Here is a 57,671-nt window from a genome sequence, read left to right on the forward strand (position 1 = left end):
CTCGACACCGCGGAAATGCTTGGGCTACCGAACCCCGGCGGAGGTCTTTCGCAAGAAACTACTCGCGCAAATCCGACGTGTCGGCTAGCGTCCAACGCGCAAGTCGCAGTTCGGCGTGAACCTACACGGGGGTACATTCAATTTCCAAATGCGAAAGCCTCAACTACCAGCGCCGGCCGTTGCCGTGGCCGTCAGCGGAACCGGCTGACTTCCGTGGCCGACTTGCGGCGTCTGATGAATTCGCGCAGCAACGGCAGGAAGAAGGCTTTGCTGAAGCGGCCTGTCGGCGGTTCGGGCTCGAGATAGAATGAATTGCCGACGCTGTCGGTGTTGAACTCATCGAAGATGATCCAAAGCCTGCGATCGGCATCAAGGCCGGCGCGGCGCTTTTCGATCGCAGGCACCTCTACGGCAAAGCGCGATGCCTCCGGCTGTTTGGTGGTGATGGGAAAGAACAGGACCAGATCACTGTCCGGCCGCGGCATTCTCACGCCCACGGTGACCGGTCGCTCCTTGCGTCCTTCCGTCTCTCCACGCTCAGCCTCGCGCGCCCACAGGTAGGGATAGCGTATGACGCTTGCGGTCTGGATCAGGTCGTAGCTCACTACCGACCTGCCTCATCCTCGCCGGCATAGGTCTCGACGGCGTTCTCGAATTCAGCGAAGAGTTCATCCGACATGGTCCCGATGGTGCCGGCGGATCGGCGGTCGGATTGCTTCATCAGCCGCTCGTAGTCTTCGATGTTGAGGAGGACGAGGCGCGGCTTGTTGCGCTGGGTGATGGTGACCGGATGACGAAGCGCCTCGGCGATGATGTCGCCGGATTTCCGGGAGAGATCACTGGTAGAATAGGAACCGCTTGACCTGGGCATAGGCGTCCTTCTTTGCTGTATTTGCTGTTATATACAGCATATACAATAATGTTGTATATATGTGAGGCTGCCCTTATTTCGACGATTGAACGGCGGGCTTCTCTTTGGGCCAATATGGTCGGAAACGAAGCTTGCCCGGTCTGCGGTGGTTACGACCTCAGGATCGACTAGGTTTTTAGCCCGACGCGCCATCATTACCGGACGAGATCGAAGGTTTTTCGAATAAATCTCCGTTCCGACCCGGCGCCTGGATAGCTATCAGTTCGACGCTGTCGGCTTCATCAAGATCGACGTTGAAGGCCACGAGCTAAAAGTACTCAAAGGTGCGGAGGCGATATTGCGCCGGGACCGTCCCAACCTGCTCATCGAGACGGAAGACCGACATCGACCCAATGCTGTCGCGAGTGTGATCGACTATCTCACACCGTTTGGTTATTCGGTATACTGCCTGAAAGATCGAAAATTGCGTTCCCTCTCGTCCGAGGAGGTTCGGAAGAGCTCTTCCGGCAGGCCTTATAATTACGTTTTTTCTATCCGTAAGGACCTGTAAAGCGTCGTTCGTGGCGCCCTCCTCTGCAAGGTCGTGGCAACTCCCGCAGGTCACCCCTCCGGCTACGCAGTCAATTTGCACAATTGGCTGACATGGACGTACTCGAGCGGTCCGTGAGCCCCGAAACGTTGCGGCGATCGGTTCCGGTTAGCCAGCGCTCCGGCGAAAAATACGTCTTGGTCCTCACCTGCGAAGCTGAAGTCGCCTTAAGACCAAGAACAAAATCAAAATTGTTTCCACCGTCGGCTTCACGCATGAAACTGAGATAGGCGCCGAATCGTTCTTCTTCGACATTTCGAAGGTTTTGGATCGGCGTAAGACTATCCTCGAAATCGCGCCAGCACGCCTGCTTCACAATGATCTCGAACATGCGCAGAATAGCCGGGGCGAGACGCCCCTCATCGTCTGTCGTCGGCCCAATGATCCTGGCGCGGATCTCAACAATATCGCCCATTTCATTTCCACGAACCTTGAGAAAGGTGGAACTGAGGGGACGCGCCTCGTCGCGTTCATAGATGCGCTGAAAATAACATTCATAATTGCGATTGCGCATCGATGCCGCTTTCCATTCGCTCATCTCGATGCCGGCCTCTCGAAGAGCCGCGCAAATGTTCGACCCCGAGACGCGCCATATTCGTAGAAACTGACCTGCCAGCTCCGGCTTCGGGACCTCGATCAGCTGCGGCGATATCGACATCGGCCGGAGAGAAGACGCAACCTCATCATCACGGCGGGCGGCGACTTCCGATGATGGGGCAGCCCTGTTGAGAGCTCGATCTTCAATGGGCCCAGCCGGACCTTCGAGGCGGTCGCTTCCACCGAAAAAAATGACGACCCCGGCTACAAGCAACATGCAGATCAAAAGCACTGGCCACAGCAGCCAGCGGGGGACGTTCCGCAATGGGAAACTCCAGTGTGAACGTGGGCCGCCGCCAGGAGGATCGACGTCTGATAACACCTTGTCCACGGCGCGGCCTCACAAACAAAATAGGAGCGGGTGCGAGTTCGAAGTCGAGTGACCTCGATTCTCTTTGCGACCAACCGGGCTTGGTGATCAGCCCCGGCTCGCGGCTCCTGAGGTGAGCAACGCATCTGAAAAACCGTACTGTTCGACTCACCTACACAGCGAGTGTGAGGTTAGGCGCGTATAGCGTCAAGCGGCGACCGATTTCACGAACATGCAGGCGGCCAAACCGCAGACGATGAGACGCGATATCTGGCCTCAAAGCTCACTCGGAACTGTGTTTTCAGCCACCAATCCGTCAGCCTATGGTTCACGTATTGCGTTATCGAGTCCGCGCAGCAACGGATACAGGAAGTAGGAAATCACCGTGCGGTTGCCGACCTTGATTTCCGTCGACACGGTCATGCCGGGAAGCAGCCGCACCGGCACATCTGCGGCATTCAGCCGGGTATCGGCAAGCAGGATCCGCGCCTTGAAGAAGGGGGCGGCCGGCTGGCCGGGGGTGGCTGTTTGCTCTTGCTGGCCGGTTAGAAAAGTGTCCTGGCTGATGGTTCTCACTTCGCCGGAGGCGGTGCCATACTTCTGGAAGGGATAGGCGTCGAGTTTGATGCGTGCCTCCTTGCCGACGGCCACGCGGCCGATGTCGCGCGTGTTGATCGACACTTCGGCTTCGAGCGGTACGTTGATCGGCACCAGCGTGACGACCGGTTCGGCCTCCCGCACCACCGAACCGACCGAACGTTGCGCCAGATCGAGCACGACGGCATCGGCCGGTGCCGTCAGCGCCACCATGTTGCGGCGCAACTCCAGTTTCTTCAGCTCTTCGCCCGCCATGTCGCGCTGGCTGCGCAGCTCCACCAGCTGCTCCATCGCAGCGCGGCGGAAATCCTCGATGAAAGCCTGGCGGTCGGCGAGCAGCTTGGCATAGGTGTGAGCCGCCTCGTCGGCCTTGCCGCGCACGGCGGTGATATCAGCCTCGACATCGAGACGCGCGTCGCGCGAGCCGAGCATGGTAAGCAGCGAGCCGCTTTCAGTGTCATAAAGCTTCTTTCGCGTCGCCTCGATCTGCGAAAGGTTGTCGCGCCGGTCGTTCAGCACGGCCTCCTGATTGCGGTTTGCCTTTAGAACGGAAGACTGGCCGGCGATCTGCTGCTCGAAATTCTGCAGCTGGGCCATGTAGAAGGCGCGCCGCTGGCCGAACAGCTGCAGCTGCAACTGCTCGTCCGGCGTGTTGCCGGCGATCTCCGAATAGTCCTTGCCGGTAAGCTCGGCCTCGAGCCGCTTCACCTGGGCGTCAAGAGCGGCAAGCTTCGCCCTGAGCTGCCCGACATCGGCCTGGCTGAAGGTGGCGTCGAGCGTCGCCAGCGTCTGGCCGGCATGCACCACCTCCCCGGCCTTGACCTCGATCGTGCGGATGATCGAGGTTTCAAGCGGCTGAACGACGATGGTCGGCTGGGTGGTGACGAGCTTGCCGGGGGCGATCACCACCTCGTCGACCGACGAGACCGAAGCCCAGATGATCGCCGAAGCAATCAACGCCGTCACGCAGTAGAGCGTCATACGGGCGACCCGCGGCGGCGCCCTTTCCTCGAGCTCGACGGCATCGGACTGGAATTCTGCAATTGCGGGCGGCAGCGGCGGGCGAGCGATGAGCTCCCTCCCCTTGCCTGAGGGTTTCTCGTCCGAGCGGCCTTGGTCCAGTGGGGCGGGCAGATTCTCGTTGGGTTTTCTCGCGTGCGCGCTCATGCGACCTGCCTCATCTGCTGGGACCAAAGGTGGCGATAGGTCATGCAGCGCGACACAAGCTGATCGTGCCGGCCGATATCGGCGACCTTGCCACGCTCGACGACGAGAATGGCATCGGCATTGACGAGCGTCGAAAGCCGGTGCGAGACGATGATGACGGTGCGGCCGGCGGCGATGCGGCTGAGATTGTCGCGGATGATCGCCTCGCTGTCAGGGTCGAGCGCGCTCGTCGCCTCATCGAAAATCAACAGCTTCGGATCGGTGATCAGCGCACGGGCAATCGCCAGCCGCTGTTTCTGGCCGCCCGACAGGTTGGCGGCGTTTTCCTCCAGCAGCGTGTCGAAGCCGCGCGGCAGGCGCTCGATGAACTCCTCGGCGCCGGCGATGCGGGCGACTTCCATGATCTCCTCGATGCTGGCATCGGGCTTGGCGGCGGCGATATTATCGCGGACCGAGCCGCGGAACAGGAAATTGTCCTGCAGCACGACGCCGATGCTGGTTCGAAGGTGCACCAGGTCGATCTCGCGGCTGTCATAACCATCCATGCGCACCAGCCCTTCTTGGCTCTGATAGAGCCCCTGGATGAGCCGGGTGATTGTTGTCTTGCCCGAGCCGCTCTTGCCGACCACGCCGAAGACCGAGCCCGCCGGAATGGCGAAGGAGACATTATCGAGCGCCGGCGCGCTGTCGGCAGCGTAGCGGAAGGTGACCCGGTCGAACTCGATGCGGCCCTGCAAGCGCGGGCGAACACCCCGCCCCCGGCCCGCCTGCTCCGGCCGCTGGTTCATGATCTCGCCGAGCATGCGCACGGAAAGCGCTACTTCCTGATATTCATGCACCATGGTGACGATCTGCACCAGCGGGCCGGAGACGCGGCCGGCGAGCATGTTGAAGGCGACAAGCGCGCCGATGGTCATCGCGCCGTTGAAGACATCGAGCGCGCCGAGGCCGATGATCGCCACGCTCATCAGCTTTTCCAAAAGGCCGGTCATCGATTGGGCGATGGTCGAAATCTTCTCGACCCGGAAGCGCACCGATATCGACTGGGCCGAATAATCGTCCCACACCTTGCGCTGGCGCGGTTCCAGCGCCAGCGATTTGACGGTGCGCATGCCGTGCACGGTTTCCACCAACAGGGCCTGACGGTCGCCTTCCGCCTGATAGAGCGCCTGCAGGCGGCGCTGGAACGGCCCGACCAACAGCATCACCACCAGGCCGACCAGCGCTGCGAAGCCGAGGACCACGAGCGTCAGCTTGACGCTGTAGAGAAGCAGGATCGGCACAAAGACGAAGAGGGACACGCCGTCGAGAAGCGTCAGAAACAGCCGGCCCGTCAGGAATTCGCGGATACGCCCCGTCTGCTGCATATGCTTGACGAGAACGCCGGCCGAAGCCTGTTCGAAGAGCGCGATCGGCAGATTGAGCAGATGGCCGAAGGTGCGGGTCGCCACCCGGATGTCGATCCTGTTGGTGGCGTAGAGCAGCAGATAGCGGCGCAGGAAGCTGAAGGTCGCATCGAAGATGAGCGCCACGCCGATACCGACCGTCAGAACCGTCAGTGTTGCATAGCTCTGATGGACGAGCACTTTGTCGATGACGAGCTGAAAGAACATCGGAGTCGTCAATCCGAGGCCGTAAAGGACGAAGGCTGCCAGCGCGACATCACGGAAGAAGCTGCGCTGCCTGATGATCTCGGGCACGAACCAGCGGAAGCCGAAAGGCCGGTCCTCATCGGACATACGATAATTGCGTTTCAGCAGAACCACCGATCCGAGCCAGGCCTTGGCGAATTGCTCTTCACTCAGCATCATCGCTTCGGCGCGTGAGGCGAGCGGATCGAGAACGCGAATTCTCTCCTCCTCACCGCTCCCGACAGCGTCGGCGATCACTACCCAATTGCCGTTCGTCAGCTCCGCGAGCACTGGAAAGGCCTCGCCGAGCTGAAACAGCGATCGCCAGTCGAGTGTCAGATGCCGGGCCCTGAGGCCGGCATCCTTGGCCATGCGCAGCAACTGCCGCACGGCAACGGGATCGTTGCCGACGGCATAATCGTGCTGCAGGCGCTCAGGAGCAAGATCGACGCCGTGATGACGCGCGACGAGCGCCAGACAATGCAGGTTGGTATGCAGAAAACCACTCATGGCCCACCCGAAACCCAATACGAAACCGAGGCGATATCTGTTTTGTCAGTTGAAGTTCGGCGAAGCGTTCGAAGCGCCGGCCGGCCCCGATTGAATATCGGCAGCCGCCGCAGCTGACATATCGCCAACGCGACGCACCGCACCCGCTTCGACCAACCCACCGAGCGCCTTCTGCATTAGATCGACCGCATTGGCGAAGGCATCGACAGGCATGATGATGCGCTGGCGGAAGACCGGTTTCGGATTGTTGTTGGCATCACGATCGGTAGCCGAAAGCGACATCAGATCGATGCGCACGATCGTTCCGGTAATGGTGATTTCGCCGATGCCGTCCGCGTAGAGTTCGTTGCTCATTGTTCTCTCCTCTGGTTGATAATCAAAACGTCTTCACCTTAGGGCGCCCATGGGGACGCTCTAACCGTTTGAATGTGCATGTACATGCCCGTGCGGCCAGGCCGGAAACGGGTCCCGGAGCCCGATAGCAGTCTGCGGGTCGAAGCCCGTCTCCTCACCGGTCAGGCAGTCGTCGAGCGCCGCCCTGATTGCTCCTTCGTCGAAGCCGGCGCCGATGAAGACGAGTTCCTGGCGGCGGTCGCCCCAGACCTCGTCCCAATGCCGGTCGATGAGCTGGCGGAACTGCGGAAAGCGTGGCCACTGCACCCTCGGCACCGAGGCCCACCAGAAACCCCTGGTGTCGATGCGGCACTGGGTGCCGGCTATCGACAGCAGACCGATCTCGTCCGGCCTTGTCGCGAGCCAGAAATGCCCCTTCGCACGGATGAGGCCCGACCATTTCCTGCCGAGGAAACCCTGCAGCTTTGAGGGATCAAACGGCCGGCGGCTGCGATAGACGAAGCTTCTGATGCCGTATTCCTCGGTCTCCGGCACATGGTCGCCCCAACCGAAGAGTTCCTTGTGCCAGAGCGGATGGCGGGCGGCCTTCGCCTCGCTGAAGAGACCGGTATTCAGGATCGTGCCGAGCGGCACCTGGCCGAAGACTGCTTCGATCACCTCTGCGTCCGGATTAAGGGCCGCGACGACCCGGCGCACCTCGGCAAGGTCGGCGCATGGTACGTCGCCTGCCTTGTTGATGATGACGACGTCGGAAAATTCGATCTGCTCGACGAGCAGTTCCACGAGCTTGCGCTCATCGTCCCCGTCACGCCGTTCGCCGCGATCGGCAAGGAACTCGGCACTCTGGTAATCGGCAAGCAGATTGATCGCATCGACAACGCAGACCATCGTGTCAAGGCGGGCGACGTCGCAAAGGGCTGACCCGCTTTCGTCGCGGAAGGAGAACGTGGCGGCGACCGGCAACGGCTCGGCAATGCCGGTGCCTTCGATCAGCAGATAGTCGAAACGGCCGGCGGCTGCCAATCGCCGCACCTCGCTCAGGAGATCGTCGCGCAGGGTGCAGCAGATGCATCCGTTGGTAAGCTCTACCAGCGTCTCGTCCGTGCGCGACAGATCCGCGCCGCCTTCGCGCACGAGATCCGCATCGATGTTGACCTCGCTCATATCGTTGACGATGACAGCAACCCGACGACCCTCCCGATTGCTCAGGACATGATTGAGGACAGTCGTCTTTCCGGCGCCGAGAAACCCGGCGAGAACCGTAACCGGCAATCTGATATCTGTACGCATCATCGATACTCTCACTCTTTACGGCATGCTTGGTCTTGCTCCCGCGTGGGCGTTACGCCGCGAGCTGCGGTTTGAATGCCACGTCCACGTAGTAGTTGGTGCTGTTGTAGCTGGCGGTCGGGAACAGCCCGCCTGATCCATAGGCATAGACGCCGTTATTGCCGCCGGGCGCCTTCAGGTCCCCATTCGTCACATCGCTGGCAAAATAATTGCCGGTCGCCGAGTAATTGCCGTTGCTCGAGTAGGAAACGACGTAGGTCGTATCCGCCTGGATCGCGATCTGCTGGCTCAGTTGCGCGGTCTGCCAGCCGCTTGCCGTCTCGTTGCTGAAGGTGACGCTGCCGAGCAGCGTGCCGGAGGCCGTCCACAGATAGCCGTTATGCGGGCCGGTATTATCGGCCCCCTTGTAGAAGCGGATGCCGGTGATCCAGCCCGCGGTATCGGCCTGGAATTTCATACCGAGATTGATCTGCTGGTTGTCGTTGGCGTTGACGATCGCAGGCGTTGCATCGGCGGCAAAGAGGTTCTGCTCCGGACCGGCGGCCCCGTTGCTGATGGTGAGCGCAACCTGCGCCGAGGCCGTGCCGCCATTGCCGTCCGAAATCGCATAGCTGAAGCTTGCCGGCCCTGAGTAGCCTGCCGTCGGCGTAAATGTCACCGTCTGGGCCTGGGCATCGTAGGAAACAGTGCCGTTGACCGCGCCGCTGACACCGGTAACGACAAGCGGATCGCCATTGCCGTCGCTATCGTTTGCCAGGAGTACCGAGGCCTGAATGGTGATCGGCGTGCCGGTAGTGGTTGAGAAGCCGCTGTCATTGGCAGCGACCGGAACCGTATTCTGCCCGCTGCCCTGCCGATAGAGCACGTCGATCCAGTAATTGCTCGCATTGTAGGAAGCGGTGGGAAACAGACTGCCCGTGCCATAGGCATAAAGCCCGTTGCCGCCACTCGTCGCACTCGACGGCGCCGTCAGCGCACCGTTCGAATAATCCGTCGTGAAGTAATTCGCTGTTGCCGAATAGAAGCCGTTCGAATGGTAGCTCGCCACATAGGTGGTGCCGGCCGAAACATTGATCGGCTGGGTGAAGGAAACCGTCTGCCAGCCGCTCGCCGTCTCGTTGATGAAGGTCGCCTGGGCCAGAAGCTGGCCGTTCGCCGTCCACAGCGAGCCGACATGCGTGCCGGCATCCTGGGCGCTTCTGTAATAGGTCAGCCCGGTGATCTGGCCGTTGGCAGAAGCAATGAACTTGACCCCGAGTTCGACCGAGTTGGCGTCATTGGCGGCGGTAATCCCCGACGTGTCGGCGCCGGTGAACAGGCTCGACGTCGCGCCCCCCGCCGGCGGCGTGTCGACGGTGAGGCTGACCGTGGCCGACGCCGTGCCGCCAAACCCGTCCGAAACCGTATAGGAGAAGCTTGCCGCACCGGTATAACCCGCCGTCGGCGTGAAAATGACGGTTTTCGTCTGGCTGTTGAAGCTCACCGTTCCGTGGACCGCACCATTGACACCGGTGATGCTGAGCGCGTCGCCATCGCCATCGGTGTCGTTTGCAAGCAGGCTGGCGGCAGCAATCGACAACGCCGTGCTGGAATAGGTCGTGTAGCCATTGTCATTGGCGGCGGTCGGCAGCACGTTGCTCGTCTGGTTATAGACGACATCCACCCAGTAGTTCGACGACTGGTAGCTGGAGGTCGGGAAACCGGAGCCGTCGGCAAAGACGCCGTTACTGCCGGCAAGCGCCGTCAGCGAGCCGTTGCTATGGGTGGTCGTGAAATAATTTGCCGTCGCCACATAAGAGCCGGTCGTGTGGTAGGAGGCGACATAGGTCGTGCCGGCCAGGATATGCACCGGGTTCGAGAACGTCGCGGTCTGCCAGCCGCTCACCGCTCCGCTGTCGGCGAAGGTGACGGTCGCCACCAGCGTGCCGTCGGCCGTCCACAGCGAGCCGGTATGCGGGCCGGTATCGCCGGACGCCTTGTAGAAGCGGATGCCGGTTACCATGCCGCTGGACGAAGCGACGAATCGCATGCCGAGCTCCAGCGACTGGCCCTCGTTGAAGCTTGCGCCCGTCGGTCCTTCGCTCGACTTGAACAGCGTCTCCCCGGCGGGGCCCGGATCAACGGTCAGGCTGACATTGCCCTGATCCGTGCCGCCGCGCCCGTCCGATAGCGTATAGGTAAAGCTTGCCGGGCCTGTATAATTGCTGGTCGGCGTGAAGGTGATGGTGCCGTTCTGCTTGTTGAGCGTGACGGTCCCGTTGACGCCATTGCCGACGGCCGAAATCGTCATCGCATCGCCGTTGGGATCCGTATCGTTTCCGAGGAGCGAGGCGATCGAGATGACCACGCTGTCGTTACGGGTCAGCGTCAGCCCTGTATCGTCGGTGGCGACCGGAGCACTGTTGGGGCCGGCATCGAAGACCACATCGACCCAGTAGTTGGTGCCGGTGCCGGGATTCTGGCCGGGGAATATGCCGGCGTTGTCGCCATAGGTGTAGACGCCGCCGCCATCGACGACCTTCAGCGCGCCGCTGGCATAGGTGCTGCCGAAATAATTCTCGGTGGCGGAATAGAAGCCGTTGGTGTGATAGGAGGCCACATAGGTCGTGCCGGCCGCAATCAGGATCGGACTGGAGAACATCACCGTTTGCCAGCCCGAGAGCGACTCGCCGACCGAGACACCTGTTGCCAGCAGCGTTCCGTCGGCTCTCCAGAGGCTGACGGCATGGTCGCCGATATTGTAGAAGCCTTTGTAGAAGCGGATGCCTTCCACATAGCCTGCCGCCGTCGCCTGGAAGCGCAGTCCGAGCTCGACCGATTCGCGATCGATCGCCATTTCGACAGCGGGCTTGTCCGCCAGCGTCCAAAGGCCCTGGGTGTCCGGCAGGGTGACGGTGACCTGCTTGCCGGCCGAGGGCGCCTCCATGTTGACGCTGTCGTCGACGGCGCGCGACATGATCGTATAGGTGCCGCTCGCCTGCACGACCCAGTTATAACTCCAGGTCTCGCGGCCTGTGGCCTTGAACCAGTGCTGGCCGCCATCGGTGGAGACCTCGACGCCGGCAATGATGCCGCCGCCGAAATCTTGCGCCGTGCCGGTGATCGTTACATACTGCCCTTCGAGGAAGCTTGCGCCGACGATCGGCGACGTGACCGACGATGTCGGCTTCAGCGTGTCGATCGATTGGGTCGCCAGGATCAGGCTCGCATCCAGCGTCGTCGGCTGAATGCCCATGTCCGCGAACATGTTGACCATCGCCTGCTGCACGTTGCGATCGGTTGACGTGGCCGGGCCCTGGTGGTTATCACTCAGCCCCCAGGACCAGAAAACGGTGCCGGCGCCGAAGACCAGCGCGCCGCTTGCGGCCCGGTACATGGTCAGGCTGTGGGTCGCCACCGCATCACCGACCGTCGTGCCGTAATCGCGCAGATAGGTGCTCACCGAGACCGAGGAGAGCGACAGGTTGATCAGTCCAGCCGGACGGAAGCCGTTCTCGACATCCGAATCCCATTCATAGCCGAGCAGGTTCTGCACGAGATTATAGGTCTCACCTTCCTGCAACTCGGAAACGTCGGTGTTGCGCCAGAAGCGCAGGTTGGAATAGTCGTAGGGGATGGAGATCGTGTCCTGGCGGTAGCTGTCCACCTGGAACATCGTGCCGGTCAGCGAATTTTCCGGCTCCTGACCCGGATCGGCATAGCGCGGATCGCGCCAGGTGCCGGTGCCGACATTGCTCGGATCGGTGCTCGTGCCCCAGGTCTCCTTGTAGCAGACCATGGTGCGATAGGCCTGGCCGCTGCCGTCGATGCTGCTTTCCCAGCGGATTTTCCAATAGCACTCGTTGCCGCTCCAGAAGGCGAGGTTGACGCCGGCATCGCGCGCCGCCTCGACATTGACGCGCTGTTCAGCCGACCAGTATTCATCGTGCCCGACGGAGAGGTAGGCATCGTGGTTGAGCAGCAGCGCGCCGCTGCGCGTCGCATCGACGCCGGATATATAAGAAACATCATAGCCGTTCTGCTCCAGCCATGAGATGGCGGAGGATTCGACGCCGAAGATGTAATCGTGCGAGCCGCCGATCGGGCTCGTATTGGTGATGATCGGCCGGTTATAGCTGACGGCCGATGCGCGGCCGATGGCGGTCACGCCGCAGCTGCAGTTCGGCGGCAGGTAGCCGATCATATCGGCCGGATCGACAGGCACTTCGCCATAATAGAGGCTGGCCCCGCCCCAGGCATTATAGGCCTGCCATGTCGTATCGGACGTCTGGAAGACGATGTCGCTGGTGGAGGCGTCGTCGCGCACGACGAAAGGAATGATACTGGCGTCTTCGACGCCGTCCTCGCGCACTAGTTTGGCGAAATAAACGCCGGAGACCGCGTCGGTCGGAATCTGCCAGCTGGCGGAAACCGACCAGTTGCCGCAGTCGATGAGGCCGAGCGACATGTCGACGATCGGATGCGGCTGGATCTGCGCCGTGGTCAGCGATTTCTCGATCGAGTCGACCTTTCGCGCGCCCGCCCCGCCGTAATAGCCCATGCGATAGATATCGATGCGATAATGGGTGGAATCGGTGGCGATCTTGAAATCGACCGTCTGACCGATATTGGAGCTGATTTCGGTGGCAAAGCCCTGGATGGTGCCGTTGCCGTCGCCCTCCAGACCCCATTCGCTGATGGGGTTGCCCTGCTTCAGGTTTTCGAGCGCGATCTTGTTGGGCGTCGCCGCGGCCGCAGCGACAGCCGCCGGTGCCGCCAGTGCTGCAGGAGCCGCGGTCTCGGCAGAAGCATCCTGGCTCGGCTCGACCGAGATGGATGCAATCGAGGCCTGAAGGCGCAGCGAAGCCGTGCCGACAGTGCTGGAAGAATTGACCGGCGCCGCCGTCTCGACGCTGCCGGTATCGGGATCGTCGGTAACACCCGTCAGTGCGGGAGCGGCGGGCAGTGTCGCGGCCTCCTCGAACGGATCCGGGCCAAGCACGGTTCGCTCAGACGTCGAGGAAGGTGTCTCGAAGACGGTCGCAGCCGACGCCGTCTTGGTGAACGTATCCTGCGCGCCGCCATCGGCCGCAGACGCCGGCGTCAACGATGCAGGGGACGATTGCATGGTGCCTGACGGTATCAGGGAAGATGTGACCGTGCCGGTGAAGGAGGATTGGACGGTTGCGCTGCCCTGATTGGCAAAGTTCGGGGAACCATCAGTACTTGTCGAAGACACGACTGTCGCGGATCCAAGGGTTGCGCCCCAGGCAGAGGGCGCACGACAGATACTCAACGCTCCACCAAATGTACTCAGGTACTCACGATTACTGACATGAATTCTCCGCATCAGCGGCGTCCCCATTCCGTCGACCGACATTGGAAGACTTCATCCTGACAGCTTTCGCGAGAGAACGTACGACAGCAATCTGGGGTATGCGGGTGGTACCCCCCATACGCCGATATGATGACCCTCACCGCATACCGGCCGACAGGACCTCGAAGCCAGTGCCTGGCACTGGTTGAAAAGGCATTCCGAGTCCGTATTGTCTCGCCCACGCGGCTGGTCGAGCCGGTCAACTCGAGAGTTGTCCTGCCCAGCCCCGTGCTACCAGGCCGGAAACGGATCTTCGAGGACGGCCCAGTCCCGCGGATCGGCGCTGGCGAGGCATCCGTCCAGCGCGGTCCGCACACCTGCCTCGTCCATGCCCACGCCGATAAAAACCAATTCCTGCCGACGGTCGCCCCAAGCACTGTCCCACCGGCTCTCAAGATGCTGACGAAACTGCTGATGGCTCGGCCAGTCCTGCCGGGGTACGGCTGCCCACCAGAGCCCCATGGGTTCGCAGCGCCGTTGGATCCCGGCAGCCGACATCAGGCCCACATGCCGCGGGCGCGTGGCAAGCCAGAAATGGCCCTTGGCGCGCAGCACCCCCGGCCAGGGCTCGTCCAGAAATGCCCGAAACCGCATGGGATCGAAGGGACGCCTGGTGCGATAGACAAAGCTGGAGACCCCGTATTCCTCCGTTTCCGGAACATGCTCATTCGGGGTGTACAATTCCTTGTGCCACAGGGGATGCGCAGCCGCCTTCGCTTCATCGAAGAGGCCCGTATTGAGGACGGTCGAAAGAGAAATTCTGCCGAAATCCGTCTCTACCTGGAGGGCATCCGGGTTGAGAGATGTAATGATCTTGCTGACTTCGGCGCGGACTTCTTCATTTGCGTCCGAGATCTTGTTGATCACGACGACATCGGCAAACTCGATCTGATCCACCAGCAGGTCGATGAGTGTGCGTCGATCCTCACCGTCGCGCTGCAGGCCGCGGTCGGCAAGCAGATCGGCACTGCTGTAGTCGGCTGTCAAGTTTGCAGCATCGACCACAGTGACCATTGTATCGAGCCTGGCAAAATCGGCGAGCGAGACGCCGTTCTCGTCACGGAACGAAAAGGTTGCCGCAATGGGGCGTGGCTCGGCAATGCCGGTGCCTTCGATCAATAGATAGTCGTATCGCCGCTCTTCGGCCAGTCGCCGTACTTCCGTCAGGAGGTCATTGCGCAGGGTACAGCATATGCAGCCGTTGCTGAGCTCGATCAATGTCTCCGTCGTATGCGACAGGTTGCAGCCGCCGTCTCGAATGAGACTGGCGTCTATGTTCACTTCGCTCATATCGTTGACGATGACGGCGACCCGCAGGCCCTGACGGTTATTCAGGACGTGGCTGAGGAGCGTCGTCTTACCGGCCCCGAGGAAGCCAGCCAGCACGGTCACAGGCAGCCGCTCGAACCTGCTCATCGGCATCCCTTGAATGTGGGCGTTCCGGGGGACCGTTGCCGCGGCCAGTATTTGCGTTGTGTCAGCCTCATTCGAAACCCGTTGGTAACCTCCTCAGATGCTTCACGCGGCGAGCTGCGGCCGGAACACCACGTCGGCATAGTAATTCGCTGAATTGAAGGTGTTGGTCGGGAAGAGACCGGTGGTGGCGGATCCGCCATATGCATAGACACCGTTGCCGCCGGCGACGGCGCTTGACGGCGCCGTCAACGGACCATTGGTGACGGCGCTCGTAAAGAAATTGTTGGTCGCCACATAGGCGCCGGTGGTGTGATAGGAGGCAACGTAGGTCGTATTGGCGGCGATGGTGACCGGGGTTGCGAAGTTCACCGTCTGCCAGCCGCTCGCCGTGGTGTTGGTGAAGGTAGCGGTGGCAAGCCTGGTGCCCGTCGTGGTCCACAGGTCGACGACGTTCTGGCCGTTGTCGTTGGCGCTGCGATAGAACTTGATGCCGGTAACGTCGCCGGCAACGTTCGACGTGAATTTGACGCCGAGTTCGAGCTGCTGACCATCATTGAGATTGGTCTGGGCTGGGGTGCTGGAGGCAGAGAACAGGCTGTAGGTCGTCGGCGTCGTGGACACGGCGATGTTGAAGGTCTCGTTGGCGGCAAGGCCGCCAAGGTCGGTCGCCGTGACCCTGACGCCGTAGGTGCCGGTCGCCGTCGGCGTGCCGGAGAAGGTCCGCGTCGAGGCGTTGAAGCTCAGCCACGAAGGCAGCGCCGTGCCATCGGCGGCGGTCGCCGCATAGGCCAGCGTGTCGCCGCTGTCGACATCGGTGAAGGTCGCTGTCGGCAGCGTGAAGGAGAAGGCCGAGCCGACGGTGGCATTCTGGGTCGTCGTCTGGACCGCCAGCACCGGCGCATCGTTGGCGCCGTGAATGGTGATTGTCAGGTTCGCCGTGGCCGTGGCGCCGCCGCTGTCGCGCATCGTGTAGCTGAAGACATCGCTTAGCGTATTGGTCGACTGGCGCAGCGCCTGGACGGCGGTATTGCTCTCGTTGATCGTATAGCTGTAAGCGCCCGATGCATTGAGCACGAGACTGCCATAAGTGCCGTTCAGCGCCGAGCCGAGCGTGCCCGACGTCGTGCCGAAGCGGATTGCCGTTACCGTCTTGGTGTCGCCGGCATCCGGATCGGTGTCGTTGGTCAATACATTGCCGCTCGCAACCACGCCGCCCGAGCCGTTGGTCACACCGCCCTTCTCGGTCGCATCCCCCGCATCGGCAACCGCCGTCGGCGTCGTATTGCCGGGCGTCGTCGATCCCGGACGGAAGACCACATCCGCCCAATAATTGGCGGCGTTGTAAGTAGCATTCGGGAAAATGCCGGTGGTGGCGGAGCCGCCATAAGCATAGACGCCATTGCCGCTGGCTGTCGCCGTCAGCGGGCCGCTGGTGACGGCGGTCGTAAAGAAATTATTGGTCGCCACATAGGCGCCTGTGGTGTGGTAAGACGCGACATAGGTCGTGTTGGCGGCGATGGTGACCGGGGTTGCGAAGTTCACCGTCTGCCAGCCGCTCGCCGTGGTGTTGGTGAATGTGGCGGTGGCGAGCTTGGTGCCCGTCGAGGTCCACAGGTCAACGACGTTCTGGCCGTTGTCGTTGGCGCTGCGATAGAACTTGATGCCGGTAACGTCGCCGGCAACGTTCGACGTGAATTTGACGCCGAGTTCGAGCTGCTGACCATCATTGAGGTTGGTCTGGGCCGGCGTGCTGGAGGCAGAGAACAGGCTGTAGGTCGTCGGCGTCGTGGACACGGCGATGTTGAAGGTCTCGTTGGCGGCAAGGCCGCCAAGGTCGGTCGCCGTGACCCTGACGCCGTAGGTGCCGGTCGCCGTCGGCGTGCCGGAGAAGGTCCGCGTCGAGGCGTTGAAGCTCAGCCACGAAGGCAGCGCCGTGCCATCGGCGGCGGTCGCCGCATAGGCCAGCGTGTCGCCGCTGTCGACATCGGTGAAGGTCGCTGTCGGCAGCGTGAAGGAGAAGGCCGAGCCGACGGTGGCATTCTGGGTCGTCGTCTGGACCGCCAGCACCGGCGCATCGTTGGCGCCGTGAATGGTGATTGTCAGGTTCGCCGTGGCCGTGGCGCCGCCGCTGTCGCGCATCGTGTAGCTGAAGACATCGCTTAGCGTATTGGTCGACTGGCGCAGCGCCTGGACGGCGGTATTGCTCTCGTTGATCGTATAGCTGTAAGCGCCCGATGCATTGAGCACGAGACTGCCATAAGTGCCGTTCAGCGCCGAGCCGAGCGTGCCCGACGTCGTGCCGAAGCGGATTGCCGTTACCGTCTTGGTGTCGCCGGCATCCGGATCGGTGTCGTTGGTCAATACATTGCCGCTCGCAACCACGCCGCCCGAGCCGTTGGTCACACCGCCCTTCTCTGTCGCATCCCCCGCATCGGCAACCGCCGTCGGCGGCGTGTTGCCCGATGTCGACACGGCGATGTTGAAGGTCTCGTTGGCGGCAAGGCCACCGAGGTCGGTCGCCGTGACCCTGACGCCATAGGTGCCGGTTGCCGTGGGCGTGCCGCTGAAGGTGCGTGTCGAAGCGTTGAAGCTCAGCCACGAAGGCAGCGCCGTGCCGTCGGCGGCCGTTGCCGCATAGGCCAGCGTGTCGCCGCTGTCGACATCGCTGAAGGTCGTCGTTGGCAGGGTGAAGGAGAAGGCCGAGCCGACGGTGGCATTCTGGGTCGTCGTCTGGACCGCCAGCACCGGCGCATCGTTGGCGCCGTGAATGGTGATTGTCAGGTTCGCCGTGGCCGTGGCGCCGCCGCTGTCGCGCATCGTGTAGCTGAAGACATCGCTTAGCGTATTGGTCGACTGGCGCAGCGCCTGGACGGCGGTATTGCTCTCGTTGATCGTATAGCTGTAAGCGCCCGATGCATTGAGCACGAGACTGCCATAAGTGCCGTTCAGCGCCGAGCCGAGCGTGCCCGACGTCGTGCCGAACCTGACGGCGCTCACCGTCTTGGTGTCGCCGGCATCCGGATCGGTGTCGTTGGTCAGCACGTTGCCGCTCGCAACCACGCCGCCCGAACCATTGGCCACCCCGCCCTTCTCGGTCGCATCCCCCGCATCGGCAACCGCCGTCGGCGTCGTGTTCGAGCTCGACGTCGTAAACATTACATCGACCCAATAATTCGTCGACTGGAAGGTGCTTGTGGGGAACTGGCTGTTGTTGCCATAGCGGTAGACGCCGTTGCCGCTGGCCGGCGCCGTCAGGGGACCGCTGGTCACATTTGAAGTGAAGTAGTTGGTGGTCGTCGAATAACGGCCGCTATTCGTGTGGTAAGACGCCGTGTAGGTTTGTCCCGCCGTCAATGCCACCGGACTGGTGAAATAGGCAGTCTGCCAGCCGCTGGTCGTCTCGTTCGTGAAGGTGAGGGTCGCAAGCCGCGTACCGGTGCTCGACCATAGTGAACCGGTATGCGTGCCGGTATCTTGGTCGCCCTTGTAGAACCGAATGCCGGTGACGGTGCCTGCCACAGATGTCTGGAATTTGACGCCGAGTTCAACGGCTGAGCTATCGTTGGTGTTGACGACCGCTGGCGTCGCCGAACCGAAGAGCGAGGTGTAATTCGGCCCGCTGACGGTGACCGTGCGTCCGGCCGAGGGTGTCTCCAGGTTGACATTATCGTCAACTGCGCGAGACCGGATTGTGTAGGTGCCCGCGGTCTGAGGCGACCAGGTATACGTCCAGTTCTCATCGCCCGTGGCCGGATGCCAGCTCGCCCCATTGTCGGTCGAAACCTCGACGCCGGCGATGACGCCGCCTCCCGTATCGGTAGCGGTGCCGGTTATCGTCACGGTAGATCCGACGGTCGCCGTGGCGGGCACCGTGATGACCGAAGTCGGTGCAGTATGATCCGAGGAAGCGGTTGCCGCGACGAGCCCGGATTGCAGTGTTCCCGGCTGAATGCCCATATCGGCGAGCAGATTGACCATGGCCTGCTGCACGCGCGGGTCCGTCGGCGTCGCCTGGAGGTCGTGATTGTCGCTCAGGCCCCATGTCCAGTAGACGGTGCCGGCGCCGAACACCAGCGCGCCGCTCGGAGCGCGATAGAGCGTCAGATTATGGGTCGAGACGCCATTGCCGGTCGTGTTTCCGTAATCGAGCAAATAGGTGCTGACCGGAACCGTCGTCGATGACAGCTTTACGAGACCGGCTGGATCGAAGCCGTTATCGACCGCTTCGTCCCACTCGTAACCAAGATAGTTCTTGGTGAGCGTCGCCGTCTGGCCGGGCTGAAGGTTGGCGACGCTCGTATTGCGCCAGAAACGCAGATTGGCGTCGTCATAGGGAATTTTGATCGCCTGAAGATTGTTGCCGACATCGTCGACCTTGAACAACTGTCCGGTCAGTGAGTTTTCCGGGTTTCCGCCGCCAATCGCGGGTGGACTGAGACGCGGATCGCGGAAGGTGCCTGTCCATTCGTTGGAAGGGTCGATGCTGGCGCTGGGCGACCATGTCTCCTTGTAGGAGATCAGGGTGCGATAGGGCGTGCCGTCGGCGCTATAGGCATTGCCCCAGCGGGTGCGCCAGTAGACCTCGTTGCCGCTCCAGAACTGCAGGTTGACGCCCGCGTCGCGGGCGGCCTCGACATTGGTTCGCTGCTGTCCGGACCAATATTCGTCGTGACCGGCATCGATATAGGTCTTGTGATTGAGCAAGAGGCTGCCGTAGCGGTCGACGTCGACCCCCGCCATGTAGGAAACGTCATAACCGTTCTGCTCCAGCCAGTAGATGCCCGCATATTCGGCGCCGAACAGATAGTCCTGCGGGCCGGCAAAGGTGCCGACCCCGCCCCGGGTCGCAATCGGTCTGTTGTAGCTGACCGCATAGGCGCGACCAGCACCCTGCCCGGTCGCCGGACCGTTGCCGCCATAGAAGTTTGCGCCGCCCCAACCGTTGTAGGCCTGCCAGGTTTGGTCGGCGGTCTGGAAGACGATGTCGCTTTGGCTGCTGTCATCACGCACGATGAACGGGATATGATTTGAGCCGGACGTGCCATCCTGACGCACGAGCTTGGCGATATAGACGCCTGAGACGGCATCCTCAGGTACGGTCCACGAAGCCGAGACAGCCCAGTTTCCCGCGTCCACCGTGCCTGTCGTGGCATTGCGCAGCGGATTGGGCTGGGTCTGCAAACCGGTGCGCTGCATGGTCGCGACCTTGCGGGCGCCCATGCCGCCATAATAGCCAAGGCGATAAATATCGATCCGGTAGTTGGTGGAATTCGTATTGATCTTGAAGCTGATCGTCTTGCCGTTGTCGACGCTGATATCGGTCGCAAACCCTTCGATGTTGGAGCTGCCGGCACCGACAATGCCCCACTCGCTTTCCGGATTACCCTGCTTCTGATTTTCCAGGACGATCGCGTTGCTGGCCGCAGCGGCCGCGGCTGCCTGATTTTGTGTCGTCAGCGACCGCTGCGTCGTCGGTGACATTGTCACCGAGCCGGAGAGGACGCCGACACCCTTGGTGTTGGTGCCCTTTCCGGTCTCACCGCCGCCCGGCAAGGACCCGTTAAAGGCGGCCGTTGTTTCCGTCCAACTTGCCGTTCCGCGCCAGCCCGAGAGGGGCGACAGGTTTCGATCGAGAAGCGGGTCGCTGATCGAGGCGGCAATGGCCTGCTTGGCCGTCGACACAAAGTCCGGCCCTGCGGTCAGCTTGGTCCCTGGCAGTTGCCCGTCCTGTTGGAGCATGGCGCCGCCATGCGCCCAATCGAGAATTCGCGTGGGGGACGTAAAGTAGCCGCACCCGCAGACGCCAAAGGGCATGCCGAACGCCAGTGAATTCGCTCCAGCATGCTGGGCGCTCGCCTGCGCTGACGGGCTCGATTCGAGAATGACGACGTTGCCCGAGGGCGCACGCTCGCTCGCCACCGCAGAATCCAGCCCCGAGCCTGTCGGTGCGGAGCTCTGCGGCAGATAAGGAGCCAGAGGATCGTCGCCGATGAGGTTCATTCCAGCGTAGGCGCGATAAGGCGGCGATTGATATCCGAATGCGACCCCGTTCGCGTTCACGTTGAAGCCTGCAAAACCCGGCGCATGGGCGAACAACCGCGACGCAACCGTAGCGCCTTCCCGGTCCCCCGTCTCGCCATTTGCTGCGAAAGCGTTGAACAAGGCCGGCAGTGGGTGAGCGATACTGTCCTGACCGTCCGGATCGGCGATCACGCCCGTCCGATGTTCAGCGTCGTGTTCGTTGAGCGCCGGCTTATTGTTGGGATCGTCGACGAGCGCGCCATCATACTTGTTTCCATCCGCTGTTTGCGAGGATGCCGCAAGTTGCGCACTATCCGCGCGCCTTTCGGCAGGCTTGCGCGGCTTTCCCTTTTCGCCGGCTGCCAACCACCGAGGAATCAACGAATCCACCAGGAGTGAGCGCGACGTCCACCGACGAGCGTTGCGATACATGGCCGGCACCTCTTGCGTGATTAACGGGACCGAATCTCTAACAATCGTTCGGCATGCGGCCCTGAATTGTAGTCGAAAAACACCAGGGTATGTCCTACGCCTTTCGCTCTACCGGCGGCATCCTTTGGGCAAACGGGCTCGCTGCCCGCTGAGGCGCTGGATCAGAGGCACCAGGGCGAAGTTCAGCGCGCCCTGTGCAGGCTCGAAGCCGCGGCAGTGCCGACGCCGCCGGTCATCATCCGGCAAAAACGACGATCCGAGCAGAAAGGCACTGCCGGCAAGGTTGCGGCCCCTCAAAGCGAGCGCGCCTATTCCTGCGTGCAGAACCCGTTGATTTTCCCCGGTCTATAGCTTCGCGTCGCGCCGAGGATATATGTTTCTACCCAATTTAGCCTGAAGGACCTCCCCACCTCATCAATATTGATGTGGCAAAGCAAACGACCTCCACCTTCCTCAAGGCTTCGCCAGACTGCACACTGGCGATGCAGCGTCGGACTGGCGTCCGGCGTGTGAACAGCGTTCAGGCATCGTATCAGCGTCCGTGTAAGAATGTTTTGCAGGCGAGCCATGTATATCAATCTATCGCACCGTACCCCGCGCGTGTTCTTTCGCGCGACGTTCGTCATCAGTGCACTCGTCTTTCTTGCCGGAGCTGTACCGCCAGCTCTCGCCGACAGCTCCCCCTTGACTCCACAAACGAAGATCCGCCTGACGGTCGTGCAATGGATACCGTCCAAGGGCCAGTTTGAACGGTGGGATGGGATTGGCGGCGAATATACGGTTTCGGATGCAGGCATAGTCTCCCTGCCCTTTCTAGGGTCGCTGGCGGTTGGAAATCTGGACAATGAGGGCCTCACCAACGAGATCGGCAAGCGTCTTCAAGCGAAGATGGGTCTAGCCCAGGCACCTGCCGTAACCATCGATATCCTCAACTATCCCTCCATTTACGTCGTCGGAGACGTGATGGCGCCGGGAGAATACAAGTTTCATTCGGGCTTGAGCGTCCTGCAATCGCTCGCAATGAGCGGCGGTCCGTTGCGGGCTGCGGCGCAGCAGCAATCGGAGACGATCAAGCTTGCCGGCGATCTGCGGGAAATCGACCACGCGCTGCTGCGCAGCGCGGCAAAGCTCGCGCGGCTGCAAGCGGAGATGACCGGCGCGAAGGAGATCGTCTTCGATCAACCGCCCGCTGCCGACCGGCAATATGCCGAGAGCATCTACCAGGAGGAGCGAGTCATTTTTCAGGCCCGTGCAAGCGCGCTAGACAAACAGTCGGTGGCCCTCGTCGAATTGCGCAATCTCTTGAGCGCGGAAATCGAGACGCTGGAAGAAAAGCTGAAAGGCTCGGACGACAATATCCAGTCGGTCGAGGACCAGCTTACGAGTGTGAGAACGCTGGTCCAGAAGGGTCTGACGATCACCTCACGCCAGATGGATCTGGAACGATTGCTGACCACCTATCGCTCCGACCGGCTCGACCTCGTCACCGCCATCATGCGGGGTCGCCAGGCGATCAATGAGACGACGCGCAATCTCGAGGGACTTTCCGACAATCGCCGCAGCGACAACGCTTCCGAAGTGCAGGCGGAGAGGGCGAATCTCGATCAGCTCAAACTGAAGCGTGACACCACGCAACAACTGCTTCTCGAAGAAGTGTCGAACGGCGCGCGCGCGATGACCCGCAGCGATGAACTGCCGCTGACGTTCAGCGTCAGCCGGCGGCACAAGGGTGGGGTCAATCAGTTCCCGGCCTCCGAAACGACGGAACTGGCGCCGGGCGACGTGGTCAGGGTCACCCGGGCCCGCTTCGCCGATGCACCATCCAAAGACGACGCTGCGCTGCCTGTTCAGACAGAGGCGCATGTCAGTCAGGCAAGCCGGTGAACAGCGGAACGCATGTGCTGCAATCGAGCCCGCGGCAGGCGATTGAACGCAAACCCAGGGTGAACGGCTGGGGCTTTCGATGACGTTGAGGATGATCCCGCCCAGCAGCCCGACCTACACCCAGATCCTCAAATCGACGATGCTGATGGGTGGCTCTTCCCTCGTCAACGTTGCCCTCGGCATTATCAGAAACAAAGCCATGGCTGTCCTGCTTGGGCCGGAAGGCGTGGGACTGATGGGCCTTTACGGGTCGATCCTCGATATCGCCCAGGCGATTGCCGGGCTCGGCGTGGGCAGCAGCGGCGTGCGCCAGATTGCCGAAGCTGCAGGCACCGATGACGCGGAGAGGATCGCACGATCAGCAACGGCGCTGAGACGCATATCGATGGTGCTCGGACTGCTCGGTGCGCTCCTCCTCGCCGCCCTGGCATTTCCCGTCTCGAATTTCACTTTCGGCGACTACCAGCATGCCGGCGGCATTGCATTGCTGTCACTGGCAATCTTCTTTCGGCTGGTCTCTGCCGGGCAGACAGCACTGATCCAGGGCCTGCGGGGCATTGCCGATCTTGCCCGCATCAACGTGCTCGCCGGGTTTTTCGGCACGGCCGTCAGCATCCCGCTGATCTATCTGTTCGGCCTGCAGGCGATCGCCCCGTCCCTGGTGGTGATTGCGGCGGCTTCAATCCTTCCGACCTGGTGGTACAGCCGGCGGATCTCGCCGCATCCCTCGCCAATGCCCACGCGCCAGTTCGGCCGGGAAGTGTCTGCACTGCTCAGGCTCGGATTCGTCTTCATGGCGAGCGGGCTCCTGACCTTCGGTGCGGCTTATGCCGTCCGCCTCATCGTGCTGAAGGAGGGCGGCGTCATGGCGGCTGGATTGTACCAGGCGGCGTGGGGCCTCGGCGGTCTCTATGCCGGCTTCATCCTGCAGGCGATGGGAACGGATTTTTATCCCCGCCTGACCGCGGCAGCCGACAACAATGCCGAATGCAATCGGCTGGTCAATGAACAGGCGGAAATCAGCATGCTGCTCGCTGGCCCCGGCCTGCTCGGAACGCTGACGCTCGCGCCGCTCATGATGAACCTGTTCTATTCGGCGGATTTTCATGGCGCAGTCGATCTTCTGCGCTGGATCTGCCTTGGCATGATGCTGCGGATTATTTCCTGGCCGATGGGTTTCATCGTCGTTGCCAAGCGTACCCAGGCGATTTTCTTCTGGACGGAAGTTGCAGCGGCGGTCGTGCATGTCGGGCTTGCCTGGCTCTTGGTATTGCTGCTCGGCACCCAAGGCGCCGGCATGGCGTTTTTCGGCCTTTATGTCTGGCACAGCATCCTGATCTACGTGATCGTGCGGACGCTGACCGGTTTTCGCTGGTCCGCCGCCAATCGCAGACACGCGCTGCTTTTCCTGCCCGCATCGGGACTGGTGTTCCTGATGTTCTCGATCGTGCCGCTCTGGCCGGCGACGATGATCGGCTTCGTCGCCGTCATTATCTGCGGGCTCTATTCGCTGCGTATGCTGATCGACCTGCTCCCGCCGGAGTCCGTGCCAGCAATCATCCGCGGCTGGATCACGAAATCTGCATAACCAACAATGCGCGCATCCGCAGATACGCGCATTGTTGGTTATGCAGATTTGTCGTGTCGGGCAAATGCCGGTTCAGGCGACCGCGACATCCATGGCACGTTGATCGCCGGCGGCTCCGACGGTCACTTCCGCAAGGGCTGCGCGAAGTGCCTCAACAACCCGGTCCATGTCAGACGCCGTCATCTGGGCGTAGAGCGGCAGGATAATCGTTTGCTGCTGCGCAGATGTGCTTCGCGTCAGGCTCGTGGCAGCGCGGTGGGTACGCTCACCGGAATAGGCTCCCTCCAGGTGAATGTTCATCACACCACGCCGGGTCGAGATGCCCTGGTCGAGCAGGCTCTGCATGACGGCCCGCTGGTCGACCGTGTCGGACAACCTCACGCAGAAACTCTGCCAGTTGCTTCGAGCCCAGCCCGGCTCGACCGGCAGAGAAAGCCCTGAAATCGTCGACAGGCGTTCGCAATATTGCTCAGCAAGCAGCCGGCGCTGGGCAACCAACTCCGGCAGCCGCCGCAGCTGCTCGCGTCCGACGGCGGCCTGAAGGTCGGTCATCCGGTAATTGTAGCCCAGCTCGTCATAATCCTCGAAAATCACCTGCTTCGAGCCGTGGCGGACGGCATCCGTGACGCTCATGCCATGCTGGCGCCACAGCCGGAATTTCCGGTCATATTCGGCATTGGCCGTGGTCAACATGCCGCCATCGCCCGTGGTGACGACCTTTCTCGGGTGGAAGGAGAAGCAGGCAATGTCGCCATGCGGCTTGCCGATCTTTTCCCAGCGGCCGTCCCACAGGATTTCGCTTCCCGTCGCGCAGGCCGCATCTTCGATGACCGGGACCCCGTGGCGCTTGCCGAGCTCGACGACAGGCCGCAGATCACAAGGCATCCCAAGCTGATGCACACACAGGATTGCCTTGGTGCGGGGCGTGATGGCCGTTTCGATCAGGCTGGGATCGATGTTGTAGCCATCGGCCTCGATGTCGACAAATACGGGCACCGCATTGCAATATCGAATGGCGTTCGCGGTTGCGATAAACGAATGGCTGACCGTGATGACCTCGTCGCCGGCGCTTACGCCGACCGCCATCAGGGCCAAATGCAGCGCAGTCGTGCAGTTGGATACGGCACAGGCGTGTGCCGCGCCGACATAGGCCGCGAATTCACGCTCGAAAGCGGCGACTTCGGGCCCCTGGGTCACCCATCCCGATAGAATAACGCGGCGCGCGGCCTCAGCCTCTTCCTCTCCGAGGACGGGTTTGGCGACAGGGATCGTGGATAATAACGGGCTCATGCAGCTTGACCTCCGGCCGCAGCAGTCTTCGACTGCCACCACGCGACAAGGTCACGGAGCCCCTGCTCCATCGAGATTTCCGCCTTGAAACCCAGAAGCCTTTCGGCCTTGCTGATATCAGCAAGACGGCGGGTTACGCCATTGACCGCGCGCGCCTCTTTGTGCTGCGGCTCGAGCGAGGATCCCATGATGTCGCTCAGCATCTGCGCGAGTTGCAGCAGGCTTATTTCCCGACCGCTCGCAACGTTGAACACCTCGTCGGTAACGTCACTTTTTGCCGCCAGCAGGTTTGCCCGGGCGATGTCGCGTGCGTCGACGAAGTCCATCGTTTGGCTGCCGTCGCCATAGACAAGCGGCGGCATTCCGGCTGCAAGGCGTTCCATCCAGCGGATCAGCACTTCGGTGTACGCGCCGTAAACGTCCATTCGTGGCCCGTAGACGTTGAAATAGCGCAGCGCGACATAGCGTAGGCCATACATGTCCGCGAAGCTGCGCAGCAATCCCTCGTTGAAGGTCTTTGCCGCGCCGTAGATCGTCCGGTTATTGTAGGGATGATGCTCTTCGGTCGTCGGAAAGCTTTCGGCAAGCCCCAGCACGGAGGCGGAAGAGGCCGCGACGACCTTCGAAACACCCGCCTTGACTGCAGCTTCGAGAACATTGAACGTTCCTTCGGCCAAGACTTCGAAAGCCAGTCGTGGCTCTTCGGCGCATTGGGTTATGCGGATGGCCGCCTGATGAAAGACGATATCGACGCCGTCGAAGGCTTTCGCCAGCAGTGCCCTGTCGCGGATATCTCCGTCGATGATGTTAAGGGGCGCGCTGCCTATTGCCGAACTGAGATTGTCCCGGCGCCCGCGCACGAAATTATCGAGGATGATGATCTCGCGAGGTTTTTCCAATGCGACAAGATCGGCAATATGTGAACCGATCAGACCGGCACCGCCGGTAATGAGCACCCGTTTATTTCTCATGATCTTTCCTCACGCGACATGTTCGTCATCGGATCATTCTCCGAACGCCAACGAATAAATTTTGCAGGCACTCCTGCGACAACCGAGAAGGGCTCGACGTCCGAGACGACGACTGCTCCCGCTCCAACGATCGCCCCCTTCCCGATCGTCACACCTGGAAGGATGGTCGCATTCGTTCCGATATCGGCTTCTGCGCCGATGCGGACCGGCCTGATTTCAAGATCCGTGCGAATGATCGGCACATCCACCGGCAGTGCCGTGTGGGTCGAGCCAAGCACCTTGGCGCCAGGTCCCCATCCGACGTAATCCTCGATCACCAGATCGCGCGCGTCGAAATAGGCCATCGGCCCGATCCAGACATTGTCGCCGATCACGCACCGGCCGTCGAAGCGTCCCTGGATATAGGCCTGAGCGCCGATGAACACCCCGTTGCCGATCTCGAACGTCTCCGGGTGTTTGAAGCCGGCGCCGCCCGCAACCTGCAATCCCGTGCCGCAGCTGCGCGTGATCGCCTGCCAGATGGCTTTGCGCATCATGGTGTCGACGACACCATCGCCGGTCGCGAAGCGACCGTAGAGTTCGATCAGACCGGCGCGGCCATAGGCTTGCCTGAGTTCTGCGACCAGCCCGGCTTGGTAGGCCGGATCTGCCGGTCTTTCCTGACGGCCATGGACCGCATGCACGATCCGGGCCTCGCCCGCACGATTAACTGACATAGGCGTCTTCCAACGCAGCTGCCACCTGATCGACATGCCGCGCGGGCATCTCAGGATAGATCGGCAGCGAGAGAACTTCTTTTGCGGCGGCCTCCGAGACGGGGAAATCTCCGACCCGGTAACCGAGGTCGGCATGGGCTTGCTGCAGATGTACGGGGATCGGATAGTGCAGCCCGGACTGAATGCCCTCCGCACTCAGCACGCGCTGAAGCTCGTCGCGATCGCGGCTTCTGATGGCATAGACGTGGTAGACGTGGCGCCGGCCGGCTTTCTCGACCGGCGTCGTCAAATGCCCCGATCGCCCAAGCAGCGACGAGTAGCGGCCCGCATGAGCGCGGCGCGCCTCGGTCCAGGCCTCAAGATGCCGGAGCTTGATGCGCAGGATCGCGCCCTGAATGGCGTCCATGCGGTAGTTGAAGCCCTTCAGCAGATGGTGATAGCGCTGCTCCTGGCCCCAGTCGCGCAGCATGCGCATTGTTTTGGCCTGGTCGTCGCGGTTGGTCACGACGATACCCCCCTCGCCGCAGGCGCCGAGGTTTTTACCCGGGTAGAAGCTGAAGCAGCCGGACGTGCCGAGGCTGCCGGCGCGCGCACCTTTGTATTGCGCTCCATGCGCCTGGCAGGCGTCCTCGATAACCGGTATCCGGTAGTGGTCGGCAATCGCCTGGATAGCATCCATATCGGCCATCTGCCCGTAGAGATGGACGGGAATGATGGCCTTGGTGCGGGGTGTGATCTTTGCCTCGAGCTGCGCCGGATCCATCGTCAGCGTCACCGGCTCGACATCGACGAATACCGGCCGTGCGCCTGTGTAGCAGATCGCCGATACGGTCGCGACGAAGGTAAATGGCACGGTGATGACTTCGTCGCCGGGGCCGACGCCAGCCGCCAGAAGCGACAGATGCAGGGCGCTGGTCCCGGTGTTGACCGCTATCGCATGTTTGACGTTGCAATAGTCAGCGAATTCCTGCTCGAGGCGGGCGACCTCCTCGCCCAGTATGTATTGCCCCGACGCCAGGACGCCGAGCACGGCGGCGTCGATTTCGCTCTTGATGGAGTTATACTGTGCCTTGAGGTCCAGGAACGGGATCATGCAATAAGCCTCGCCTCTTCGAGCTCGATGATACGACCGCGCTGAGCGAGCGACCGGCTTGCGGCTTCCAGGATGCGGACCACACGCAGGCCTGCCTGGCCATCCGTGATCGGCCGCGAATTCTGCTCGATGCAATCGACGAACTGATCCAGTTCGCGTTTCAACGCCTCTGTCATATCGAGCTTCGGCGCCCACATGTCGCCGCTTCGGTATCCCACCAGCATCTGATGCACCTTCTCGCCATATGCATCAGAGTTGGGGCACATGGTGATGCCTTTGTCGTAGACCTTGATCTTTTCGCTGGGCTCCAGATCGTCATAGACGATCATCTTGTTGCTGCCGCCGATCAGCGTGCGGCGCACCTTGACCGGCGCCAGCCAATTGACGTGGATGTGGGCAATGAGCTTGCTTTCGAAGAAGAGCGTCAGATAGGCGATGTTCTCCGGTTCGCCGAGGACATGGCTCATTCCCGTCGCGGAAACCGCGACCGGCCTTTCCTGCAGGACATGGTCCAGGATGGACAGGTCGTGCACGGCGAGATCCCAGATGACGCTCACATCATGCTGGAACAGCCCCAGATTAACGCGAACCGAGTCATAGTAATACATGTCGCCCAAGCCGCTTTCGACCAGTTCGCGCATTTTGCGGACGGCGCCGGTGTGGACGAAGGTATGATCGACGGCGAGCACGAGGCGTCGCCGCGCTGCTTCTTCGACCATTCGCGAGGCTTCCTCCGTCGTCGATGCCATCGGCTTTTCGACGAAGACATGCTTTCCAGCCATCATTGCCTGCATTGCCAGCTTGAAATGGGTGGAGACCGGCGTCGCGATGGCGATCGCATCCACTCGCGGGTCGCGCAGGACTTCTTCGAATTTGTCGGTGATCGTCACTGCTGGATAGCGGCTCTTCACCGCCGCCAGCCGTTCGACATTGAGATCGCAGACTGAAATGAGCTGTGCGCCGCCCGCCTCCGAAATATTGCGAACCAGGTTCGGGCCCCAATACCCATATCCAACAACAGCAATGCCGATCATCGCATTCCTCCCAACGCTTGCATGTTTACTGACCGGTCATGCACGTGACCGGTGATCCTGGCCGGAACGCCGGCAACTATTGCGCCGTCAGGCACGTCCTTCGTTACAACAGCGCCGGCGCCGACCTGGGCGGCCTCTCCGATGGTCACGCCAGGCAGAATGGTGGCGTTGCTACCGATCGACGCGTGGCGCTTGACCAGCGTGGGAATGACGACCCAGTCGGCTTCGGTCTGCAGGCTGCCGTCCGCATTGACGGCACGCGGGTAGGTGTCATTGGTGAACATCACGCCGTGGCCGATAAAAACGCCGTCCTCCAGCGTCACGCCTTCGCAGAGGAAGGAATGGCTGGAGATCTTGCAGTCTTTTCCGACGGTGACGTTCTTCTGGATTTCAACGAAGGTGCCGATGCGCGTTCCCGCGCCAATCGTGCAGCCGTAGAGATTCACAAGATCTCGATGGTGAATAACGCAGCTGTCATCCAGCTTGACGTTCGATGCAATCATCCCGGCTCGTCCCCTACTCAAACAGGCCCTGATCTGGAAACCGGTCACAATCGTATGAATGCGCAAGTTTTCATTTCAACAGAGCAAATATTTCTCTGCCTCCAAAGAGAATTGTTTTCGCCCTCTGAGTAAAGAAACAATACGTCGAAGCTTATTCACCAAAAGGCGTATATGCTTACGAAAATCGGATGACGAGGATCGCGAACGTCTATGGCCATCGCTCGACAGCAGCGGCCGTCCGCCAGTGGCCGATCCTGCCCCTACATCAAACACGGGGCATTGATTGGCTATGTTTGGCGAGCTTCATTGAATATATATAGTAATGTCACAAACCGACATGCAAATTGCTTAGAAATATATTGATCAGTTTCAAAAGTTGATCTATTGATAGCCAATCATGGAACAAAGGTGCAGGCGTAACCACTATTAATTAGTGTGACAACCCCAGAACTGTGGTAATAAATTAGCACTTTTGTTAACCAAACTCTCCTTTCTGCGAGGGGAGTTAAATGTTCGACTTTGTGTACGCGTGGAAAAAGACTAGGAGGATAAGGCGTTGGATTCAATAAACATAAACCACAGGCAGGAAAATATAACACTTCCCCTAGAAATGGAAAATGGTTCGACGGCACTTGTCCGACCGGGAAGCCCGAAGCATTCCCTTGTCATTCTCGACAAGAGGGAACTTGATCGGCATTGCCTTGCGCAATGCATGGCCGCCCACACGGAAGACTTCCAGATTCTGGCGTTCGGATCGATTGAGGAGTGGAAGCAGAAGCGCGAAGAATATCCTCCGCTTTCGGCAATCCTCTTGAATGTCGGCGGCAAGATGGTCGACGAGCCTGCCGTTTCGGAGCAGATCAGGAGCCTTTCCTCCGAATTTGTCTCGACGCCGGTCATCATACTGTCTGATAGTGACGATTTCGCCCAGATCGTCAGGGCGATCGACTGCGGAGCCAAAGGCTACATACCGGCCTCCGTCAGCATTAGCGTTTGCATGGAACTGATCGCGCTATCGGTAGCAGGCGGACTTTTTGTGCCCGCAAGCGCGCTGTTCGCCATGCGTCACCTGCTGCAGTCGAGCAGCTCGACAGCCCAGCCGCTGGCTGGGATCTTCACAGATCGTCAGGCCGAAGTCGTCGCAGCCTTGCGGCGCGGCAAGGCAAACAAGATCATTGCCTATGAGCTCAATCTGCGAGAAAGCACCGTCAAGGTGCATGTCCGCAACATCATGAAAAAGGTCAAGGCAACCAACAGGACGGAAGTTGTGTTCAAGCTCAACGACTTGTTCCAGGATGGTATGTCTGGCATGAGCGCAAAGACGTTATGCTGATCCCAGCAGCCGGGAATATCTTCGTAACTTGCAAGCTGTTCCTGCCCGACTCACCCGGTGACGCTTATGCGTCACCGGGTTTTGTGTTCCAGGGACCCGTTGATCTCTGCTCATTCTGCGACTCGTCGCCCGATAGAATTCAAGACGCACCAGTACTTCGGCCCGATGGCCCGTTTGCAGACCAACTTGACCCAGGGCAATGAATTTCTGACTTCGGGGCAAACCTCGAGAGCAAAGCGTTGAATAGCCACGGCTGTGGCAACATCGAAATTGTTGAATGCCAGGCCGGCCTGCCGAAGCGCCTGTTTTCCGAGATCTCTGGCAAGAAAACGTCTTAATTTCTCATCTTGCCTGAGGCTATCGGCGCCTTGGCGAAACAGAATATCAAAAGCCTGTTGTCTTTGCCGGAGATCGGGAAGGATAGTTTGTCCGTAGTATTGTAGCGACATGTTTGAAGCATGTCTGCGGTACACTGCTTGATCTTTGTTGATGAAACCCACCCCGGCATGTGATGCGAGCCGCAGCCACATCTCCATGTCACCGGCATGCGGCAGTTCCTTATTGTAGCCGCCGACCTGTTTTTGCAGCGTCGTTCTTACGACGGCGGTCGGTGTCGGCACCAGGTTGTTCGCTCCGCTCAACCGCATGAATTGCGGACCGGAAAGGACTTGCGTCGCGGGCACGCCGTGGGAGCCGAGGGGATCGACACGCTTGGTTATGGCGCCACTCGGCTCGGCAATGAGGGCGTTGCCGAACGTAAACCCGACATCCGGATGATTGCGCATCAGTTCCGAGGCGCGGCCGAGCGCACCCGGCAAGAGATAGTCGTCCGCGGAGAGAAGCAGGAATAAATCGCCGCCTGCCCACTCGATTCCCTCGTTGTAGGTGGCGATGTGGCCCTTGTTTGCCGTGTGCCGCCGATAGGTGACCCGGTTGTCCCGGGATGCCAGAGCCATCCCGACTTCCGGCGTATTGTCTGGCGAGCAGTCATCCAGAATAAGTACACGCACATCGACGCCCGCTTGCGTCAGAACACTTTCAACACATTCCTCTAGGAAATGAGCGTAGTTGTAGCAGGGAATGACGACATCAACGCGTTGCACGCTTGTTCCTCCGCAGCCTGTCTTTCGGCTTCACTTTGCTTTCTGCACGGACGTTGAGGCGTGCGCCCGCACAGCCGCTTTCGTGTAGGACCATGCAGTTCTCAACAAGACAGATCGGGCAAGCAGCCGGGAACCTGCACGCTTCACACCGCTCTGAACGCGCCCCCAACGTGTAAGGGCAAAACGGGTCCGGGACCGAAACGTGTCGTAGAAGGCGACGTTCGGACTCAAGCTTCCTGTTTTCCAAGGCTTCACATTGGTCACGAAATGAACGATGGCGGGCTGTTGCTCGAGCGCGATGCCGGCGATTGCCTGCATTGGCTCGAACTGAAAATTCCACGCCCGGTCCAGGATCTTCCACTTTCCGTCGCAGACAACGTTGAGAGCGTCTTGGTCGGAATATTCCGTCGTCGGAAAGCGCTCAAGATAATCCAGCGATCGTTCCGATATTCGCTCGTTTCGCCATCTTGCAAGGTCGATAAGGAGAATGCCAGCGTTGAAATACCGTTTGACCCGAGCGCCCCCTGTTGCATCTGGTCCGTTGCGCGCGGCACTGTCCAGCCAGTAATCGGGTACCGCGCCGATCACCGCGTCGCCGAGGTCGGTATTCCATAACTGCTCCAGCGAAGTCAGCACCAGGATGTCGCCATCCAGATACAAAGCCCGGTCGCAGGTCGGCGGAAGGAACTGCGGCAGAAGGATCCTTGCAAAAGTCATCCTGGAAACGCCGGGGCGCGTGGAAAATCCGCTGGCGAAGGACAATGTGGCGATGGGATGCCACTGAATGACGGCAGAACTTGCCGGTAGAGATTCAAAGATCAGTCGCTTTGTTTCTTCGCCTATGCCCTCATGAATGACGTGGATGTCCAGGGGCCATGCGCTCTGGTTATTCTCGGCGACCGATCTAAGAGCGGTCGCCAAGGGGACGGCATAGGCCGCATCGACCGCAAAGACGATGGGGCCCAACCGCTGTTTTGTGCCCGCAGGGGCAACGCCTGTTGGTACGCTACGCACATTCATGTTTCCGGCACATCCCATCGAAAGAGCTTCGCCTTGTAATGATCGACGTTGCCGTTCATGGCCGGATTGCTGCGGCTTCCTGAACAGGAAGGCCGACGGCTGGGGTAGTCAAATGGGCGTAACCCGGTCGCTGGGCCCGGGCGCCGGCCATGCTCTTGCCTCCGCCTGAAAGCTTCCACTCGAAATATGCAATCGTTTTCTCAAGACCTTCACGCAGGTTCACCGTCGGCTGCCAGCCGAGGTCCTGCGTTGCGCGGGAAATGTCGGGCTTGCGCTGCGTCGGATCGTCGATCGGCAACGGATTGTAAACGATGCTCGATTTCGATCCCGTCATCTCGATGACCATTTCGGCCAGTTCCCGGACCTGGAATTCTCCTGGATTACCGAGATTGATCGGGCCGGTAACACCGGCCGGCGCCCCCATCAGGCGGATGAAGCCCTCGATCAGATCGTCTACATAGCAGAATGAGCGCGTCTGCGTGCCGCTGCCGAAGATGGTGATCGGCTCGTTTTGAAGTGCCTGAACGATGAAATTGGAGACGACGCGGCCGTCATTGGTCTGCATGCGCGGCCCGTACGTGTTGAAGATCCGCGCCACTCTGATTTCGACGCCATATTGACGATGATAGTCGAAAAACAGCGTCTCGGCGCACCGCTTGCCTTCGTCATAACATGCCCGCGGGCCGATGGGATTGACGCTGCCTCGATACTCCTCGGGCTGCGGGTGGACGGCCGGATCGCCATAAACTTCGCTCGTCGATGCCTGGAAGATCTTCGCCTTGGTGCGTTTGGCCAGGCCGAGCATATTGATGGCCCCGTGCACATTGGTCTTCACCGTCTGCACGGGATCGTGCTGATAGTGGACCGGAGATGCCGGACAAGCGAGGTTGTAGATCTCGTCGACCTCCACATAAAGCGGGAAGGTAATGTCGTGGCGGAGCACCTCAAAGCGAGGATCGTCAAGAAGATGCAGCACATTGTCGCGCGAACCGGTGTAGTAATTGTCCACGCAGAGGACGTCGTTGCCTTCTCGCAAAAGCCTTTCGCAAAGGAATGATCCCAGAAATCCGGTGCCGCCGGTAACCAAAACTCGCTTATGTCCGTGCATTGATGTGCTCCATTGTTGTGATGATTGCGCGCAGGACGAGAAACAGGTCAGCAAGCTCCCTTGCCCTTCAAGACCGCAGGAATTGTGCTGAGAAGAATGTGCCAGTCGAACCACAAGGATCGGTTGTCGATGTAGAAGCCGTCGAGTTGCTGCTGCAGCTCGATATCCGCATCGCTTCGTTCGGATATCTGCCAGAGGCCTGTCAGCCCCGGTACCACCGAACGCCGCTTGTCACGAAATTCGCTATCCATAGCCGAGAGGTGGTACTCCGGAAACGGACGGGGTCCTACCAAGGCCATTTCACCTGCAATGATATTCACCAGTTGCGGGAGTTCATCGATGCTCGATGCGCGAAGGAGATGTCCGATCACCGGCAAAACGCGGGGGTCGTCACGAAGCTTGAAGTGAGTGGACCATTCGGCTTGTGCAGTTGGATTGTCTCGGAACAACGCTTCGAGGCGTTGTTCCGCATCTCTGTACATCGTCCTGAGCTTCAGGACGTGAACCGGCTTGCCAAACAAACCTTCCCTGGCGTGCCTGAAGAAAACCGGCCCTGGATCGATGGCATAGATCGCCGCAGCAGCAATGAGAATGACGGGCATAAGCACCAGCACTGCGGGGATGGCGATCGCCAGATCGACGGCGCGACGCACCAGGTTCGAGTTTGCGGCCCCCCCGCTGCTCGCCAGGCGAACACCGATCTCTCCGCCGATGTCAGCCGGCCGCAATCCGGTTACCTTGAGGTTCGGCGTATCTGAGAGGAGGATGACCTCGGCGAAGGTTTTCCGCAACGTCGCCAACTCGGCGATGTGTGAGCCCGTATCATCGGCGATCAGGGCAATCGATGGGCGCTGATCAGGTGACAGTTCCGAAATGTCGGTGGCGCAGGACTCCGGCCGAATGCCATACTGCCAATGGTCTGTGAAATGCGCCATGAGCGCGGGAATACGGTTGCTACCACCTATGATAACCGCCCGCTCTCCCCAGACACCAAGTCTGCGCGACAGACCACGGGCAACCCCATGCATGGCAGGCTGAAAAATCAACCCGAGGCCAAGAAGCCCAAAGATGGGAAGCAGCAGTCGCGTCCCTTCCGGTAGAAGGATCGCTCCAAGCGCTGCGACGACAGCGACCTTGCCGGACGCCGTCGTGCGGCGGCGCAGATGCTCGTGGTCATGAAGCCGATAGCCGGGATAGAGCGCGCTCGACGCATAAAGAATGATCGTTGCCAGGGCAGCGAGGGCGAAAGCACGCTCCAGCACCATGTCCGACCCGTCGGGAAGGAACGGCAGAAGAAGAAGATAGGCTATCAGATAACCGGCTATGTCGCCGGCAACCAACAATGACGACGTAGCGAGCCGAGGTATCCTGCGCCTGAGTGGAGCTGGCATATACAGCCTTAGCCCCCCGCTGAACGTAGCGCCCGGCGTCGCATTTGCCACCGGCGGGACAGCACTTGCCGGACCCGTTCGCGTGGCGGTCACATCATTTGAGGTGATTGCCTTCGGCAGGTCGGATATCGACGCTAGTAAGGACATGATGCTTTACACCTTTACGGCTACGGCTTTAGGCGCGCTCGATCCAAAAACCTCGTCTTCGATCGGAAATTTTCGAAGTCCCAGCCTCTGGAAAGCTGTCAGCGAGATGAAGGTCGGAACGACCAGCGCATAGCGCCGCCACAGCCGCCGCGGCTCGCAGAGGAGACGAAACACCCATTCGAAGCCACTTCGTTGAATGATCCTGGGAGCCTGCCGCTTCAATCCAGCGTGAAAGTCGAAAGCCGCTCCGACACCGATGAGGATCGATGCGTCAAGACGATCGCGCATGCGAGCCATCCAGAACTCCTGCTTGGGGCTGCTGAGACCAACCCAGATAATATCCGCGCCTGACCGATTGACCCGGTCTGCAATATCCGTCTCTTCTTGCAGCGACAATTGATGAAAAGGTGGTGCGTAGGAGCCGACGATCTGCGCTTCCGGGAATTTTGCGAGAAGGCGTGCCTGCAACCGATCCAGCGTCTCGGTTGTCGCGCCATAGAGGAAGTGGCGCACGCCTTTGGATCTGCCTGTGTCGAAAACAGACAGCATCAGGTCGGGTCCGTAGACCCGGTCGCTCTCCGAATGGCCGGCACGTTTCAGTGCCCACACCAGCGGCATGCCATCAGGGGTGACGAGGAATGCCCGGTTATGTATCGACCGAAGTTCAGGATCGTCCTGGCATCGGACGATGCCGTGCGCGTCGCGAACGCACACATATCCCTTCCTGCCATCTTCGATCGCGTTTTGAATAAGTCCGGTCGCGCTTTCGAGGTTGACTGCCGAAACGCGAACACCAAGGACATTCGTCCATTCTAGCTCGCCCCTTGGATGAAGAACTGAAGTTTGGCTGCCTGCTGGTTGTTTTCTCATGACCCACGCTTTCGCGACCGAAACCGTCATCAGAATATCCTGCCAGACCGATTGCCTCCATACTTGCTGCTCCAGCTATTGGACGTAGAATAGACTTCGCGTTTACGTCTTACGCCGAGATGACGTACAATATTCGAAGTAAGTCTGCGTACCCCATGGCTTAGCACGTCGCTCCTTATGTGATGACCGCGGCCCCGAAATAGCGGATTGATCGTGGCAGGAGCTGCAAGAAGATATCGTTTCGGCCGAACAAAGATGGTTGGGCTTGAGCACTGAAGCGCGTCGCATCAAATTAGATTGATGCGACGCGCATTAGCCCTTTGTTTTTACGCATGTCGTTGTCCCCGGAACCACTGCACAGTTGCGGGGGACATGCATCAACGGGAAGCGAGATATGGTGAACCGATAGGGGAGATGACAGCTCCCCGCTGGCGAACCCTTGGATTCGATCGCCACGCTGAACTCGTCGATGCTCTTGCCTGCGGCAGTTGCCGGCAAGACGAAGCTAAACTTGATCGGCAGTACAAATTGCCGCGGCGCCTGATTTAATCGCCTGAGAACACCCCCGCTGGTGGCGTCCTTGTTACTGGGGTACGGCTACGCTTCCCGTGTCCGCACCGGCCTTCTGAAGATCGCTGAGACTGCCAAATTCTCCGGACCGCATGATCCTCGGATCTACTCGAAAGCTCTGGCTATTCAAATTGCCGATGTAGCGGTTACGTGCGAATTGCACATATTCAGGCCCGTGGTCGGGAGCATAGACGTAGGCTGCAAGCCCGTTGCTATTGTTGATTGTCACGAGATTGCTCTCGATACGATTTGGGCCTGCCCATGGCGGGTGCCAGCCTCTGCCCGTACCGTCATCCACGCGAAAAGCCGCGCCCGATCCCCCGGTAATGACGTTTCCGGTCACCAAATTGCTCCAGCCGCCGTTGATGCCGATCGCAGACACGTTGCCCGAGAGCGAATTTCCTTCGATGCGCAGCCCGCTCGCCTTTCCATCCGTGTAGATCGCCCAGCTGATGGGAGTCGGCCATTCGCTAATGTTTTCATATCCGGGAGGCCAGAACGTCCCGTCGGCCCTGTTCATGAGGTGGCCGGTGCCAGTCACGACATTGTAGCGAATGGTGCTGTTCAAGGAATCGGCCTGCTCACCCATCATCTTGATGGCGCCGCCGTCGGCGGTCTGCTGGTTGGCGTTACGGACCACGTTGTGCTCGATGGCAGCGTTATAGACCGCGTCATTAACACCCCACAGCGAACCGCCGGCGATCCCGAACTGCGCCGTGTTTTCAATCAGGTTGTTGGCGATCCTGACATTATTGGCCGCCTGGAACCAGATTCCGGCGGTCTCAATATAAATCTTTCCAATGTCATGGATGTGGTTTGAAAGGATTCTGGACCCATCCGACCTGCCGAAGGTGCCATAATTCGTGCCGACGTAGATCCCGTTGCCGGCCACATCTGCAATCACGTTGGCGGCGATCAACGCGTCCTTGCTTTCCGTCACATGGACGCCGACGCCGACATTCTCGATATTGTTGCCAAGGATTTTAACACCATCGGCGTGTTCGATCCGGATGGCGCCAAATCCTCTCGTATCCGTATAAAATTTGCCGCTACCTTCGGGCGCTCCATCTCTGAACTCGAGCCCCGATACGACCACCCCATTGGCCCCCTCCAACTTCAAAAATGTCGGCAATACGCCAGCAACGACGACGGAATCGGGGAACGACTGATCGATCGGGATATAATGAAGCTGGCCCGCGGCAAGGTCGTGCCACCACTCTCCAGGCGCGTCGAGCAAGCTTTTGGCGCCGGTGAGGAAGTAGCGGCTGCCTTCTGCGGTAAAGAAGTAACTTGTGCCTTTGGTATGGACGGTCCGGCCGGCGCCATCAATGGATACGACCGGAAGCGTATCATTGCCCCACTGGCTTCCGGGTTGATAGCCTCCAACGATGTTAATGACCAGCCCGCTCGCATCCCCCACGTCCGGAAGATCACCGGCATGGAAGCAAAAGCGCGTGTTTCCTTCCCACATGTCGATTGCAGGTTCGCACTTTGCGGCGAATAACCACCCCTTGCGGGGGTTGCCATCAGCCGGAGCATTGGGAAATCGAGCCCGATTTTGCCGTATCCGATTGACGAAAAGGTCACCGACGCCTTGCTCCGGCGGCAATGTCAGCCGCGCTGTCCAGCGGCCATCGGACTGCCGCGCCCAGTTGCCCAGGCGTGGCCCTCCATGCAGAATCGGCGCTTCATTGCATCTTGCCGTAAGGATCAAACCCGTATCGCGGGCGTCAAAGACGATCGGCTGAGTAAGGTAGTAATCGCCTTTACCCAGCGCAATCATATTGGAACCGCCTTTCTCGCGGGCAGCATCACGAGCTCTTTCGATGCTGGCGAAAGGCCCATCGTCCCCCTGCTGATTTGCGGTAGGAAGCAGGCCGCCCCAACTGTCTTTTCCGTCGGGAGAAACGTAGAATATCGTCCGCGCCGCAGTGCTGCTGCTCGATGCGTCGCGTAAAGAAGTCCCATTCAATTTGGCTGCCGAAGTCGTGGAAGCTTCCGCGCAGGTCGCTTCCCGGATGAGCATTTGCAGGCGCTCGGGCGCATCCCCTTCTGTCCCGGCTGGAGCCGGATTGCCGGACTTCGGAAAGAGCATGACAGGCAAGATGCTCAGGATAAGTCCAACACGCCACCTCATGATGTCTGCGACCCGCTCATAAGGCCACTCGAGACGCTTGCCACGATGGCGCATGACTCACCGAAACGACCGGCGCGTACAGCGAAAACATGATGATCGCTGTGGTGAACAGGATGAAGATGGCGTCATTCTGCACGAAAAAAATACTCTCGGTCAGATTCATCACTAGGATCATGATCGTCAGGACGTTGAGCCAGAGCCACCCGTACTGCGCGTCATGACAATGAAGCATTGCGCCCTGGCGAATTGCATGGGGAAGCATCACAGCAAACGGGATCATTCCCACTATTCCGAAGCTCAACAAGATATCACGGAATCCATTATGCGCGTGGGGCGCGGCCCATCCGATCTTCAACCACATGTGTAACGCTTCGGGGTTCGCGGTTGTCCAGAAAGCCTGGTAACCGTACCCAAGCATCCAACGATCGGCTATTTCGCGATCGACCAGCTCCCACAATGGCACCCGGCCCGTCAAAGTCGCGTCCTTGCCGAGCGCTTCAAGGGCCGGAACCAGGAATTCGTGAAGCGAAATCAGAATGCCGACAGACAGCTGAATAAAAAACAGGACGATGACGACGCGGCCAATGCTGCTGCTTCTTTGCAGGAGGGTATAAAAGCCGATCAGGCAAAACGCGACTGACGTTGCAATGATTGCCGTCATCGATCCGGAGCTCGCGAGGCAGATGATACCCGCAGCCAACAGGATGAACGCGGTTCGCCGCAGGCCGAACGTCCCGTCGATCAGCACCGCCGTCGCCACCAAGATCATCAGCGCCGCGTACCAGCCCAGCACGTTTTTATGAATGAAGACGCCCCGCATAGCACCATCACCATCCGGCATGGTGGCGAGGGCCGGTGACACCATAGAAAGAACCACACTGAGGACGATACAGGTTCCTAGGGTTACAAATACGAGGAACAGCAGCTGCCTCGGCGTGAAACGTATCGCCAGGACGTAGGAAAGAAGCACGCAAAACAAAAGGCCGATTGCGCGCCTCAAGGTCGTCGAAGGACCGATCGACCACAGGGTAGACAAAAAAGGCAAGGCAAGGATCAGGGGAACTAGCAGATTTCTCCTGAGCGCCGTTAGAAACTGCGGAAAATTGCGTATCAGGATCACGGCTGTAAATACATATATAGGAAGGCAAGGCAGACGCAGTATAGATCTGGCAGATTCGCTGAGCGCTCCGTCGGCATCTGCCAGGATCAGCGGCAGAAGGGCGCCTGCCTGAAATAAAAGGGATATGCCGGCGCCCCAGCATTCTATGACCCGCCAACTGATGGTTGGCCCGCTGGCAGTTCTAAGGCTATCTACTCTCATTATCCGTCCCGACTGATTGAACAGACAAGCGGCTGTTGATTCGCGACAGATCAAAAACAGGTGTCGCCTTCGTGGCGCGCGCTGCTCTCAAGCAATCATCCAGCCCCATCCGCGGTCAACCTGTCCTAGTGAAGGGTGGGCTACGCCTAATGCAGCGTCGCTCCACCAAAAGACGGTGTTGGGCTTAATCTTCCAGCCGGTATTTACCCAAAGGGCGGGCCTTCATGTCCGCCGATTGCCCTTAAGAGCAGGTGTTGCGCTTGTCCGTTCATCGGTACCGTGGCGATGAATGTCTTATGAAGCGTGGTGGGGTAAGCCGCAGTTCCGCTGCAATGAGGCAACAAATCTGACAGAGACTTTCTCTGCAGTCGAAGCCTGGAAGGTTAGGATTGCTATGTTCCTGCGTCATGATCCTAGTTCTCTATGCAACACGACGGGCGCTCTACTCGTCGTGGCGCTGTCAGCGGCCATCTCATCGGCTCTGCGCGAGATGCGGTTCAGCCGATACCCTATTTTGATCACCATTACCGATGCTCCAAACCGCAATGGCTGCGGAAAGGTCGGCCTCTTAAGCAACTTTGCGCTGCACAGCGGTGCATTGTGGCCACCCGCCTGAGAGCGCGTCATGGAGCGGCCGGCCGTCAGTGTCCTCATCAATAATTACAACTACGCTCGCTTTGTCGGGCGGGCGATAGACAGCGTGTTGAGCCAAGACGCACGCAACGTCGAGATAATCGTCGTCGATGACGGCTCGACCGACCAGTCGCGGTCTGTCCTGCAAGCATATGACAGCCGCGTAAAGGTGATCTTTCAGGAGAACGCAGGACAGGCGGCTGCGATAAATACCGCTGTCGGATCAAGCATGGGCGAGATCTTGTGCTTTCTGGATGCCGACGACTGGTGGGGGCCGGGCAAGCTGTCGGCGACGGCTGCAGCGTTCCGTGCCAATCCTAAAGCATCACTCGTCTATCATCGACTGCAGCCAACGCTTGTCGATGGCACGCCGACGTCCAAGCCGATCCCTCGAACCTTGTGTTCGGGCGCTTTGTCGTCGCTACTCGCCAGATCGGCTGGTTGGTGGCCTTTTCCGATGACGTCAGCCGTCGCGGTACGGCGGAGCGCATGGGATGCTGCGGGCAACATTCCGCACGAGTTCCGGATATCGGCCGATGCCTGGCTCGTGGGGATCTATCCGTTTCTGGGGGACGTGATTGCCATTCCGGATCCCCTTGGATTCTACCGCATCCACAATAACAACTGGTATCGCTCGACCGAGGATGCCTCTACGCTAAGGAGGCGGATGACGCACTGGCGGCATACCGTTGAGGCAACGAACCTGTTTCTTTCAGCCCATGAACTGCCAGCAAGGCTGCATCTGGCGGATCACTATCCCTATCGTATCGCGTCGGCCAAGCTGCAGGGAGCCGATGCTCTCAGCCGGCTCAAGCTTGCCGTCGAAGGCCTCTTCTTTGCCGGCGAACCGAACCTGCTCAGGCGGACTCGCGACAGCTTGCGCTCGGCACTCGGCCTGTCTCGGCTCGGTCTGGACGTCGGCCTGCCGGAGGTAGCGAAATGAAGGCGCTGCTGTTGGTTTCCGAACTGGAAGACTATACCATCTCCTTTGCCAGCGGCGTTGCCCAGCACCTCGATGTCGTGCTTGCCGTGCCGCGCCGGCGCTATGCACATCTGGCCTCTTCCTTCGACCCAGCTGTCGATCTGCACCTTCTGGACTGGCCAAGACACCGATCTCTCTCCAATCCGTGGTTCCTCTACCAGCTCACGCGCCTGATCCGGCGCGAACAGCCGAACCTTATTCATCTCCTCAGCAATTCTACGCTTTGGCTGAACCTCGCCGTGCCGTTCTGGCGCCCGATCCCGCTTGTGACCACGATCCATGACGTCGAAATCCACCCGGGCGACTCCGATACGCGTACATTGCCCGGCTGGGCCCCTGAACTGATGGTGAAGCAATCGGAACATCTTGTCGTGCATGGCGAGGGACTGAAGCGGATGGTCCTCGACCGATATGCAAAATCGCCGGAATGCGTCCATGTTTTGTCGCATCCTTCGATCCTTCGCTATGCGGAGATCGCCCGGCGACAGCAGATGGCACCGCGCGACGCGGATGGAACGATACGCGTCCTGCTTTTTGGACGGATCTTTGCCTATAAGGGCCTGGAGCATCTGATCCGGGCCGAAGCGTTGCTCAAGGACGTGCTTCCCAACCTGCGCGTCACGGTCGCGGGCCGTGGCGACAATCCGGCGATATTCCTGCCGCTCATGGGGGATGCCGACCGGTATGACATTCGCAATCGTTTTATCGAAGATACCGAGGTCGCGCAGCTTTTCCTGGACACCGACATCGTCGTGCTTCCCTATACGGAAGCATCCCAAAGCGGCGTGCTCAACCTTGCCGCCGCATTCGGCAAACCGGTGATCGTTACTGACGTCGGCGAGTTGCGTGACACCGTTGAGCCCAACGGGCTGGGGATGGTGGTCCCTCCAGGGGATGCCAAAGAGCTCGCGGCAGCGATCAGGACATTGGCGGACAACGGCGAGCTCAGAAACAGGTTCGGTGCCAACGCGCTCGACTGGGCCAAGGGACCAAATTCGCCTGAACGGATAGGCGGCCAGGCCGCGGCAGTTTATCGGGAGGTGGTCGGGTCATGCTGATGGAAGCCCTCACAGACAGAAGCCGGCCGGCGGCATGGAGCGTTGCGAGCGTCCGCCACTATCTTCCGGGCGGCTGCGAGAATGGCGGGGGCATCGGCAGGCTCGTCGGCTATATAACAGAAACGGCGAAAGGGACCGGCACGGAGCATTTCGTCACCGATACCAGAGGGGCTCGATGGTCTAAATTGACGTCACCGGCGCGACTGGTCGGTGCCATCCTGACCATGGCAAAGGATCGGATCGTTGCGCCTGACCGCATTCACCATATCCATATCGCCGGCCGCGGCAGCACGTCACGCAAACTGATCCTGACCACGGCTGCCCGTTTGCTGGGGTGCTGCCATATTCTGCACCTTCACGACTACGATTACGCCGTCGATTTCGCGCAACGCTCGCCGGCTCAACAACGGCTCATACGTCGGATGTTTCAGAATGCCGACCGTGTCGTGGCGCTGGGCCAGCGCGATCGCGCGACACTGACGACCCTTCTGGGTGTTGACGAGCGCCGCGCAGTGGTCGCCCATAATTGCGTCCCCGATCCCGGGACGCACAAAATTCGTGACGGCGAGATACCGTTGATCGTATTCCTCGGCCGGTTGAGCGAACGCAAGGGTGTCACGGAGCTTCTATCGGCCCTGAGCCACCCGCTTATGAAAGAACTCCGGTGGCGAGCCGTGCTGGCCGGCGATGGTCCTGTCGAGCACTATCGCCGTCTGGCTGACGCCATGGCGCTTTCCGATCGGGTCGAGATGCCTGGCTGGCTTGACGCCGGTGAGGCGCGGGCCTTGTGCGCGCGTGCAGATATTCTGGTTTTACCGTCACACGCCGAAGGGCTGGCCATGGCCGTGCTCGAAGGACTGTCCCATGGGCTCGCCGTCGTCACCACGCGTGTTGGGGCGCATGACGAAGTCATTACCGATGGCGAGACCGGGATCTTCGTGCCGGTGGGAGACCAGAATGCCCTGGCCGCAGCTTTGGCAAAACTGGTGTCCGACCGAGAATTTTGCGTCCGCCTCGCCGTCCAGGGGCGCGCGCATTATCTCAACCATTTCAGCATGATGGCTTATATGCAGTCGCTCCAAAAACTATATCTGACCGTGTCCTCCAAACCTCAGGCATGGGTTGACGCACGATGACGATTTCCACTGTACCACCGGACCGCAACCTTCCGATCTCGTCGATGCGATATGACCCTCGCGCTCAAGTAGAAACCAAAGCCGACAACCTGGACCTCGCATCCGCCTTTCGCATGCTGCGACGAAGAATGGTCATGATCATTGTGATAACCGTGCTGCTGGTGGCGCCCGCGGCGATCATGATCTCTGGGATGAAGCCGGTCTATCAGGCCTGGGCCCGGTTGATCATCCACCAGCCTCTCGCAAAATCGCTTGGTGTAGAGGACAGCAGCAGCAGTGATCTGCTTGACGCGAAATCGGAGACGGAGCGGCTTCTGTCCAGAAGTATTGCAGAGCGGGTCGTACGCGAACTGCGGCTTAACCTTCGGCCGGAATTCAATCCAGCGCTGCGGGAGGTCTCATTGTTTGAGAGCATCCGGGTAAAGTTGCGCGGCCTGTTCGATCCGCGAAAACCCGCCGAGCCGGTACGCGACGGCATCGACGCCGTCATCCCGGAATTTTACAAGGCGCTCGGCGTCTGGCACGAAGACAAGAGCGACGTTGTCCAGGTCAGCTTCACGACGAATGACCCTCAACTCGCCGCCGCGGTTCCGAATCGTGTTATCAGCATCTACCTCGATGAGCGGAAGGGCAGTGTCCGCAGCCGTCTCGATTCAGCGGAAAAATGGATCGTGCAGCGCATCTCCGAACAGAAGACTCGGGCGGATATTGCTCGCGAGGCTGCCCGAAACTATCAAGAATCGATGGACGTTGTCTCGAAAGAGGACGCTCAGGATGAGCGTCTCAAATCACTTATCGAACTCACCGGCCGCGAAGGGAAAATCGAGGAAACCCGGGTTGAGGTGAAGGCGGTGATATCGACGCTTGAGGCAGCGGATAACGCTTCGGTCGCTGTGCAGAACATCGCCCTCCCGGACGATATCACCACAAAGCAACGTGATCTTCGCGCGCAGGAGGGAGATCTTGCTCGCTTGCTTGAACTATACGACGGCAATGCCGAGGCTGTCGTGGATTTGCGCGGGAAGATCGAAAAATCCCGCGCCGCCCTCAGCTTTGCGACCAAGCAATATCTCCAGACAATGCGCGCCAAGCTCGCCGCGCTCGATCATGAGGCTGCCGCAGTTCAAACCATCCTGGATGTCGCTCATGAAAAACGCACACGTGACGCCCTGGTGCAGACGGAACTGACGCGACTGCAGCGGATTGCCGATAAGGAACAGCTGGCACTCGACAAGCTTGAGGACCAGCGCCGTGACCTCGCCGACAAGGCTAAGCTTCCCGGCGCGGAATTGGAGGTCTTATCGCCGGCTTCAGTGCCCCTCGGATCGCAGGGACGTGGGCGGCTTTTCTATCTGGTGAGCGCCCTTCTGGCTGCGATCTCGGCAGCCGTAACGGCTGCTTTCGCCGTGGAAATGTGGGACCGGTCCATCCGGAGTTTCGACCAAATAGCAGGAATGGCCCGCACGATACCGGCGGGACTTATCCCACGGCTGGCGCGGAAGGAAAATCCGAAGACGATTTTCAGACTTGTGCAGGTCCCGATGTTTGACGAGGCAATTCGCACCGTGATCCTGACGCTCAAACAATCCAACGGGGGCAAGTTGCCGAACAGTATCGTCGTTACGTCGGCGCACAGCGGAGAAGGCAAGTCGCTTGTCGCAAGATCGCTGGCTATCGAGCTCGCCGCCGCGGCAATTCCGGTGCTGCTGGTCGACGGCGACCTTCGACGGGGAGAACTCGATTCGTTCTTCAGGTCGGGGCTGCAGCACGGATTGAACGAATACCTGAACGGCCAGGCAGATATACGCGACATCGTTTACCACCATCCAAGCGGTATCGACTTCATTCCATCTGGCAAGTTCAGTCTTCAGCGACGCGTTCGTCCGAACGGCCTGGCAGATATCATCGAGGTGGCGGGCGCGGCCGGCCGGATTGTCATCTTCGATAGCGCGCCTGTGCTCGCCTCGACAGACACCGTGCTTCTGACTGCGCTCGCGGAAAAAACACTGGCAGTTGTCAGATGGGGAAAGACGAGCCGTCGCGCGGTCGAGTTCAGCCTGCAGCAAATGAAAAGCCAGCGAAATTCGGAAATCCTTGTCGCGATTAACAATGTAAGCCCCGACAAACACGCGCTTTATAATTTCAGTGATTCAGAACTTTTTTCCAAATCCCTCATGAAATATTACCAGCTTCACACCACGGATACTCCAAAAACGATAATTGGAAATATCTACTCTTTGAAATCGAAAATAATACATAAATGAACTGCCGCACTATTGTTCGAGTTGGAGGGCAATCATGGATATGGGTATGAAAAAGAACCAAAAAGTTGCACTGATTACGGGCATAACAGGTCAGGACGGTGCGTATTTGGCTGAAATGCTCCTGGACAAGGGCTATATCGTTCACGGCCTCAAACGACGCTCGTCGTCCTTCAACACCAGTCGCATCGAGCATCTGTACGAGGATCCCCATGTCGACAATCCTCGCTTCATTTTGCATTTCGGGGACATGACCGATTCAACCAATCTGATCCGCGTCATACAGGAAACGCAGCCGGACGAGATCTATAATCTCGCCGCACAGAGCCACGTCCAAGTTTCGTTCGAGACACCGGAATATACTGCGAACGCGGATGGAACCGGCACCCTGCGGCTGCTGGAAGCAATTCGCCTGCTGGGGCTGACCAAGAAGACCCGCTTCTATCAAGCCTCCACCTCGGAGCTCTACGGCAAAGTCCAGGAAGTTCCGCAGAGCGAAACGACACCTTTCTACCCTCGATCACCCTACGCGGCGGCTAAGCTCTATGCCTATTGGATTGTCGTCAATTATCGCGAGGCATATGGCATGCATGCCTCGAACGGGATTTTGTTCAATCATGAAAGCCCGATCCGCGGCGAAACATTCGTGACGCGTAAAATCACCCGAGCGGCGGCTGCGATCCATCTTGGATTGCAGGACAGGCTCTATCTCGGCAATCTGGATGCGAAACGCGACTGGGGACATGCGCGAGAATATGTCCGCGGCATGTGGCTGATGCTGCAACAGGACGAACCGGGGGACTATGTCCTTGCGACCGGCGAAACGCACTCGGTTCGTTCCTTTGTGGACAAGGCCTTTGCCAAGGTGGGCATGCCAATTGATTGGCGCGGGAGCGGGGTCGAGGAAAAAGGATACGATAAGACATCCGGTCAGTGTGTCGTGGAGATCGATCCCGCCTACTTCCGCCCGACTGAAGTTGATCTTCTGATTGGCGATCCGACGAAGGCGCACACGCAGCTTGGCTGGAAACATGAGACCAGTCTTGATCAGCTGGTCGCGGAGATGGTTCGCGAAGATCTGAAAGTCATGGCACGAAATGTTCCGTCCGTCGGTGCGACTAAAGGTTTTGCCTATGCCTGAGTGATCTACAGGCTTGCCGGAAAACGATTGACGTCGCGGGCCGCCGCGGATGGCGGAGATGATTTGCCGGCAGATGACGATAGCGCCGCTGAACAGGAACTTATCCCTCGCTCATCGCGCCTGCTCCGTCATCGGCCCGGGCGAAGTCTCATCCGGTTCGCCGGAGTGCGTCGCCAGCATGAAGGCCAGGCCCGCCAGACAGGCGACGAGGAAAATCGTGGCGACGAATATCATCATCCGCCACGGCGGCTTTTCATTCTCGTAGCCCGCTCCCGAGGCGAAAGGCCCGCCTTTCCTCACCTCGCTCACGGCGCACCCCTTTGCGGCAGATCGACCTGCTCATCAAGCTTGTCCTTGAGATCGTCCAGCCGATCGCGCAGAAGCGAGGCTTTCGTGCGTCTGATTTCCTCATTGGTCAGATCGACCATCTGGCTGCTGTCGTAGGGGATGCCGGGGCTGCATCCGGTAACAGTTTCATTTCTCGGCCTGTCGTTTATGCCGGTCGATATTTTTGCTCGTTTATCCATGACATTCTCCAATACGGTTCGCGAAGCTTTCCTCGAAAGCGGACGCGCGTCTCATGGCCCAAACGACACGGAGGTAGCGAAGTTCCGGATTGATCGGACAGGTTTTGCCTCGGGAACATTGAACGACTCCATGTGTTGCTTTGCTTAGCAACGCAGGAATCGACGATGACCGCACGAACAGCCGGACACGGCAGAGACAATGATGTGCTGATCAAAGCGAAGGCGGTTCCGCAACTCATCGATCCGGCCGCCGAGCCGTTCGTTACCGAAGTCGTTCAGGAGCTCGTCAAATCCCGCATCCCTTTCCTAGTCGCCGGCACCTACGCCGTCTGCGCCTATACCGGCATCTCGCGCCAGACGAAGGATTTCGACATATTCTGCAAGGCCGGCGACTATGCTCGCATCCTGGGTCACTTCAAATCGAAGGGTTACACGGTCGAAGTCGAGGACGAGCGCTGGCTTGGAAAAGTGCTGAAGGGCAATCACTTCTTTGATGTGATCTTCGCTTCCTCGAACGGAACCATGCCGGTCGGCGACGACTGGTTCGACGATGCACGCAGGGTCGAAATGTGCGGTCACACGGTCAGAATCGTCAGCCCCACCGAACTCGTCTGGTCGAAATGTTTCGTCCAGCTGAGACACCGCTATGATGGTGCCGATGTCGCGCATGTCATCTTGAAGGCCCATGATGCCATCGATTGGCGCAAACTGCTCGCTTATCTCGAAGTGCATTGGGAGGTGCTTCTCATCCATGTCCTCAACTTCAGGTGGATATACCCGACCGAGCGGGACAAGATTCCCCGGTGGCTGCTGGAGGAGCTTTTGGACCGCCTCAAGGCGCAGCAGGAATTGCCCCTGCCGCAAATGAAAATATGCCGAGGCCGGATGTATTCCCGCATCGATTTCGAGATCGACGTCAAGGAATGGGGCTTTGCCGATGTCGGCGGCGAAGGTGAACTGCGAGGTGATTAGGAGAAACGCGATGGATGATCAGCGAAAGAGCGTGACGGTTGCGGCGGTGGCCGACCTCCATATGACGGAGGATGGGGCAAAATCTTACAAGGATCTGTTTGCCGAAATTTCCTCGGTCGCCGATGTCCTGGTCATTGCCGGTGATCTGACCGATCTCGGCAGGCCCAAGGAGGCCGAATTGCTTGCCAGCGATCTGCGCCATTGCACCGTGCCAACCGTCGCCGTCCTCGGCAATCACGATCATGAAAGCGGTCAGGTTGATGACGTCTGCAAAATTCTGACTGACGCCGGCGTCAAATTGCTGAACGGCCATGCAGCCGAGATCTCCGGTGTCGGTTTCGTTGGCGTCAAGGGATTTGCCGGCGGCTTCGGGCGCCATATGCTGGGTTCATTCGGCGAAGCCGCCATTAAGGCGATGGTCGCCGAAAGCGTCGAGGAATCGATGCGCCTGGAAAACGCCATGCGGCAGGTGCGTTCCGATCGCTCCCTGGTCGTGCTGCACTACGCCCCCATCGCAGAAACCGTGGCAGGCGAACCGTTGGAGATCTATCCCTTCCTCGGTTCTTCACGTCTTGCGGAAACCATCGACCGGTTTCGGGTCAATGCGGTCGTTCACGGCCATGCCCATCGCGGATCCTATGAGGGCCGCACACCGGGCGGCGCACCGGTCTACAATGTCGCCGCCCATGTCGAGAAGCCGACCGGGAGGCCGTACGCTCTGCTCGAGCTTTGACCGCTTTCAAGCGAGGGCAGCGGCCAAACGTTCTGGCCCGCCCGCATTCGAAGATGGCGGATCCAGGCGCTTGGCCGCAAATGACAACGTTCCTTAGCAGGAACGCAGCGATCAGATCGCCGCGTCAAGGCGCTCAGTCACGCTCGACGAATTTGTTGAAGCGGCTTGTCTTTCCATCCTTGGTCTCATCCTGGTAGAGAAAGGCAAGCTTGTTTTTGTCGAAGATTCTGAAGAACTCGTCCCAGTCGATCTCGTCGAATTCCTCTTCCTTTTCTCCGAAATCGATGCGCAGGACGCCGCCTTTGCCGCCGGTCCTGATGGCCGCCGGCCTGCCATTCCTGTCCTCCGCCCATTTGCGAATTTTTCTGTGGTCCGTCGTTGTCTCGGAACTGCTCATCGAAATCTCCATCGGTTGTCTTTTGTGCCGCAAACCGGCCCGCAACCGTCACAGCAGCGGTTGCCTTTGCTTCCATTCGCGATACGGTGCGAGCAGTCGACCGGGATAGCGCCGCTCGATCTCGCTTTCGGCCAAAGCAATGCGGGATATAATCTCTTCTACCGCGTCGCCTTCCTCGGCAGCGTTGCTCGCTTTTTCCAGATCGTTCATGGTCCCAAACAGCTCGTCGTCCGTCATTGTCTCCAGGCGGGAGGCGAGATCTTCGACCGGTTCGTTGACAAGCGAGTTGCTGGACATGGGCGCGCCTCTTGCTGATGCCTGTCCAACTTCGCTCTTCACACTAAGTTCCGCTGCTGCACCGCGCAAATTGATCGCAGGATCCCCTTTCACCGGCGCTCCACTCGGATCATCAAATGGTCCGAGATCCACCGGACAGCGCGGAGACGTTCGATACCGCCTCCGGCGCGTGTCGGAAATCGATGCCGTGCTGACGGGCGCAGCGATGCGGTGCGCAGGAAAACCGTGGCGACAAACGAACCGAGGCCATCGGTGCCGCTGCTTCGGAACAACCACCTGCTTTCGGCTGTTTTCTCCTGGAGCGGAGGTGATCCCATGGATATGAACCGCATGCGAGACCACATGGTGGACTACCATGTCGTGCGTCGCGGCATTCGCGATGAAAGCGTCACCAGGGCGATGCGCATAGTGCCGCGCGAGAAATTCGTCGATCCGGGCTTCGAGGAATTCGCCTATGAGGATGCGCCGTTGTCGATCGGCGAGGGTCAGACGATCTCGCAGCCTTTCATCGTCGCTCTGATGATCGAGAAGGCCCATCTGGGTGCGGGCGACAAGGTGCTCGAGGTCGGAACCGGTTCCGGCTACGCCTCGGCCCTCATCAGCCGGATCGTCAGGCACGCCTATACCATCGAACGCCATGAACGGCTGGCGCTTCAAGCCAGAGAACGGTTTGAAAAGCTGGGATATGGCAATATCGACGTCCGGGTGGGCGACGGCAGCAAGGGCTGGGCGAACGCCGCTCCTTTCGACGCGATTATCGTTTCCGCTGGCGCACCCGAGGTACCGGCCGCCCTGAAGGAGCAGCTGGATCTCGGTGGGCGGCTCATCATCCCGGTCGGCCGCAGCGACGAACAGCGCCTGAAACGCATCACGCGCACGGGGGCATCCACCTTCGAGGAGGAAGATCTGGGCGGCGTCCTTTTCGTCCCGCTGATCGGCGAGGATGCCTGGACCACCACCCATCCGATGTATACGGCAACAGCCCCGTCATCGCGCACAGAGGAAACATACAGCAAACTCATCTCGGCCGCGGCTGAAGAGTTTTCCTCGATCGACGACAAGGGCTTTGCCGCCCTTTTTGATCGTTTTGCCAACAGCCGCATCGTTTTGCTTGGCGAATCCACCCATGGCACCGCCGAATTTTATGAGACGCGGGCGGCCATCAGCCGGCATCTTATCGATCATCACGGATTCAATCTCATTGCAGTCGAAGCGGATTGGCCGGATGCGGCCGCCATTGACCATTGGATAAATGGTCGGGCACCGGGAGACAGACAGCCATTCGGCCGCTTTCCCAAGTGGATGTGGCGGAACCGGGAGTTTTCGCGGTTCGTCGGCTGGATGAAGGAGGAAAACGAACGGCGCAAAGCGTCGCACAAGGCTCCGGTGCGGTTTTACGGTCTGGATCTCTATAATATGTCCGGGTCGATCCGCTCCGTCCTCGACTATCTCGAAAATGTCAGCCCGGAAACCGCCAAGATTGCCAAGGAGCGCTATGGCTGCCTCAGTCCCTGGCAGAGCAATCCCGCGACCTATGGTCGGGCCGTGCTGACCGAAGCCTATCGATCATGCGAGGATGCAGTGCTCAAGCAATGCACGGAGCTTTTGACGCGATCGCTGGACGATGCGGCCTCAGATGACGATGATTTTCTAAACGCCGTCCAGTCCGCAAGACTGCTCGCCGCCGCCGAACGATATTATCGCATTATGTATTACGGCGGTGCGCAGGCCTGTAACCTGCGCGACACCTATATGGCCGACACCGTCGAGCATCTTCTCGACTTTCACGGACCGGCGGCAAAGATCATCATATGGGCTCACAACTCCCACATCGGCGACGCCCGCTACACGGATATGGCAACCGCCCGCGACGAACTGAGCCTCGGTCAGCTATGCCGGCAGCGCTTCAACGAGATGACAAGCCTCGTAGGGCTGGGAACACATTGCGGCGAGGTAATCGCCGCTGACGATTGGGACGGGCAGGCGGAGGCGAAACAGATGAACCCGTCGCTCCCGCAGAGCTGCGAGCGTTTATGTCACGACACGGCAAAGCCGCGATTTCTCCTCGACCTCAGGGCCGATGAGGAATTGCATGCAAGCCTTGTCGAACAGCGGCTCCAGCGCTTCATAGGGGTGATCTACAGGCCGGAAACCGAACGGCTGAGCCACTACATGTCGGCATCGCTGTCGCGGCAGTACGACGCCTTCCTCTGGTTCGATGAAACGCGCGCGCTTTCGCCACTCATCGCTCGGCAGTCCGGTACGGGCGATCAGGAGACCTTCCCCTTCGGTTTCTAGAGCGAGGGGGAATCGATCGACGCGATAGAGCGGGAACTCTCTGCGCATCCGCAAGTTTCGTGGTTGATCACCCCAGAAGATCCATGTGAAGCATTTTGTTATCGCCTCACGCGGAGGCGCCGCGAAATCAGGACCCGGCGCACTGGTACGAAGCCGAATGAGGAGGCGGCAGATATGCCTGAATATGTCAGCTATTCCGCAGGCCCCGTCCCGGCCGGGTCGCTGATCGTCAAGCTCTATCGATCGGGAAACCAGATCAGGGGATATGTCAGCAAGGTCGCAGACACGGACCACGACGATACGATCTTTCCCGGCGAGGAAATGGAACCTGAAGCAGCCTTCAGGCTGGCTGAAACCCATCGCGACACCAACGGTGCCCCGATCTTCGTCGATCTTGTCGAAGACGTTGTGTGGGATCCGTCCTGGGGTCACCTCAGACCATAGCGTACCGAGCGATCATCAGCCCGTCGGCCTACCAAAGCTCTCTGCCGGACCAGCTACGAAGACCCCGCGTTGCGGCGGCAAGCCACCATCTGCGCCATGCATCGTTCGGGGCAAACCCGCTCCCCATGCCCTTCAGAAGGACAAGTCGAGCACCCTGCCCTCAAACAGACGGTCCCGGGAGCCTTCGAGATGTGCCTTCATCAGCCTTTGCGCATCGTCGGCCCGGCCATCGGCGATGGCCTTGTAGATGGCGTTATGTTCTTGGTAGACCTGTTCCAGCCCCTGGCGGGGCCCGAGCAAGGAAAGGCCGTGGAGATGCATGCCGACGGCGATATGGGCTTTCAGTGCATCGATCGAGGCAGTGTAATAATGGTTGTTGGCAGCCTCGGTCACGGCGCGATGGAAGATGAAATCGGCATCGGTGCGGTGAAGCTGATGGCTGGTCGCCTCGCGCAGATCCGCAAGGGCGCTGGCGATCTTCTGGATCGCCTGCTCATTGCGGCGCTTAGCGGCGAAATAGGCGGCGGCCGGCTCAATGGTCAGGCGGAATTCGTAGCAGCGCTGAATATCGGCAATGGTCTTAACAGGCGAATAGGCAAGCTGGGCCGTCGGCGATCCATGGGCACTGACGAAGGTACCGGCCCCCTGGCGGGCATACACCATGCCCTGATCGCGCAGGCGCGCCAGCGCATCGCGGACGATTGGCCGGGAAACACCGAGCATCGAGGCAAGTTCGTGTTCGCCGGGAAGGCGTGAATCCGGCGGATAGTTTCCGCCGCGGATACGCTCGAGCAGCTGGTCGAAGACGCGATCGACCAGCTTGACGGCCTTGCCACGTTCGGGCTTGCCCGGCGGGCCGGCTTCCGCGTTCAAAGATTCGCCATTCGCTTCAGTCACGTCATTCTCCCGGACGGTATCTTACCATGCCGCCTGATTCCGAAGAACCAGTCTTAGCAAACTATCAGGCTTGCCGAAGCCCCCCGACTTGACGGCGCACCGAAAAGGCCGCCCGTCGGCGGCCGCGACATCGAACCAGGGAATGCCAGCCTCGATTTCGCCCTTCGGCGTGAGCACCTTCACGTCAAGCGCATGGAGGATTGCCAGCGCCGTATCGCCACCGCCGACCATCAGCATATCGGGCCTCGTATCGTCGATCACCTTTTTGACACCTGCCGCAAAGTCACCGGCGACGAGCGCCGCATCGGCCGTCATGTCACCGGTACAACGCAGCAGCACCGGCAGCGCCAGCCCCTCCCCGCATTCAATCTGCCCCATCGGCGCCTCCACCACCATACGCAAGGCGCCGGAGGCTTCGAGCCGGTTCATCTGGGCGGCGGTGATCGGATCGCGCGAACCAAAGGCAAACAGCGTGCGCAGGGTCGGCGTAAATTCCGTCACCGGCCACCGACCGGTTTCGCCGAGCCGGCGGGCGAATGCCGCACCGAGGCCGCGCGCACCGACGCCGAGCGTCGTCAGCCAGACATGTCCCGCGACGATCTGATCGAGATCGGCATCGTCGGCGGCATCGGCTACGACAACAGTGTCCGCGCGGCTCTCGAACAGATCGGCGATCGGCAACGGCTTGTTGACGCCGCGGCCGACGACACAGCCCCGGTAGGTCAGGCGCTCCTGATCGGGAATGGCAGGCGCCACGAGGATATTCTTCAGGCCGAGCGCGTCCGCAAGCGCCAGGCTTTCGGCCGCGACACTGCCCTTCAGCCGGGAGTCGATCTTCTTCATGACGACGTCAGGCTTCACGCCCTGAAACACCTTCGCGGCCGATCGGACCTTTTCGGCGGCATCGCGCTCGCCAAGGGCGCGCGAGGCGGTATTGACGACGACGACATCACAGCCGGTGGCGATCGCATCCAGCGCCGCTGCGACATCGACGGCGATCGCGACCGAGAGGCCGGCCGCAACGAAGGGGGTGCCGGTATCGAGCGCCCCCGTCAGATCATCGGCGATGATCGCGGCCTTCAGCGTCATGCGATCTCACCCGTGTTGACGGCGTGGCAGGCGACGAGGTGGCCGGGCTTGGCTTCCTTCCAGACAGGAATGACCTTGCTGCAAACATCCATGGCGATCGGGCAGCGCGTGTGGAAACGGCAGCCGGAAGGCGGGTTCAGCGGGCTCGGCACGTCGCCCTGCAGGATCTGGCGCTGACGGGTGCGCTCATGCTCCGGATCGGTCTCCGGAACGGCCGACAACAGCGCCTTCGTATAGGGATGCAGCGGGTTGTCGAAGAGTTCCTCGCGGGTCGCGAGTTCGGCGAGCCGCCCGAGATACATGACTCCGACGCGGGTGCTGATATGGCGCACCACCGCGAGATCATGGGCGATGAAGAGATAGGTCAGGCCGTATTTCTCCTGCAGATCGAGCAGCAGGTTGATGATCTGCGCCTGGATCGACACGTCGAGCGCCGAGATCGCCTCGTCGCAGACGATGAATTTGGGCTGGCAGGCGAGCGCCCGGGCGATGACGACGCGCTGGCGCTGGCCGCCGGAAAGCTCATGCGGGTAACGCTGGGCAAAACGTGTCGGCAGGCCGACATCGGTGAGCAGCGTCGCCACCCTCTCCTTGAGCTCGGCCTTGGTGCTCAGCTTGTGAAAGAGGATCGGCTCGCCGATTGCCTCCCCCACCGTCATGCGCGGATTGAGCGTCGAATAGGGGTCCTGGAAGACGATCTGCAGGTCGCGGCGGAACGGCCGCATCTGCTTTTCATCAAGCTTGGCGAGATCCTGGCCTTTGTAGACCACCCTGCCGCTGGTCGCCTTGTAAAGGTTGAGGATGGTGAAGCCAGTCGTCGATTTGCCGCAGCCGGATTCGCCGACAAGGCTCAGCGTTTCGCCTTCCATGATGTCGAGATCGACATTGTCGAGCGCATAGACGGTTGCCGAACGTTCGCCGAAGGCGCCGAGCTTGACGTGGAAATGCTTGACCAGATTTTCGATCTTGAGCAGCGGTTGCGCACTCATCACGCGGCCTCCTGTATTCTCTGGACGACGAAACAGGCGGCGCGGTGATTGCTGCTGCCGCTCAAGGGTTCGAGCCGCGGCACCTTCTCGTGGCAGATCGCCTCGACGAGCGGGCAGCGCGGCGCAAAGGGGCATCCCTTCGGCCGGCGGCCGGGTTCCGGCGGCGTGCCGCCGATCGAGCTCAGCCGGCTTGCCGGCGGATCTGACAGTTTCGGGATCGAGGAGAGCAGGCCGCGCGTATAAGGATGGCTCGGCCGGGCATAGAGCTCGTCGACGGGGGCGTCCTCGACGACCGTGCCGGCGTAAAGCACGGCGACGCGATCGACAAGGCCGGCGATCAATGCCAGGTCGTGGGTGATCCAGACGACGGACATGCCGAGCTTGGCGCGCAGATCCTTCACCAGATCGACGATCTGGGCCTGGATGGTGACGTCGAGCGCCGTCGTCGGCTCATCGGCGATCAGAAGCTTGGGATTGCAGGCAAGGCCAATCGCGATCATCACGCGCTGACGCATGCCGCCGGAAAGCTCGTGCGGAAAAGCCTGCAGCCGCTCTTCCGGGCCAGGAATGCCGACGAGGCGCAGGAGTTCGACAGCG

General features: G+C 60.1%; 44 protein-coding genes (1 of these 44 running past the window's edge). 13 read left to right on the top strand and 31 right to left on the bottom strand.

Annotated features, from left to right (window positions below):
- Nucleotides 1–191: 191 nt before the first annotated feature.
- Together A7X77_RS23015 and A7X77_RS23020 are read right to left on the bottom strand one after the other, a co-directional pair.
- Nucleotides 192–605, bottom strand: a complete 414-nt coding sequence (locus A7X77_RS23015; RefSeq protein WP_064685160.1) for a hypothetical protein — start codon at nt 603–605, stop codon at nt 192–194.
- Nucleotides 605–871, bottom strand: a complete 267-nt coding sequence (locus A7X77_RS23020) for a type II toxin-antitoxin system prevent-host-death family antitoxin (protein WP_064685161.1) — start codon at nt 869–871, stop codon at nt 605–607. The genes A7X77_RS23015 and A7X77_RS23020 overlap by 1 nt, the downstream gene beginning before the upstream one ends.
- A gap of 226 nt (nt 872–1,097) precedes the next feature.
- Here A7X77_RS23020 and A7X77_RS32590 point away from each other — a divergent pair, with 226 nt between their 5' ends.
- Nucleotides 1,098–1,421 carry an FkbM family methyltransferase gene (locus A7X77_RS32590; RefSeq protein WP_280950352.1) on the top strand — a complete coding sequence of 108 codons (324 nt, stop codon included), beginning with the start codon at nt 1,098–1,100 and terminating at the stop codon, nt 1,419–1,421.
- A gap of 70 nt (nt 1,422–1,491) precedes the next feature.
- Here the strand turns inward: A7X77_RS32590 and A7X77_RS23030 are convergent, their stop codons facing one another.
- The 8 genes from A7X77_RS23030 to A7X77_RS23065 all read right to left on the bottom strand — a co-directional run bounded on the left by A7X77_RS23030 (nt 1,492) and on the right by A7X77_RS23065 (nt 21,090).
- Nucleotides 1,492–2,289, bottom strand: coding sequence for a DUF6030 family protein (locus A7X77_RS23030; protein ID WP_064685163.1), 798 nt, complete (start codon nt 2,287–2,289; stop codon nt 1,492–1,494).
- Between the two features lie 399 nt (nt 2,290–2,688).
- Nucleotides 2,689–4,131: an HlyD family type I secretion periplasmic adaptor subunit gene (locus A7X77_RS23035; protein ID WP_064685164.1), complete on the bottom strand. Its 1,443-nt coding sequence runs from the start codon at nt 4,129–4,131 to the stop codon at nt 2,689–2,691.
- Nucleotides 4,128–6,272 carry a peptidase domain-containing ABC transporter gene (locus tag A7X77_RS23040; protein WP_040112894.1) on the bottom strand — a complete coding sequence of 715 codons (2,145 nt, stop codon included), beginning with the start codon at nt 6,270–6,272 and terminating at the stop codon, nt 4,128–4,130. Before A7X77_RS23040 ends, A7X77_RS23035 begins: the two co-directional genes overlap by 4 nt.
- A gap of 45 nt (nt 6,273–6,317) precedes the next feature.
- Entirely contained in the window at nt 6,318–6,626 is a 309-nt protein-coding gene (locus A7X77_RS23045) for a hypothetical protein (RefSeq protein WP_040112893.1), read from the bottom strand.
- A 60-nt stretch (nt 6,627–6,686) separates the two neighbouring features.
- Nucleotides 6,687–7,919, bottom strand: a complete 1,233-nt coding sequence (locus A7X77_RS23050; RefSeq protein ID WP_064685165.1) for a GTP-binding protein — start codon at nt 7,917–7,919, stop codon at nt 6,687–6,689.
- Between the two features lie 49 nt (nt 7,920–7,968).
- Nucleotides 7,969–13,260, bottom strand: coding sequence for a DUF4082 domain-containing protein (locus tag A7X77_RS23055; RefSeq protein ID WP_064685335.1), 5,292 nt, complete (start codon nt 13,258–13,260; stop codon nt 7,969–7,971).
- A gap of 243 nt (nt 13,261–13,503) precedes the next feature.
- Nucleotides 13,504–14,688 carry a GTP-binding protein gene (locus A7X77_RS23060; RefSeq protein WP_064685336.1) on the bottom strand — a complete coding sequence of 395 codons (1,185 nt, stop codon included), beginning with the start codon at nt 14,686–14,688 and terminating at the stop codon, nt 13,504–13,506.
- Between the two features lie 102 nt (nt 14,689–14,790).
- The gene (locus tag A7X77_RS23065) at nt 14,791–21,090 is read right to left on the bottom strand and encodes a DUF4082 domain-containing protein (protein WP_432431348.1); all 6,300 of its coding nucleotides are present in this window, start codon (nt 21,088–21,090) and stop codon (nt 14,791–14,793) included.
- A gap of 618 nt (nt 21,091–21,708) precedes the next feature.
- Between A7X77_RS23065 and A7X77_RS23070 the strand changes: the two genes are divergently transcribed.
- On the top strand, nt 21,709–23,025 hold the full coding sequence (locus A7X77_RS23070; RefSeq protein WP_064685167.1) for a polysaccharide biosynthesis/export family protein: 1,317 nt from the start codon (nt 21,709–21,711) through the stop codon (nt 23,023–23,025).
- Nucleotides 23,026–23,104: 79 nt separating this feature from the next.
- Entirely contained in the window at nt 23,105–24,613 is a 1,509-nt protein-coding gene (locus tag A7X77_RS23075) for an O-antigen translocase (RefSeq protein ID WP_064685168.1), read from the top strand.
- A 72-nt stretch (nt 24,614–24,685) separates the two neighbouring features.
- On the opposite strand, the gene A7X77_RS23080 is transcribed toward A7X77_RS23075, so the two are convergent.
- Genes A7X77_RS23080 through A7X77_RS23105 form a run of 6 tightly spaced genes read right to left on the bottom strand, consistent with a single transcriptional unit; the run spans nt 24,686 to nt 30,220 of the window.
- Nucleotides 24,686–25,903 carry a DegT/DnrJ/EryC1/StrS family aminotransferase gene (locus A7X77_RS23080; RefSeq protein ID WP_064685169.1) on the bottom strand — a complete coding sequence of 406 codons (1,218 nt, stop codon included), beginning with the start codon at nt 25,901–25,903 and terminating at the stop codon, nt 24,686–24,688.
- Entirely contained in the window at nt 25,900–26,874 is a 975-nt protein-coding gene (locus A7X77_RS23085) for an NAD-dependent epimerase/dehydratase family protein (protein ID WP_064685170.1), read from the bottom strand. The genes A7X77_RS23080 and A7X77_RS23085 overlap by 4 nt, the downstream gene beginning before the upstream one ends.
- Complete coding sequence (locus A7X77_RS23090) at nt 26,871–27,590, bottom strand: acyltransferase (RefSeq protein ID WP_064685171.1); 720 nt, start codon at nt 27,588–27,590, stop codon at nt 26,871–26,873. The genes A7X77_RS23085 and A7X77_RS23090 overlap by 4 nt, the downstream gene beginning before the upstream one ends.
- Nucleotides 27,580–28,683, bottom strand: a complete 1,104-nt coding sequence (locus A7X77_RS23095) for a DegT/DnrJ/EryC1/StrS family aminotransferase (RefSeq protein WP_064685172.1) — start codon at nt 28,681–28,683, stop codon at nt 27,580–27,582. Before A7X77_RS23095 ends, A7X77_RS23090 begins: the two co-directional genes overlap by 11 nt.
- Nucleotides 28,680–29,717: a Gfo/Idh/MocA family protein gene (locus A7X77_RS23100; RefSeq protein ID WP_064685173.1), complete on the bottom strand. Its 1,038-nt coding sequence runs from the start codon at nt 29,715–29,717 to the stop codon at nt 28,680–28,682. The genes A7X77_RS23095 and A7X77_RS23100 overlap by 4 nt, the downstream gene beginning before the upstream one ends.
- Nucleotides 29,714–30,220: an acyltransferase gene (locus tag A7X77_RS23105; protein ID WP_064685174.1), complete on the bottom strand. Its 507-nt coding sequence runs from the start codon at nt 30,218–30,220 to the stop codon at nt 29,714–29,716. The genes A7X77_RS23100 and A7X77_RS23105 overlap by 4 nt, the downstream gene beginning before the upstream one ends.
- 556 nt (nt 30,221–30,776) lie before the next feature.
- On the opposite strand from A7X77_RS23105, the gene A7X77_RS23110 reads away from it, so the two are divergent.
- The gene (locus A7X77_RS23110; RefSeq protein WP_064685175.1) at nt 30,777–31,553 is read left to right on the top strand and encodes a response regulator transcription factor; all 777 of its coding nucleotides are present in this window, start codon (nt 30,777–30,779) and stop codon (nt 31,551–31,553) included.
- Between the two features lie 110 nt (nt 31,554–31,663).
- Here the strand turns inward: A7X77_RS23110 and A7X77_RS23115 are convergent, their stop codons facing one another.
- The 7 genes from A7X77_RS23115 to A7X77_RS23145 all read right to left on the bottom strand — a co-directional run bounded on the left by A7X77_RS23115 (nt 31,664) and on the right by A7X77_RS23145 (nt 41,220).
- Nucleotides 31,664–32,656, bottom strand: coding sequence for a glycosyltransferase family 2 protein (locus tag A7X77_RS23115; protein WP_064685176.1), 993 nt, complete (start codon nt 32,654–32,656; stop codon nt 31,664–31,666).
- A gap of 30 nt (nt 32,657–32,686) precedes the next feature.
- A complete protein-coding gene (locus A7X77_RS23120) occupies nt 32,687–33,676 on the bottom strand; it encodes a glycosyltransferase family 8 protein (RefSeq protein WP_064685177.1) in 990 nt (329 codons plus the stop codon).
- A gap of 55 nt (nt 33,677–33,731) precedes the next feature.
- Nucleotides 33,732–34,784, bottom strand: coding sequence for a UDP-glucuronic acid decarboxylase family protein (locus A7X77_RS23125; protein ID WP_064685178.1), 1,053 nt, complete (start codon nt 34,782–34,784; stop codon nt 33,732–33,734).
- 47 nt (nt 34,785–34,831) lie between these two features.
- Nucleotides 34,832–36,322: a sugar transferase gene (locus A7X77_RS23130; protein ID WP_064685179.1), complete on the bottom strand. Its 1,491-nt coding sequence runs from the start codon at nt 36,320–36,322 to the stop codon at nt 34,832–34,834.
- Nucleotides 36,323–36,328: 6 nt separating this feature from the next.
- On the bottom strand, nt 36,329–37,192 hold the full coding sequence (locus A7X77_RS23135) for a WecB/TagA/CpsF family glycosyltransferase (RefSeq protein ID WP_064685337.1): 864 nt from the start codon (nt 37,190–37,192) through the stop codon (nt 36,329–36,331).
- 583 nt (nt 37,193–37,775) lie between these two features.
- Nucleotides 37,776–39,899 carry a right-handed parallel beta-helix repeat-containing protein gene (locus A7X77_RS23140; RefSeq protein WP_064685180.1) on the bottom strand — a complete coding sequence of 708 codons (2,124 nt, stop codon included), beginning with the start codon at nt 39,897–39,899 and terminating at the stop codon, nt 37,776–37,778.
- Between the two features lie 16 nt (nt 39,900–39,915).
- Nucleotides 39,916–41,220, bottom strand: a complete 1,305-nt coding sequence (locus tag A7X77_RS23145) for an O-antigen ligase family protein (RefSeq protein WP_064685181.1) — start codon at nt 41,218–41,220, stop codon at nt 39,916–39,918.
- Nucleotides 41,221–41,845: 625 nt separating this feature from the next.
- On the opposite strand from A7X77_RS23145, the gene A7X77_RS23150 reads away from it, so the two are divergent.
- Genes A7X77_RS23150 through gmd form a run of 5 tightly spaced genes read left to right on the top strand, consistent with a single transcriptional unit; the run spans nt 41,846 to nt 48,431 of the window.
- A complete protein-coding gene (locus tag A7X77_RS23150; RefSeq protein ID WP_064685182.1) occupies nt 41,846–42,796 on the top strand; it encodes a glycosyltransferase family 2 protein in 951 nt (316 codons plus the stop codon).
- A complete protein-coding gene (locus A7X77_RS23155; RefSeq protein ID WP_064685183.1) occupies nt 42,793–43,893 on the top strand; it encodes a glycosyltransferase family 4 protein in 1,101 nt (366 codons plus the stop codon). The genes A7X77_RS23150 and A7X77_RS23155 overlap by 4 nt, the downstream gene beginning before the upstream one ends.
- Entirely contained in the window at nt 43,887–45,029 is a 1,143-nt protein-coding gene (locus A7X77_RS23160; protein WP_064685184.1) for a glycosyltransferase family 4 protein, read from the top strand. Before A7X77_RS23155 ends, A7X77_RS23160 begins: the two co-directional genes overlap by 7 nt.
- Nucleotides 45,026–47,293 carry a GumC family protein gene (locus tag A7X77_RS23165; RefSeq protein WP_064685185.1) on the top strand — a complete coding sequence of 756 codons (2,268 nt, stop codon included), beginning with the start codon at nt 45,026–45,028 and terminating at the stop codon, nt 47,291–47,293. Before A7X77_RS23160 ends, A7X77_RS23165 begins: the two co-directional genes overlap by 4 nt.
- Before the next feature lie 34 nt (nt 47,294–47,327).
- Nucleotides 47,328–48,431, top strand: a complete 1,104-nt coding sequence (gene gmd, locus A7X77_RS23170) for a GDP-mannose 4,6-dehydratase (protein ID WP_064685186.1) — start codon at nt 47,328–47,330, stop codon at nt 48,429–48,431.
- Between the two features lie 111 nt (nt 48,432–48,542).
- On the opposite strand, the gene A7X77_RS33170 is transcribed toward gmd, so the two are convergent.
- Together A7X77_RS33170 and A7X77_RS23175 are read right to left on the bottom strand one after the other, a co-directional pair.
- Nucleotides 48,543–48,740: a hypothetical protein gene (locus A7X77_RS33170; RefSeq protein ID WP_156668148.1), complete on the bottom strand. Its 198-nt coding sequence runs from the start codon at nt 48,738–48,740 to the stop codon at nt 48,543–48,545.
- Nucleotides 48,737–48,958, bottom strand: a complete 222-nt coding sequence (locus tag A7X77_RS23175; protein WP_064685187.1) for a hypothetical protein — start codon at nt 48,956–48,958, stop codon at nt 48,737–48,739. Before A7X77_RS23175 ends, A7X77_RS33170 begins: the two co-directional genes overlap by 4 nt.
- Before the next feature lie 165 nt (nt 48,959–49,123).
- On the opposite strand from A7X77_RS23175, the gene A7X77_RS23180 reads away from it, so the two are divergent.
- Nucleotides 49,124–49,930 carry a nucleotidyltransferase family protein gene (locus A7X77_RS23180; RefSeq protein ID WP_064685188.1) on the top strand — a complete coding sequence of 269 codons (807 nt, stop codon included), beginning with the start codon at nt 49,124–49,126 and terminating at the stop codon, nt 49,928–49,930.
- A 10-nt stretch (nt 49,931–49,940) separates the two neighbouring features.
- Nucleotides 49,941–50,663, top strand: a complete 723-nt coding sequence (locus tag A7X77_RS23185; protein WP_064685189.1) for a metallophosphoesterase family protein — start codon at nt 49,941–49,943, stop codon at nt 50,661–50,663.
- A gap of 133 nt (nt 50,664–50,796) precedes the next feature.
- On the opposite strand, the gene A7X77_RS23190 is transcribed toward A7X77_RS23185, so the two are convergent.
- Both A7X77_RS23190 and A7X77_RS23195 read right to left on the bottom strand, forming a co-directional pair.
- A complete protein-coding gene (locus tag A7X77_RS23190) occupies nt 50,797–51,060 on the bottom strand; it encodes a hypothetical protein (protein WP_064685190.1) in 264 nt (87 codons plus the stop codon).
- A 48-nt stretch (nt 51,061–51,108) separates the two neighbouring features.
- Nucleotides 51,109–51,357, bottom strand: a complete 249-nt coding sequence (locus tag A7X77_RS23195; RefSeq protein WP_064685191.1) for a hypothetical protein — start codon at nt 51,355–51,357, stop codon at nt 51,109–51,111.
- 315 nt (nt 51,358–51,672) lie between these two features.
- Here A7X77_RS23195 and A7X77_RS23205 point away from each other — a divergent pair, with 315 nt between their 5' ends.
- Both A7X77_RS23205 and A7X77_RS23210 read left to right on the top strand, forming a co-directional pair.
- A complete protein-coding gene (locus tag A7X77_RS23205) occupies nt 51,673–53,655 on the top strand; it encodes a protein-L-isoaspartate(D-aspartate) O-methyltransferase (RefSeq protein ID WP_064685193.1) in 1,983 nt (660 codons plus the stop codon).
- Between the two features lie 174 nt (nt 53,656–53,829).
- Complete coding sequence (locus tag A7X77_RS23210; RefSeq protein WP_064685194.1) at nt 53,830–54,099, top strand: hypothetical protein; 270 nt, start codon at nt 53,830–53,832, stop codon at nt 54,097–54,099.
- Between the two features lie 132 nt (nt 54,100–54,231).
- Here A7X77_RS23210 and A7X77_RS23215 read toward each other — a convergent pair whose 3' ends face one another.
- The 4 genes in view from A7X77_RS23215 to A7X77_RS23230 are tightly spaced (at most 21 nt apart) and all read right to left on the bottom strand, a layout consistent with a single transcriptional unit that may run on beyond the window.
- Nucleotides 54,232–54,996, bottom strand: a complete 765-nt coding sequence (locus tag A7X77_RS23215; RefSeq protein ID WP_064685195.1) for a FadR/GntR family transcriptional regulator — start codon at nt 54,994–54,996, stop codon at nt 54,232–54,234.
- Between the two features lie 21 nt (nt 54,997–55,017).
- Complete coding sequence (locus A7X77_RS23220; protein WP_064685196.1) at nt 55,018–56,085, bottom strand: four-carbon acid sugar kinase family protein; 1,068 nt, start codon at nt 56,083–56,085, stop codon at nt 55,018–55,020.
- Complete coding sequence (locus tag A7X77_RS23225; protein ID WP_064685197.1) at nt 56,082–57,074, bottom strand: ABC transporter ATP-binding protein; 993 nt, start codon at nt 57,072–57,074, stop codon at nt 56,082–56,084. The genes A7X77_RS23220 and A7X77_RS23225 overlap by 4 nt, the downstream gene beginning before the upstream one ends.
- A protein-coding gene (locus A7X77_RS23230) for an ABC transporter ATP-binding protein (protein WP_064685198.1) crosses the window boundary here: on the bottom strand, nt 57,074–57,671 show its 3' portion. 410 nt of this gene lie beyond the right edge of the window; the window shows 598 of its 1,008 coding nt (coding positions 411–1,008); the start codon falls outside the window, past its right edge — the gene reads right to left on this strand; its stop codon occupies nt 57,074–57,076. The genes A7X77_RS23225 and A7X77_RS23230 overlap by 1 nt, the downstream gene beginning before the upstream one ends.

The organism is Rhizobium bangladeshense, assembly GCF_001662075.1.
GTDB lineage: Bacteria > Pseudomonadota > Alphaproteobacteria > Rhizobiales > Rhizobiaceae > Rhizobium > Rhizobium bangladeshense_B.

Bases quoted from the DNA above. Each gene is read 5' to 3' on its own strand.
- A7X77_RS23020 (WP_064685161.1), bottom strand. From the start codon at position 871: ATGCCCAGGTCAAGCGGTTCCTATTCTACCAGTGATCTCTCCCGGAAA.
- A7X77_RS23035 (WP_064685164.1), bottom strand. From the start codon at position 4,131: ATGAGCGCGCACGCGAGAAAACCCAACGAGAATCTGCCCGCCCCACTG.
- A7X77_RS23040 (WP_040112894.1), bottom strand. From the start codon at position 6,272: ATGAGTGGTTTTCTGCATACCAACCTGCATTGTCTGGCGCTCGTCGCG.
- A7X77_RS23045 (WP_040112893.1), bottom strand. From the start codon at position 6,626: ATGAGCAACGAACTCTACGCGGACGGCATCGGCGAAATCACCATTACC.
- A7X77_RS23050 (WP_064685165.1), bottom strand. From the start codon at position 7,919: ATGATGCGTACAGATATCAGATTGCCGGTTACGGTTCTCGCCGGGTTT.
- A7X77_RS23055 (WP_064685335.1), bottom strand. From the start codon at position 13,260: ATGGGGACGCCGCTGATGCGGAGAATTCATGTCAGTAATCGTGAGTAC.
- A7X77_RS23060 (WP_064685336.1), bottom strand. From the start codon at position 14,688: ATGAGCAGGTTCGAGCGGCTGCCTGTGACCGTGCTGGCTGGCTTCCTC.
- A7X77_RS23070 (WP_064685167.1), top strand. From the start codon at position 21,709: ATGTATATCAATCTATCGCACCGTACCCCGCGCGTGTTCTTTCGCGCG.
- A7X77_RS23075 (WP_064685168.1), top strand. From the start codon at position 23,105: ATGACGTTGAGGATGATCCCGCCCAGCAGCCCGACCTACACCCAGATC.
- A7X77_RS23080 (WP_064685169.1), bottom strand. From the start codon at position 25,903: ATGAGCCCGTTATTATCCACGATCCCTGTCGCCAAACCCGTCCTCGGA.
- A7X77_RS23085 (WP_064685170.1), bottom strand. From the start codon at position 26,874: ATGAGAAATAAACGGGTGCTCATTACCGGCGGTGCCGGTCTGATCGGT.
- A7X77_RS23090 (WP_064685171.1), bottom strand. From the start codon at position 27,590: ATGTCAGTTAATCGTGCGGGCGAGGCCCGGATCGTGCATGCGGTCCAT.
- A7X77_RS23095 (WP_064685172.1), bottom strand. From the start codon at position 28,683: ATGATCCCGTTCCTGGACCTCAAGGCACAGTATAACTCCATCAAGAGC.
- A7X77_RS23100 (WP_064685173.1), bottom strand. From the start codon at position 29,717: ATGATCGGCATTGCTGTTGTTGGATATGGGTATTGGGGCCCGAACCTG.
- A7X77_RS23105 (WP_064685174.1), bottom strand. From the start codon at position 30,220: ATGATTGCATCGAACGTCAAGCTGGATGACAGCTGCGTTATTCACCAT.
- A7X77_RS23120 (WP_064685177.1), bottom strand. From the start codon at position 33,676: ATGAATGTGCGTAGCGTACCAACAGGCGTTGCCCCTGCGGGCACAAAA.
- A7X77_RS23125 (WP_064685178.1), bottom strand. From the start codon at position 34,784: ATGCACGGACATAAGCGAGTTTTGGTTACCGGCGGCACCGGATTTCTG.
- A7X77_RS23130 (WP_064685179.1), bottom strand. From the start codon at position 36,322: ATGTCCTTACTAGCGTCGATATCCGACCTGCCGAAGGCAATCACCTCA.
- A7X77_RS23135 (WP_064685337.1), bottom strand. From the start codon at position 37,192: ATGAGAAAACAACCAGCAGGCAGCCAAACTTCAGTTCTTCATCCAAGG.
- A7X77_RS23140 (WP_064685180.1), bottom strand. From the start codon at position 39,899: ATGAGGTGGCGTGTTGGACTTATCCTGAGCATCTTGCCTGTCATGCTC.
- A7X77_RS23145 (WP_064685181.1), bottom strand. From the start codon at position 41,220: ATGAGAGTAGATAGCCTTAGAACTGCCAGCGGGCCAACCATCAGTTGG.
- A7X77_RS23150 (WP_064685182.1), top strand. From the start codon at position 41,846: ATGGAGCGGCCGGCCGTCAGTGTCCTCATCAATAATTACAACTACGCT.
- A7X77_RS23155 (WP_064685183.1), top strand. From the start codon at position 42,793: ATGAAGGCGCTGCTGTTGGTTTCCGAACTGGAAGACTATACCATCTCC.
- A7X77_RS23160 (WP_064685184.1), top strand. From the start codon at position 43,887: ATGCTGATGGAAGCCCTCACAGACAGAAGCCGGCCGGCGGCATGGAGC.
- A7X77_RS23165 (WP_064685185.1), top strand. From the start codon at position 45,026: ATGACGATTTCCACTGTACCACCGGACCGCAACCTTCCGATCTCGTCG.
- gmd (WP_064685186.1), top strand. From the start codon at position 47,328: ATGGATATGGGTATGAAAAAGAACCAAAAAGTTGCACTGATTACGGGC.
- A7X77_RS23175 (WP_064685187.1), bottom strand. From the start codon at position 48,958: ATGGATAAACGAGCAAAAATATCGACCGGCATAAACGACAGGCCGAGA.
- A7X77_RS23180 (WP_064685188.1), top strand. From the start codon at position 49,124: ATGACCGCACGAACAGCCGGACACGGCAGAGACAATGATGTGCTGATC.
- A7X77_RS23185 (WP_064685189.1), top strand. From the start codon at position 49,941: ATGGATGATCAGCGAAAGAGCGTGACGGTTGCGGCGGTGGCCGACCTC.
- A7X77_RS23190 (WP_064685190.1), bottom strand. From the start codon at position 51,060: ATGAGCAGTTCCGAGACAACGACGGACCACAGAAAAATTCGCAAATGG.
- A7X77_RS23195 (WP_064685191.1), bottom strand. From the start codon at position 51,357: ATGTCCAGCAACTCGCTTGTCAACGAACCGGTCGAAGATCTCGCCTCC.
- A7X77_RS23205 (WP_064685193.1), top strand. From the start codon at position 51,673: ATGGATATGAACCGCATGCGAGACCACATGGTGGACTACCATGTCGTG.
- A7X77_RS23210 (WP_064685194.1), top strand. From the start codon at position 53,830: ATGCCTGAATATGTCAGCTATTCCGCAGGCCCCGTCCCGGCCGGGTCG.
- A7X77_RS23220 (WP_064685196.1), bottom strand. From the start codon at position 56,085: ATGACGCTGAAGGCCGCGATCATCGCCGATGATCTGACGGGGGCGCTC.
- A7X77_RS23225 (WP_064685197.1), bottom strand. From the start codon at position 57,074: ATGAGTGCGCAACCGCTGCTCAAGATCGAAAATCTGGTCAAGCATTTC.